The organism is Onishia niordana (genome assembly GCF_004798965.1).
Lineage (GTDB): Bacteria > Pseudomonadota > Gammaproteobacteria > Pseudomonadales > Halomonadaceae > Onishia > Onishia niordana.
The window spans coordinates 1-56,505 of record NZ_SDSD01000005.1; the positions used below are offsets into that span (position 1 = coordinate 1).

Annotated in this window: 53 protein-coding genes (1 of these 53 only partly in view); 25 read left to right on the plus strand and 28 right to left on the minus strand. The window is 62.1% G+C overall.

The window, feature by feature from the left end; genetic code table 11:
• Positions 1–161: 161 nt before the first annotated feature.
• The 4 genes from ETC27_RS10390 (at position 162) to ETC27_RS10410 (ending at position 4,264) form a co-directional block, all read left to right on the plus strand.
• A complete protein-coding gene (locus tag ETC27_RS10390; RefSeq protein ID WP_136254938.1) occupies positions 162–596 on the plus strand; it encodes a GFA family protein in 435 nt (144 codons plus the stop codon).
• Positions 597–1,276: 680 nt separating this feature from the next.
• Positions 1,277–2,056 (plus strand): ThuA domain-containing protein, encoded by a 780-nt coding sequence (locus ETC27_RS10400; RefSeq protein WP_136254939.1) that lies wholly within the window; start codon positions 1,277–1,279, stop codon positions 2,054–2,056.
• Positions 2,056–3,129, plus strand: a complete 1,074-nt coding sequence (locus tag ETC27_RS10405) for a Gfo/Idh/MocA family protein (RefSeq protein WP_240724894.1) — start codon at positions 2,056–2,058, stop codon at positions 3,127–3,129. The genes ETC27_RS10400 and ETC27_RS10405 overlap by 1 nt, the downstream gene beginning before the upstream one ends.
• Before the next feature lie 163 nt (positions 3,130–3,292).
• Positions 3,293–4,264, plus strand: a complete 972-nt coding sequence (locus ETC27_RS10410; protein ID WP_136254941.1) for a LacI family DNA-binding transcriptional regulator — start codon at positions 3,293–3,295, stop codon at positions 4,262–4,264.
• A gap of 166 nt (positions 4,265–4,430) precedes the next feature.
• Here the strand turns inward: ETC27_RS10410 and ETC27_RS10415 are convergent, their stop codons facing one another.
• The 4 genes from ETC27_RS10415 to ETC27_RS10430 all read right to left on the minus strand — a co-directional run bounded on the left by ETC27_RS10415 (position 4,431) and on the right by ETC27_RS10430 (position 7,926).
• The gene (locus tag ETC27_RS10415) at positions 4,431–5,849 is read right to left on the minus strand and encodes an amidase (protein WP_136254942.1); all 1,419 of its coding nucleotides are present in this window, start codon (positions 5,847–5,849) and stop codon (positions 4,431–4,433) included.
• A gap of 152 nt (positions 5,850–6,001) precedes the next feature.
• Complete coding sequence (locus ETC27_RS10420; protein ID WP_136254943.1) at positions 6,002–6,466, minus strand: flavodoxin family protein; 465 nt, start codon at positions 6,464–6,466, stop codon at positions 6,002–6,004.
• Between the two features lie 68 nt (positions 6,467–6,534).
• The gene (locus ETC27_RS10425; RefSeq protein ID WP_136254944.1) at positions 6,535–6,993 is read right to left on the minus strand and encodes a DUF488 domain-containing protein; all 459 of its coding nucleotides are present in this window, start codon (positions 6,991–6,993) and stop codon (positions 6,535–6,537) included.
• A 39-nt stretch (positions 6,994–7,032) separates the two neighbouring features.
• Entirely contained in the window at positions 7,033–7,926 is an 894-nt protein-coding gene (locus ETC27_RS10430) for a LysR family transcriptional regulator (protein ID WP_136254945.1), read from the minus strand.
• Positions 7,927–8,031: 105 nt separating this feature from the next.
• On the opposite strand from ETC27_RS10430, the gene ETC27_RS10435 reads away from it, so the two are divergent.
• The 4 genes from ETC27_RS10435 to ETC27_RS10450 all read left to right on the plus strand — a co-directional run bounded on the left by ETC27_RS10435 (position 8,032) and on the right by ETC27_RS10450 (position 12,512).
• Positions 8,032–8,913, plus strand: a complete 882-nt coding sequence (locus tag ETC27_RS10435; protein WP_136254946.1) for a HalD/BesD family halogenase — start codon at positions 8,032–8,034, stop codon at positions 8,911–8,913.
• Positions 8,914–8,986: 73 nt separating this feature from the next.
• Positions 8,987–10,270: a M24 family metallopeptidase gene (locus ETC27_RS10440; RefSeq protein ID WP_136254947.1), complete on the plus strand. Its 1,284-nt coding sequence runs from the start codon at positions 8,987–8,989 to the stop codon at positions 10,268–10,270.
• A gap of 78 nt (positions 10,271–10,348) precedes the next feature.
• The gene (locus tag ETC27_RS10445) at positions 10,349–11,836 is read left to right on the plus strand and encodes a CoA-acylating methylmalonate-semialdehyde dehydrogenase (RefSeq protein ID WP_136254948.1); all 1,488 of its coding nucleotides are present in this window, start codon (positions 10,349–10,351) and stop codon (positions 11,834–11,836) included.
• A 268-nt stretch (positions 11,837–12,104) separates the two neighbouring features.
• Entirely contained in the window at positions 12,105–12,512 is a 408-nt protein-coding gene (locus ETC27_RS10450; protein ID WP_136254949.1) for a GFA family protein, read from the plus strand.
• A 113-nt stretch (positions 12,513–12,625) separates the two neighbouring features.
• Here ETC27_RS10450 and ETC27_RS10455 read toward each other — a convergent pair whose 3' ends face one another.
• Together ETC27_RS10455 and ETC27_RS10460 are read right to left on the minus strand one after the other, a co-directional pair.
• Positions 12,626–14,161 carry a diguanylate cyclase gene (locus ETC27_RS10455; RefSeq protein ID WP_240724876.1) on the minus strand — a complete coding sequence of 512 codons (1,536 nt, stop codon included), beginning with the start codon at positions 14,159–14,161 and terminating at the stop codon, positions 12,626–12,628.
• A gap of 123 nt (positions 14,162–14,284) precedes the next feature.
• Positions 14,285–14,587, minus strand: coding sequence for a VOC family protein (locus tag ETC27_RS10460; RefSeq protein ID WP_136254950.1), 303 nt, complete (start codon positions 14,585–14,587; stop codon positions 14,285–14,287).
• Between the two features lie 373 nt (positions 14,588–14,960).
• On the opposite strand from ETC27_RS10460, the gene ETC27_RS10465 reads away from it, so the two are divergent.
• The 3 genes from ETC27_RS10465 (at position 14,961) to ETC27_RS10475 (ending at position 16,653) form a co-directional block, all read left to right on the plus strand.
• On the plus strand, positions 14,961–15,308 hold the full coding sequence (locus ETC27_RS10465; RefSeq protein ID WP_136254951.1) for a cupin domain-containing protein: 348 nt from the start codon (positions 14,961–14,963) through the stop codon (positions 15,306–15,308).
• 371 nt (positions 15,309–15,679) lie between these two features.
• Positions 15,680–15,961, plus strand: coding sequence for a hypothetical protein (locus ETC27_RS10470; RefSeq protein ID WP_136254952.1), 282 nt, complete (start codon positions 15,680–15,682; stop codon positions 15,959–15,961).
• Between the two features lie 215 nt (positions 15,962–16,176).
• Positions 16,177–16,653 (plus strand): YbhB/YbcL family Raf kinase inhibitor-like protein, encoded by a 477-nt coding sequence (locus ETC27_RS10475; RefSeq protein WP_136254953.1) that lies wholly within the window; start codon positions 16,177–16,179, stop codon positions 16,651–16,653.
• 121 nt (positions 16,654–16,774) lie between these two features.
• On the opposite strand, the gene ETC27_RS10480 is transcribed toward ETC27_RS10475, so the two are convergent.
• From ETC27_RS10480 to ETC27_RS10495, 5 genes are all read right to left on the minus strand, one after another.
• Positions 16,775–18,553 carry a formate--tetrahydrofolate ligase gene (locus ETC27_RS10480; protein WP_136254954.1) on the minus strand — a complete coding sequence of 593 codons (1,779 nt, stop codon included), beginning with the start codon at positions 18,551–18,553 and terminating at the stop codon, positions 16,775–16,777.
• Between the two features lie 70 nt (positions 18,554–18,623).
• Positions 18,624–19,655 carry a methylenetetrahydrofolate reductase gene (locus ETC27_RS10485; RefSeq protein ID WP_136254955.1) on the minus strand — a complete coding sequence of 344 codons (1,032 nt, stop codon included), beginning with the start codon at positions 19,653–19,655 and terminating at the stop codon, positions 18,624–18,626.
• A gap of 91 nt (positions 19,656–19,746) precedes the next feature.
• Complete coding sequence (locus ETC27_RS10490) at positions 19,747–21,105, minus strand: glycine cleavage T C-terminal barrel domain-containing protein (protein WP_136254956.1); 1,359 nt, start codon at positions 21,103–21,105, stop codon at positions 19,747–19,749.
• A 277-nt stretch (positions 21,106–21,382) separates the two neighbouring features.
• Positions 21,383–21,520 (minus strand): hypothetical protein, encoded by a 138-nt coding sequence (locus ETC27_RS17280; RefSeq protein ID WP_168709050.1) that lies wholly within the window; start codon positions 21,518–21,520, stop codon positions 21,383–21,385.
• Between the two features lie 241 nt (positions 21,521–21,761).
• Entirely contained in the window at positions 21,762–22,697 is a 936-nt protein-coding gene (locus ETC27_RS10495; RefSeq protein WP_136254957.1) for a LysR substrate-binding domain-containing protein, read from the minus strand.
• Between the two features lie 119 nt (positions 22,698–22,816).
• On the opposite strand from ETC27_RS10495, the gene ETC27_RS10500 reads away from it, so the two are divergent.
• From ETC27_RS10500 to ETC27_RS10510, 3 genes are all read left to right on the plus strand, one after another.
• Positions 22,817–23,686 (plus strand): pirin family protein, encoded by an 870-nt coding sequence (locus ETC27_RS10500; RefSeq protein WP_136254958.1) that lies wholly within the window; start codon positions 22,817–22,819, stop codon positions 23,684–23,686.
• Positions 23,687–23,762: 76 nt separating this feature from the next.
• Positions 23,763–24,386, plus strand: coding sequence for an isochorismate family cysteine hydrolase YcaC (ycaC, locus tag ETC27_RS10505; RefSeq protein WP_136254959.1), 624 nt, complete (start codon positions 23,763–23,765; stop codon positions 24,384–24,386).
• A 97-nt stretch (positions 24,387–24,483) separates the two neighbouring features.
• The gene (locus ETC27_RS10510) at positions 24,484–25,425 is read left to right on the plus strand and encodes a pirin family protein (protein ID WP_136254960.1); all 942 of its coding nucleotides are present in this window, start codon (positions 24,484–24,486) and stop codon (positions 25,423–25,425) included.
• A gap of 167 nt (positions 25,426–25,592) precedes the next feature.
• Here the strand turns inward: ETC27_RS10510 and ETC27_RS10515 are convergent, their stop codons facing one another.
• From ETC27_RS10515 to ETC27_RS10525, 3 genes are all read right to left on the minus strand, one after another.
• The gene (locus tag ETC27_RS10515) at positions 25,593–26,141 is read right to left on the minus strand and encodes a thioredoxin family protein (RefSeq protein ID WP_136254961.1); all 549 of its coding nucleotides are present in this window, start codon (positions 26,139–26,141) and stop codon (positions 25,593–25,595) included.
• Between the two features lie 118 nt (positions 26,142–26,259).
• Complete coding sequence (locus tag ETC27_RS10520) at positions 26,260–27,162, minus strand: NAD(P)H-binding protein (protein ID WP_136254962.1); 903 nt, start codon at positions 27,160–27,162, stop codon at positions 26,260–26,262.
• Positions 27,163–27,187: 25 nt separating this feature from the next.
• Complete coding sequence (locus ETC27_RS10525) at positions 27,188–27,817, minus strand: DsbA family oxidoreductase (protein ID WP_136254963.1); 630 nt, start codon at positions 27,815–27,817, stop codon at positions 27,188–27,190.
• Positions 27,818–28,120: 303 nt separating this feature from the next.
• Here ETC27_RS10525 and ETC27_RS10530 point away from each other — a divergent pair, with 303 nt between their 5' ends.
• From ETC27_RS10530 to ETC27_RS10540, 3 genes are all read left to right on the plus strand, one after another.
• Positions 28,121–28,729, plus strand: coding sequence for a YrbL family protein (locus tag ETC27_RS10530; protein ID WP_136254964.1), 609 nt, complete (start codon positions 28,121–28,123; stop codon positions 28,727–28,729).
• Between the two features lie 380 nt (positions 28,730–29,109).
• The gene (locus ETC27_RS10535) at positions 29,110–30,717 is read left to right on the plus strand and encodes a thymidine phosphorylase family protein (RefSeq protein WP_240724877.1); all 1,608 of its coding nucleotides are present in this window, start codon (positions 29,110–29,112) and stop codon (positions 30,715–30,717) included.
• A complete protein-coding gene (locus ETC27_RS10540) occupies positions 30,717–31,622 on the plus strand; it encodes a ribose-phosphate diphosphokinase (RefSeq protein ID WP_136254965.1) in 906 nt (301 codons plus the stop codon). Before ETC27_RS10535 ends, ETC27_RS10540 begins: the two co-directional genes overlap by 1 nt.
• Positions 31,623–31,682: 60 nt before the next feature.
• On the opposite strand, the gene ETC27_RS10545 is transcribed toward ETC27_RS10540, so the two are convergent.
• From ETC27_RS10545 to ETC27_RS10555, 3 genes are read right to left on the minus strand one after another with little or no spacing between them, the layout of a single operon-like run.
• Complete coding sequence (locus ETC27_RS10545; RefSeq protein WP_136254966.1) at positions 31,683–32,102, minus strand: secondary thiamine-phosphate synthase enzyme YjbQ; 420 nt, start codon at positions 32,100–32,102, stop codon at positions 31,683–31,685.
• A 2-nt stretch (positions 32,103–32,104) separates the two neighbouring features.
• Positions 32,105–33,073: a PA2778 family cysteine peptidase gene (locus ETC27_RS10550; protein ID WP_240724878.1), complete on the minus strand. Its 969-nt coding sequence runs from the start codon at positions 33,071–33,073 to the stop codon at positions 32,105–32,107.
• Between the two features lie 4 nt (positions 33,074–33,077).
• Complete coding sequence (locus ETC27_RS10555) at positions 33,078–33,476, minus strand: PA2779 family protein (protein ID WP_136255185.1); 399 nt, start codon at positions 33,474–33,476, stop codon at positions 33,078–33,080.
• A gap of 274 nt (positions 33,477–33,750) precedes the next feature.
• Between ETC27_RS10555 and ETC27_RS10560 the strand changes: the two genes are divergently transcribed.
• Positions 33,751–34,281 carry an HPP family protein gene (locus tag ETC27_RS10560; RefSeq protein WP_136254967.1) on the plus strand — a complete coding sequence of 177 codons (531 nt, stop codon included), beginning with the start codon at positions 33,751–33,753 and terminating at the stop codon, positions 34,279–34,281.
• A 14-nt stretch (positions 34,282–34,295) separates the two neighbouring features.
• On the opposite strand, the gene ETC27_RS10565 is transcribed toward ETC27_RS10560, so the two are convergent.
• From ETC27_RS10565 to ETC27_RS10590, 6 genes are all read right to left on the minus strand, one after another.
• Positions 34,296–35,138, minus strand: coding sequence for a nitrilase-related carbon-nitrogen hydrolase (locus tag ETC27_RS10565; RefSeq protein ID WP_136254968.1), 843 nt, complete (start codon positions 35,136–35,138; stop codon positions 34,296–34,298).
• 74 nt (positions 35,139–35,212) lie between these two features.
• On the minus strand, positions 35,213–36,532 hold the full coding sequence (locus ETC27_RS10570; protein ID WP_168709051.1) for an MmgE/PrpD family protein: 1,320 nt from the start codon (positions 36,530–36,532) through the stop codon (positions 35,213–35,215).
• A 98-nt stretch (positions 36,533–36,630) separates the two neighbouring features.
• A complete protein-coding gene (locus ETC27_RS10575; RefSeq protein ID WP_136254969.1) occupies positions 36,631–37,512 on the minus strand; it encodes a glycine betaine ABC transporter substrate-binding protein in 882 nt (293 codons plus the stop codon).
• 108 nt (positions 37,513–37,620) lie between these two features.
• Entirely contained in the window at positions 37,621–38,352 is a 732-nt protein-coding gene (locus ETC27_RS10580) for an ABC transporter permease (protein WP_136254970.1), read from the minus strand.
• Between the two features lie 3 nt (positions 38,353–38,355).
• The gene (locus tag ETC27_RS10585) at positions 38,356–39,534 is read right to left on the minus strand and encodes an ABC transporter ATP-binding protein (protein WP_136254971.1); all 1,179 of its coding nucleotides are present in this window, start codon (positions 39,532–39,534) and stop codon (positions 38,356–38,358) included.
• Between the two features lie 45 nt (positions 39,535–39,579).
• Positions 39,580–40,245, minus strand: a complete 666-nt coding sequence (locus ETC27_RS10590) for an ABC transporter permease (protein WP_136254972.1) — start codon at positions 40,243–40,245, stop codon at positions 39,580–39,582.
• Between the two features lie 336 nt (positions 40,246–40,581).
• Here ETC27_RS10590 and ETC27_RS10595 point away from each other — a divergent pair, with 336 nt between their 5' ends.
• On the plus strand, positions 40,582–42,549 hold the full coding sequence (locus ETC27_RS10595) for a hypothetical protein (protein WP_136254973.1): 1,968 nt from the start codon (positions 40,582–40,584) through the stop codon (positions 42,547–42,549).
• A gap of 74 nt (positions 42,550–42,623) precedes the next feature.
• Here ETC27_RS10595 and holA read toward each other — a convergent pair whose 3' ends face one another.
• The 3 genes from holA to leuS form a co-directional block, all read right to left on the minus strand.
• A complete protein-coding gene (gene holA, locus ETC27_RS10600; RefSeq protein ID WP_136254974.1) occupies positions 42,624–43,682 on the minus strand; it encodes a DNA polymerase III subunit delta in 1,059 nt (352 codons plus the stop codon).
• 166 nt (positions 43,683–43,848) lie between these two features.
• Positions 43,849–44,364 (minus strand): LPS-assembly lipoprotein LptE, encoded by a 516-nt coding sequence (locus ETC27_RS10605; protein WP_168709052.1) that lies wholly within the window; start codon positions 44,362–44,364, stop codon positions 43,849–43,851.
• 87 nt (positions 44,365–44,451) lie between these two features.
• A complete protein-coding gene (gene leuS / locus ETC27_RS10610) occupies positions 44,452–47,040 on the minus strand; it encodes a leucine--tRNA ligase (protein ID WP_136254976.1) in 2,589 nt (862 codons plus the stop codon).
• Positions 47,041–47,247: 207 nt separating this feature from the next.
• Here leuS and ETC27_RS10615 point away from each other — a divergent pair, with 207 nt between their 5' ends.
• Positions 47,248–47,772, plus strand: coding sequence for a zinc ribbon-containing protein (locus ETC27_RS10615; protein WP_136254977.1), 525 nt, complete (start codon positions 47,248–47,250; stop codon positions 47,770–47,772).
• A 144-nt stretch (positions 47,773–47,916) separates the two neighbouring features.
• On the opposite strand, the gene ETC27_RS10620 is transcribed toward ETC27_RS10615, so the two are convergent.
• On the minus strand, positions 47,917–49,194 hold the full coding sequence (locus ETC27_RS10620) for a hypothetical protein (protein ID WP_240724879.1): 1,278 nt from the start codon (positions 49,192–49,194) through the stop codon (positions 47,917–47,919).
• A 211-nt stretch (positions 49,195–49,405) separates the two neighbouring features.
• A complete protein-coding gene (locus ETC27_RS10625; protein ID WP_136254978.1) occupies positions 49,406–50,317 on the minus strand; it encodes a LysR family transcriptional regulator in 912 nt (303 codons plus the stop codon).
• A gap of 271 nt (positions 50,318–50,588) precedes the next feature.
• Between ETC27_RS10625 and leuC the strand changes: the two genes are divergently transcribed.
• The 5 genes from leuC to ETC27_RS10650 all read left to right on the plus strand — a co-directional run.
• Positions 50,589–52,052: a 3-isopropylmalate dehydratase large subunit gene (leuC, locus tag ETC27_RS10630; RefSeq protein WP_136254979.1), complete on the plus strand. Its 1,464-nt coding sequence runs from the start codon at positions 50,589–50,591 to the stop codon at positions 52,050–52,052.
• A 3-nt stretch (positions 52,053–52,055) separates the two neighbouring features.
• Entirely contained in the window at positions 52,056–52,718 is a 663-nt protein-coding gene (gene leuD / locus ETC27_RS10635) for a 3-isopropylmalate dehydratase small subunit (RefSeq protein WP_136254980.1), read from the plus strand.
• A 218-nt stretch (positions 52,719–52,936) separates the two neighbouring features.
• Complete coding sequence (gene leuB, locus ETC27_RS10640; protein WP_136254981.1) at positions 52,937–54,016, plus strand: 3-isopropylmalate dehydrogenase; 1,080 nt, start codon at positions 52,937–52,939, stop codon at positions 54,014–54,016.
• Between the two features lie 112 nt (positions 54,017–54,128).
• Positions 54,129–55,241 carry an aspartate-semialdehyde dehydrogenase gene (gene asd / locus ETC27_RS10645; RefSeq protein WP_136254982.1) on the plus strand — a complete coding sequence of 371 codons (1,113 nt, stop codon included), beginning with the start codon at positions 54,129–54,131 and terminating at the stop codon, positions 55,239–55,241.
• Positions 55,242–55,538: 297 nt separating this feature from the next.
• Positions 55,539–56,505: the 5' end (the start) of a type IV pilus assembly protein FimV gene (locus ETC27_RS10650; RefSeq protein WP_136254983.1), read on the plus strand. It continues 1,766 nt past the right edge of the window; only the first 967 of its 2,733 coding nucleotides appear in the window; its start codon is at positions 55,539–55,541; the stop codon falls past the right edge of the window.

The window sequence follows — 56,505 nt, forward strand, 5'->3', positions numbered from 1 at the left end:
TAGCAGCCTGATGGGCGGCTTAGTCCAACAGGCATTTATACGCCATGCTCCGCACGGCGAAGAAATGCTGAACAGTTGGACGTCCAGACAAGAGAGCTTCTACATTTATCTTATCGGCCAGCCGTACGTTAGGCTGAATGAGAAAAGGCGGAAGGTGCATCATGAGCAACGAACAGACGCACACTGGCAGCTGCTTCTGCGGTGCAGTTCAGTTAATCGTTTCTGGCGATCCCGTCGCCATGGGCTATTGCCACTGTGAATCGTGTCGGCACTGGTCAGCCGGACCAGTAAATGCCTTCACTCTGTGGAAGCCGGAAGCAGTGAAAATCACTCAGGGTGCCGCCAATATCGGTACTTACGCTAAGACTCCGCAAAGCCATCGAAAATGGTGCAAAATGTGCGGAGGGCATGTTCTAACTGAGCACCCGTCGATAGGGGTAACTGATGTGTACGCTGCGGTGATACCTAGCTTTCCATTTAAAGCTGACGTTCATGTGCATTACCAGGAAGCTGTATTACGTATTCACGATGGCATCACCAAGTTGAAAGATGTCCCTGAAGAAATGGGTGGCTCTGGCGAGAGTATTGCTGAGTAGCATCGGAAGACGCAAATATCGGAGCGCCCAACTAGGCCATGCAGCCGACGCCGCAAAGCGGCGCGGCTGATGGCTGGCGTTAATAAGCTATGGCTGAACGTCTGGTTCTGGCCGTAAGCAATTACAAGCCGGCTAATTGGAGACAGGGCCTTCTATCCTAATCCAAGGCGGGTGTTACTCCCTTCATAGCGGCCCCATGCCGTGGGGCCGCTGATGACACGCGAGGCCATTCCCGTTGCAGCGTCTCTTCCAGAAGCATGGCCAGGCGCTTGTGGTGCAGGGCGTCGGCGGTCGCGGCGTAGGAGGGGGCATCCTTGGCTGTGAAGCCGTGGGCGGCGCCCTTGTAGAGCTCGGTGGTGTAGTCGCATGATACTTCGTGACTCCCCGCCCGGTGGTCAGCCGCCGCGCCAGGCCACCAACTGTAGCGTCTCCACAGATCCCTCCCTCTGAGATTTCTTCTGGTCGGCCTCCTCGAATTCGTCCCGCTCTTACGGCCGCCTTGTCCGGCGGGCGCGGCTCGTCATCTGCTGGGCTTCCTCGTCACTCGCTGAGCCGTATTCGACAAAGGTCGGCTTGAGTAAACGTTTACTCTTTCTACGTAAACGTTTACTTTTCTCGCCATGTCGCGGCGAATGGCGGCGACTCCATGCCCGCCAGGGCACGATCACGAGGAGACAGCCATGACGATCAAGGTCACGGTCTGGGGCGAGAACGTCCATGAGCAGACCAACGAGGTGGTAGCGCGCATCTATCCGGAGGGCATGCACCAGTGCATCGCCCAAGGGCTCAACGAGGACCCGGAGATCGTGGCCCGTGCGGTCATCCTGCAGGAACCCGAGCACGGCCTGAGCGAGGAGGTGCTGGAGAACACCGACGTGCTGCTGTGGTGGGGGCATGCCGCCCACGGCGACGTGCGCGACGAGATCGTCGACCGCGTCCAGGCGCGGGTGCTGCAGGGCATGGGCCTGCTGGTACTGCATTCCGCCCACTATGCCAAGATCTTCAAGCGCTTGATGGGCACCACCTGCTCGCTGAAGTGGCGCGAGGCGGGGGAGCGCGAGCGGCTGTGGGTGGTCAACCCCGGCCATCCCATCGTCCAGGGTGTCGGCGACTACATCGAACTGCCGCATACCGAGATGTACGGCGAGCCCTTCGCCGTGCCCAACCCCGATGAGGTGGTCTTCATCAGCGCCTTCGAGGGCGGCGAGGTGTTCCGCTCCGGCCTCACCTACAAGCGGGGCAACGGCCGGATCTTCTATTTCCGTCCGGGACATGAGACCTACCCGATCTACTACGACGACCAGGTGCGCCGCGTGCTTAAGAACGGCGTGAAGTGGGCGCGTCCCGAGGGCTCGCGCTGGATCGACAGCTGCCCCAACGTGCCGCCCGAGCAGGCGCCCAATCCGGTGGAAGTCAAAGGCGAAGGGCTGCACAAGCCCGGTGAGGAGGGCTTCAAGTGATGCGATTGGCGATCATCGGAGCCGGCAGCATGGCCGGCGAACATGCCAAGCACTTCGGGCGGCTGCCCGGCGTCGAGGTGGTGGCCGTGTGTGACATGGACGGCGACAGGGCCCGCGCCTTCGCCGAACGGCATGCCATCCCCGAGGCCTATACCGAACTCAGCGCCATGCTGGCGCGGGACGACATCCAGGCGGTGAGTAACGCCACCCCGGATGGGGTGCACAAGGTCACCTCCCTGGCCGCCATCGCGGCAGGCAAGCACATCCTCTGCGAGAAGCCGCTGGCGACCAACGAGGCCGATGCCCGGGAGATGGCGGCGGCGGCGCAGGAGGCCGGGGTGATCAACATGGTCAACTTAAGCTACCGCGATGCCCCGGCCATCCAGCACGCGCGAGAGCTGGTTGCTTCCGGCGCCCTCGGCCGGGTGATGCACGTGGACGCCAGCTACCGGCAGAGCTGGCTGGTCAGCCACGCCTGGGGACGCTGGGACCAGGACAGCCAGTGGTTATGGCGGCTCTCGGAAGGCCACGGCAGCAAGGGCGTGCTGGGGGATGTGGGGGTGCACATCCTCGATTTCGCCAGCTTCCCGGTGGGCGACATCACTAAGGTGAACTGTCGCCTCAAGTGCTTCGACAAGGCGCCCGGCAATCGCATCGATGACTACGTGCTGGACGCCAACGACAGCGCCCTGATGCAGGTGGAGTTCGCCGGCGGGGCGCTCGGCACGGTGCAGGCCACCCGCTGGGCCACCGGCCATCACAACGCCCTGACTCTCAGCGTCCACGGTGACCGGGGGGCGCTGCACATCGACCTGGATTCCGCCAGGGACAAGCTGCAGGTGTGCCTGGGCGCGGACGTCCACCCGGCGCGCTGGACCACGCTTAAGGCCCCGGCTACTCCGAGCATCTACCAACGCTTCGTCGACAGCATCGCCAGTGGCCACAACGACCTGCCGGACTTCGCCCGTGGCGCGGCGCTTCAGAAGGTGCTGGATGCGTGCTTCCTTTCTCATGCCGAGGACCGCAGCCAGGCGCTGGTCGGCGGCGAGGTGGCCGAGCCCGTGACGGCCTGACGCGGTCGCCGGATCGGCCTCTCTGTCTCGCCGGGCCTGCCGCCTCGAGCGTCCCGTTCCAGGTCGCGCCGTTGCGCAATTTCCGGCACAATCTCTCGCCGGAATGGGCGGCGAGAGTGGCGGCTGGCCACACCGGCTACTACCCGGGCGACGAGGCAGGAACATGAGCAGAGATCCGTCGAAGACGGCGACCATACGGGAAATCGCGCGGCAGGCCGAGGTGTCCATCGCCTCGGTCAGCCGCGCGCTCAATGGCAAGCCGGGCCTCAGCGAGGTGCTGCGTGACCATATCCTGGCCATCAGCCGCGAGATCGAGTATCGCCCCAGTGCCGCCGCCCGTCAGCTGATCAGCGGCAAGGCGGCGGTGGTGGGCATCTCGCTGGGGCGTCGCGACTTCGAATTGCGTCCCTACTACATCCTGCTCTACCAGCACCTGACCGTGGCGCTGCACCGCCAGGGCATGGTGCCCGTCTTCTTCGCCCACGATCAGACGGCGGCCCTTCCCGAGCAGGCCGGCGCCGCCATCCTGCTCGGCGAGTTCGCCGACGACCCGCGCCCGGCACTGATGGCGGCGCAGGGCGTGCCCGTGGTGCGCATCGGCCTGGCCGGAGAGGGATTCTCGGTAGCGCCTGAGGATCGCCACGGCATCTACCTGGCCACCCGCCACCTGATCGAGCGGGGCCGGCGTCGCATCGCCTTCGTCGGCGACGACCTGGCGAGCCCCCACAGTCAGCACCGCCTGGGCGGCTATCGCCAGGCGCTCGAGGAGGCCGGCCTCGCGCCACACCTCATCGACATCCCCCCCAACCATGAGCCGGCGCTGACCGGCTATCGCTGGCTGAGTCGCTGCCTGCGAGAGGATTCCCACGCCTATGATGGCCTGGTCTGTGAGAACGATGAGCTCGCCAGGGGCTGCCTGACGGCCCTGGAGGATCATGGCATCGGCGTGCCGGACGAGGTCGCGGTCACCGGCTTCGACGACCTGCCGACCCTGGCCGAGTCCCTGACCACGGTGCGCCAGGACATCGCCGCCATCGCCGCCACAAGCGTCGAGCTGCTCGGCGAGGCCTTGGCCGGCAAGCCGCCTCGTCACGTCTCCCTGCCGGTGACGCTGGTGGTGCGCGAGACCGGCTAGAGCAGCGCTCCCTATGCTATCCCTTGATGACGATGCCTCGGTCGGATGAGAGGCAGTCTGATTGATAGGGTGGGGGCGGGCTGGCCGAGCGCCTCTGTCGAGTACTGCCCGCCCTTGGAGTTGGCGTGCCTGGTGGCCGCATATTGGGCCAGGCATTTATCGTTTCCTAGCCTTCGGCGGGATTTGGCTTCGATGGGTATTGCGTGGGATACGCATCCATATACGCCGTACACGCGCGTAGTATGCGCACGTCGTCAAACTTCCCGCCTGCCAGCTGGAAGCCAACTGGCAGGCCCTCATCGGTAAACCCGCAGGGCACCGAAGCAGCCGGTTGCTCACTGAGATTGAACGGGTAGCTGAACGGCGCCCATTCTTCCCAGTCGCGCATATCGCTGCCCGGGGGCGTCTCGTGGTTCACGGCGAAAGGTTGTATGGCCACCGTTGGTGTCATCAGCAGGTGATAGTCTCGGTTGAAATGCTCAAGCTGTTCGGTCAGTCGGGCACGCCCCTCTAGCGCCTGAAACAGGTCGAGAGAGCTCCAGTTCTGGGCACGCTGGGCATTGGAAACCAACCCGGGGTCCAGCAGCTTGCGCTCCTTGTCGTCGCACTGCGACCAGACAGCGAGCGAGGCGGTGAACCAGATCTTCTCGAAGATATTGATCGGCGACTCGAAGCCGGGATGGATCTCGACCACCTCGGCACCCAGCGCTTCCAACTTTTGCGCGGCTTCCGCCACACGAGCTGCGACCTGTCTGTCGACCTTGGCGTATCCCAGCGTAGGGGAGTAGGCAATACGTAAGCCTTGCAGGTCGCACTCCAGGTCTGTACCCCAATCCTCGGGCTGGCCGCGAATCGCATACGGATCACGGTAATCATAGCGACCGATGATATTGAGCATGCGTGCGGCATCGCGGGGGTGGCGTGTCAGTGGGCCGATACTCGATAGCAGGGGTGCCTTGGCCGGTGGTCTCTGGGGCGTCCAGCCAAAAGTCGGCTTGAAGCCGAAGACACCGGAAAACGCAGCCGGTATACGGATGGACCCGCCGGAATCTCCGCCTTGGTGCAACACGCCCATGTTGAGCGCGGCAGCGGTGGCCGCACCACCTGATGAGCCACCAGGCGTAAGCTGTGTGTTCCAGGCATTGCATGTGGTGCCGTGAACGCGATTATCAGTGACGGCCTTCCAGCCAAATTCAGGGGTATTGGTCTTGCCCAGTATCACGGCCCCCGCGTCGCGTAATTTCTGTGCGGGTGGCGCATCCTTTTCACAGGGTACCGCACTGGTGGTCAGTGACCCTTCACGCGCTGGCATACCTGCCACATCGGTCAAATCCTTGAGTGATACCGGTATCCCGTCGATAGGGCTGAGTGGCGCACCTTGTCCCCAGCGCCGGGCCGAGGCTTTTGCAGCGGCTTCGGCAGCCTCGTGATCAACGTGGACATACGCGTTCACGGCCTCATTGAAGCGATCGATGCGATCAAGCGCCGCCCGAGTAGCCTCCAATGGTGACGCCTGACCTGACTCGAACAGCTTGGCCAGTTGACCGGCATCCATCGTGCCCAAATCGGTATCGTCGCTGCACATGCTATACCTCGCTACTCGATGGTGATCTATTCAGTCTAGGCGTTGCTTTGTTGACTAGGTGGCTCCCTGATGATCAAGACTGATACGGGGGCGCTACTGGGAGCAGAGCGCATCTTGTCCGCTGATAGATGGCTGCAGGGGAGCGGCGCTGATCAAATGATACCGGCATCCAGCCCCGCGGCCAGGTACAGCCCCAGTTCCTCGGCCTGGTCGACGAAGCCGTCCTGCCAGTCGCCGCGCAGCACCAGTGGCTCCTGCACCCACCGCCAGCATAGTCCTGTGATGATCGCTTCCACTGCTCGGCGAGTCCCTGTGCCATCATGGCCAGCGTGCACATAGAGCGCGCAGGGCAGCCCCTGTTTCTCCTCTAGCACGGCGTAGTAGCTTCGATCGAAGAAGTCTTTCAGGGCGCCGCTCATATAGCCTAGATTCTCGGTGGTACCGAGCAGGATGGCATCGCAGGCGCGGATATCGTCGGGGCCGGCATCAAGGGGGGCTTTCACGACCACCTCGATGTCATCGAGATCAGGGTGATGCGCGCCACGCACAGCGGCGTCACGAAGGTGCTGGGTATTGGGGGAGGGCGCATGGGCCACGATCAAGAGGTGCTTGGTCATGGCAGATAGGGTGCCAGCCGGTACTGTGTCTGGCTAGAGGCCGGCCAGTGGTTAACTCAGGTTTGCGGTCATGAGTCAGTTCGCTGGTCGTCTGCCGGCGCGCTCGCTAGTGCCGCTGCATAGCAGGGCGGCGAGCTGAGGGTTCTGCCATCAGCCTCGCGGTCTTCCTCTGCCAGAGCCGTGAGCAGTGCCTTGCGAAGGATCGGCAGGTGCGACTGTTCCAGGTCGCGGGCGGCGGAGAGCAGCGTCAGGCGACCATGGCGCGCTAGGCGCATCAGCGGCAGTAGACAGCCCACACTATCGGCTATCTCCCAGCGATAGCGACGGGTGAAGACCGCATGGCTGATTCTGTTTTGGTGCCAGTCGCGACGCAGGCCATTGGAGGGCGAAGCATCACGGTACCAGTCATTGAGTGCCAGCGTATCCCGCCGTTTGCCGCGCGGCCACAGCCGGTCCACCAGCACGCGCGCCCCGTCGTCGGCTTCCGGCGCGGCATAGATGCGCTTCAACTGAATGTCATGCGCCATGGCAAACGACTCCTGTCGGTAACGTAGCCCTTGGAAAGGCTAGCCACCTCCTCCTTCGCTTGCCACATATTCGAGTGATTCAAGCGATTCGGTACCCGTGACGATGGCTTCCAGCTCGTCGCAGAAGGCGGTGAAAGCGTCGCTCGAGTGTCCCGGAGTGCGATGCAGCTCGATCTCGACATGTCCAAGCGGTGGTAGGCCCTCGTCGTCGCCGACGATACGGCAGCCCTCGGGTACGCTGCGTGGCGTCTTGACGGTGGCCGCCAGGCCCGCTTGTACCGGCAGGTTGATGCCGGTGGGCGACTGGCTCGAGTAACGCACGTCCCAGCGACGATCGCTGGGACCCAGCGCGGCAAATGCATGCGCGCGGAAGGTGCAGCCCTCGGGATTCAGGGCCAGCGGCAGGGTTTCCCAGTCCTCAATCGAGCGCTCCTCGGCCACCACCCACACCATGGGCTCGCGACCCAGCAGTCGGCCGGTTTGCGTCGGCCCATGGCGCACCACCAGGGCGGCATCCAGCAGGCCTTCCTGAAAGTCATGTACCAGCGAGCCGCTGATACTGCAGATGACCTCAAGGCGAACCTCGGGGAAGCGAGTGGCGAATCGGGGTAGCAGCTCAGGCAGGTAGGTACTGGCCTGTTCCTCAGAGGTTCCCAGGCGAATCAGCTCGCCTTGCCGATCTACTCCCATCACACGACGCGCCTCGTCCTGCAGCTTGAGAATATGACGGGCATAGGGCAGTAGGCGGCCTCCCGGTGAAGTCAACACCACGCTGCGGCTAGTGCGCTCAAACAGCGATTCGCCCATTTGATCCTCTAGCCGCTTGATCTGCAGGCTGACCGCCGATTGGGTGCGATGCAGCACCTTGCCGGCGGCGCTGAAGCCCTCGCACTCGGCAACGGTGACGAAGGCGCGGAGCAGGTCGGTATCCATGATCTATGAGCCCTTGCAATCATTTTTATCTTAACCATTCATTTCTATTATTGAACCTGCCTCTCTACCCTGTCTATACGTAATTAATCAGGTAGGAGAAACGACATGCTCAGCAACCGCATACAGGAAGACGATACTTCACTGCACGGATTGATCGACCTGGAGCGTTACCCCATCGATAGTCTCGAGGGTGACCGCGGTCGTGCGCTGATCGACGAATGCCGCCAGCAGCTCGGTGAGGATGGCTGCGTCGTCCTCAAGGGATTCGTACCCGACGAGGCCCTGGCGCGGCTCGAGCGCGAGACCGAACGGCTCTCGCCGGACGCCCACTACAACCAGACCGAGACCAACCCCTACAACAGCGATCCGGACCCGAGCCTGCCGGCCTCGCACCCCATGAACCGCTTCGATGATCGCACCAACGGTTTCGTCGCCGGTGACCGCATCGACCACGACACCATCATCCGCCAGGTCTACTCGCACCCGGGCTTCCAGCAGTTCATCGCCAGCGTGGTAGGGGAGGAAGAGATTCATCCCTACGCCGACCCCCTGGCCGACCTGGTAGTCAACGTGCTGCGCGAGGGCTGCCAGCATCCGTGGCACTACGACACCAACGAATTCATCGTCACCATGATGACGCGCCAGTCGCATGGCGGCGGGCGCTTTGAGTATGCCCCGGGCATCCGCAGCCCCGAGGGCGAAAACTTCGAGGAGGTCGAGAAGGTCATCGACGGCGACCGCTCGCGGCTCAAGTCCCTCGACCTCCAGCCCGGCGACCTGCAGGTCTTCTTCGGCCGCTACTCGCTTCACCGAGTGACCCCGGCACAGGGCGACAAGGAGCGCCACACCGTCATCTTCGCCTATGCCAAGGAGCCGGGCTTCATCGGCCGACCCGAGCGCGCCAAACGCATCTTCGGGCGCATGGCGCCAGTTCATGAGCGGCTGCTCGAAGAAGGCATGCAGCGCAGCGACAGCCTGGCTGACTGAAGGCGAAGACGCCTCAGCCTGAGCTATGCAGATTCCCCGCGAATACGGCTACGAATAAACAGAGAGCTTGATCATGAGCATCGTCGACTTCGACAACCTGACCGACAACGAACCCGCCACCATCCCGGTGGTGCCTTCGGCGCCCGTGGGCAACGGCGACAGCATTCCTACCGCCTTCGACCCGGTGCAGCTGCGCGGCGGACGCCTCAAGCGCCTGCGGGCGATGATGGCCGAGCAGGGCTATGGCGCCGTGGTGCTGTTCGACCCTTACAACCAGCGCTATGCCACCGGCTCGCGCAACATGTTCGGCTACTTCCTGCGCAACTCCACCCGCTATATCTATGTGCCGCTGGAAGGGCCGGTGATTCTCTTCGAGTACCCGGGCAGCGCCCACGTCTCGACCTGGCTCGAGACCATCGATGAATCGCGCACCTCCAAGGTGGTGTGGTCGGCGGTCAACCAGCGCGACAACATGTCCTCCGACCCCTTCGGCATCGAGATCGCCGAACTGATGGAAGAGCACGGACGCGGCAACAGGAAGATCGGGCTGGACCGCTGCGCGCTAAACCTGGCCCGTTCGCTCGAGGCTCAGGGACTCGAGGTCTTCGACTGCATGCAGGACACCCTGCATTGCCGCCGCATCAAGACCCCGGAAGAGATCGCCTGTCTGGCGCAGTCGATGGCAGGATCAGAGGCCGCCGTGGCCGAAGTGGAAGCCGCCATCAAGCCTGGCGTCACCGAGACTGAGCTGTTTGCGACCCTCTACGGCAACGTCATCAAGCAGGGCGGCGAGTTCATCGAGACGCGCCTGCTCAACTCCGGGCCGCGCACCAACCCCTGGTTCAACGAGGCAAGCGACCGGGTCGTGCGCGCCGGCGAGCTGATCGCGCTGGACACCGACACCATCGGCTGCCACGGCTACTATTCCGACTTCTCGCGTACCTTCCATGTTGGGCCGGGCCGCCCCAGCGGCTATCAGCAGAGCCTTTACCAGATGGCCTATGACCAGGTGCACCACAACATGTCGATCCTGAAGCCCGGCATGAGCTATCGCGAGATCGCCGAAAACGCCTGGAAGATTCCCGAGCGTTTCCTCGATCGCCGCTATCCGTCGATCATCCATGGCGTCGGCATGCACGGCGAAACGCCGCTGGTCGCCCACCACATGGACTTCGATCGCTTCTCGAAGGACGGCACCCTCGAGCCCGGCATGGTGGTTTCGGTAGAGAGTTATATCGGTGAGGTCGGCGGTGCCGACGGCGTCAAGCTCGAGGAAGAAGTACTGGTCACCGAGACCGGCATCGAGAAGCTATCGCGCTATCCGTTCGATGAAGCCCTGCTGGGCCGCCAAGTCTGATCGCGCCCGAACATGACACGCCGGGCAACGCCCGGCCCGAACACCGAGAACACGACCCAAGGTTGGAGTCATCCCCCGATGCATACCCTGAACCATTTCATCGCCGGTGAAACCGTCAGCGGCGAGCGCACCATTGAGGTGTTGAATCCGGCCACTGCTGCGCCGGTGCGCCGCCTGGCCATGGCCGACGGTGCTACCGTCAAACGCGCCATCGATGCCGCCCGCGAGGCTCAGCCCGCCTGGCGCGACCTGCCGCCGGCCAAGCGCGCCCAAGTGATGTTTCGCTTCAAGACCCTGCTCGAGCGTGACGCCGACGAGATCTGCGCGCTGATCAGCGAAGAGCACGGCAAGGTGCTGGAAGATGCCATGGGCGAGCTCAAGCGTGGTATCGAGAACGTCGAATACGCTTGCGGCGTGCCGGAGCTGCTCAAGGGCGAGTATTCCCACAATGCAGGTCCCGGCATCGATACCTGGTCGAACCACCAGCCGCTGGGCATTGTCGCCGGTATCACACCGTTCAACTTTCCGGCCATGGTGCCGCTGTGGATGTACCCGATGGCGCTTGCCTGCGGCAACGCCTTTATCCTCAAGCCTTCAGAACAGACGCCCTCGGCTGCGGTCAAGATGGCCGAGCTGCTCGATGAGGCCGGCCTGCCCAAGGGGCTCTTCAGCGTAGTGCACGGCGACCGCGAGGCCGTCGATGCGCTGATCGAGGCGCCTGAGGTCCGCGCGCTCTCCTTCGTCGGCTCCACGCCAGTGGCGCGCAAGATCTACGAAGGCGGCACCCAGCAGGGCAAGCGCGTGCAGGCCCTCGGCGGCGCCAAGAACCATGCTGTCGTGCTGCCCGATGCGGACATCGACAACGCCGCCAGCACACTTATCGGTGCCGCCTACGGCAGTGCCGGCGAGCGCTGCATGGCGATCTCGGTGGCTGTGTGCGTGGGTGACGACACCGCCGACGCCCTGGTAGAGCGCCTGGCCGGCCAGGCCCAAGAGCTCAAGATCGGTCCGGGCACCGAGCGCGGCCTCGACATGGGCGCGCTGATCAACGCCGGCCAGCGCGACAAGGTCGCCGGCTACATCGAGCAGGGTGCCGCCGCCGGTGCCGAGCTGGTTGTCGATGGCCGCCAGCATCCGCTGGTCGAGGGCTCGCCCGGCTATTTCCTCGGCGCGACCCTCTTCGATCGGGTGACCCCGAAGATGAGCATCTACCGCGACGAGATCTTCGGCCCGGTGTTGTGTGTGGTCCGCGTCGAGACCTTCGAGGAGGCCATCGCGCTGATCAACGCTCACCAATACGGTAACGGCACCTGCGTGTTCACTCGTGATGGCGAGGCGGCGCGCCGTTTCAGTGATGCCATAGAAGTCGGCATGGTCGGCATCAACGTCCCGCTGCCCGTACCGGTGGCCTTCCACAGCTTCGGCGGTTGGAAGGACTCGTTGTTCGGTGACCTGCATGCCTACGGGCCGGATGCCGTGCGCTTCTACACCCGCCGCAAGTCGGTCTCCCAGCGCTGGCCAAAGCGTAGCGACCAGGAGAGCGCCCAGTTCAGCTTCCCGTCCTAGCTTTTGCAGGAAAAAAGTGAACAGCTCGAAACGTTGATCACCACGCCCGCCCCGCTTGCCGGGGCGGGCGTTTTTGTGTCGCACTCACATCTCTTGCCCTGTGGGGCCGCAGACCTTGCTCTCGTCCCATACGACGGGGTATTGAAGATGTCTGGCGCGCTAGTATTCGCCTTGCGAAGCCCGATGCCATGCCCGCGACAAGCGCGTGACGGCTGGCGTTAACCGTCTTGGCCACGTCACGCGCACACATCGATATGGGAGATTATTCATGAAAGGTTCTTGCTTATGCGGTGCGATCGAGGTTTCAACGGCGGATCGAAGCAAAATCGACGTATGCCATTGCAGAATGTGTAGGCAGTGGGGTGGAGGCCCGATGCTCGCTGTTCACTGTGGCCAAGATGTCACATTCAGTGGCACGCAAAAGGCTTCTACTTACCAGTCCTCTGATTGGGCCGAACGAGGGTTCTGTCCTACTTGCGGCACGCATCTGTTCTACCACCTGCTTCCGGCTGATGAGTACATTCTTCCGGCTGGTCTTTTTGAAGAGCTCACCCACTTTGAAATGAATAGCCAAATATTTATCGACCAAAAGCCAAGCTATTATGAGTTCGGTAACGCGACACCGACCATGACGGGGGAACAGGTGTTCGCGCAATTCTCGGAATCCGGAGACTGAGCAGAGCGCTAAACGAACCCAGGGACAGATACGATGCTTCCATTGCGGCTCCTCCTATACTACAAAGCCGCGCGGACGGTTCGAGCACCGTCTACCCGAGCAGAAGGGAACACTCAGCCGAAGGCTCCATGCGTGCGGCGCTGGATCTTGTCATGATACATGCGGTCGTCCGCAAGGCTGAGTACCTCCTGAGCCGGCGCTTCGGTGGAACAGGCGCTTCCCATGCTCAAACGAAGCTCTACCACCACATTCTCGCCGTGTGTCGAGGTGATCACGCAGCGCTGGCCTCCCAGTTGGGCCCGGATCAAGCCGGCGATGCGGTTGGGTGCCGACAGGTCCCCGGAAGGAAACAGGATGACGAATTCATCGCCGCCGTAGCGGGCGAGAATGTCGCCTTCCCGACACTGCATGCTCAGGCGCTCGGCAACCGCGGTAATCAGCTGGTCGCCCGCGACATGCCCATGGCGATCGTTCACTTCCTTGAGCCCGTCGACATCCATCATCAGCACGGCAAAGTCCAGTCCCGGTGGTTGGGCCTTGCCCTCGATGCTCAACTGAAGCGCCGATTCGAAGAAGCCGCGGTTGTAAAGCCCGGTAAGCCCGTCGCGCTCGGCTGTTTTCTTCAGTTCTAGTTGGAGCAGCTTATTTTCGGTGGCCGCCGCCAATTGGTCGACAAATAGGGTCAGCACGCCCTCCAGTGCGCCGTCCAGACTGGGGGCGCGCATGATCAGCCAGCCTTCGTAATGGCTCAGGCGTCCCCCCATGGAGGTCGCATATAGCTGCCCACCACTGGTCTTCTCACTAGGCGTGATGGTGCTGGCTTGGCGTTCGTGTAGCCTGGCCAGCAGGCTGTCCAGCCGGCGCTTATCTTCAGGGCCAAGGTGCAGGCCGGCGACGGCGGCATAAAGGGTTACCTCGGGACGTTGGTGCTCATGGAGGAACACGGCGAATCCGTATTCAGGGAAGTCGGCATGTAGATGCTTCAAGGAGTCTTCGAGCAGGGTATTGATGCTCGAAGCGCGATTGGCGACCACGCCGAGGTTGAGCAGGGCCTGAAAGACTCGGTTCTTGTACTGGGTCTCAGCAATGCTATGCCCGATCTTCCGGTTCTGGCCGTACATCACGTAGGAAAGCGCGAGGAAGTAGCTAACTGCGCCGGCGCCCTGGTAGATATCCAGGCCGGTGCTGACATAAGGACGAAACTCGAACCCCGTCAAGGCCCCCCACCCCAAGGCGCCGATGGTGAAGAGCAAGATTGAGAGGAGCACTCGACGCAGGCCGCCAACGACCATGTTGTTCATGAAGCAGGCGAGGCCGACGGTCAGGGTGGCCCAGACATAGTAGTCCAGCACGCTGCACCAGATACCGAATAGCAGGCTGTCGAAAAGCAGGTTCCTGAACTCGGCGCGCTTCGAGTCGAATGCCAAAGCGGCATGGGCGTATGCCATTCCGGGCCAAAGAAGCAAGAGCAGGCCCGGCACAATCAGCGCCCAGCCGCTGCCTTCCACCGAGGCGATCCATACCGTGAGACCAAAGGTATGCCAGAAGGCGAAGGCGCGAGGGCCCAGCGTCGCCAGGGCGAGACGATGGGGGCGTTTGTAAGACTGAGACAGCCGAGATTGAAGGGTCTCGATATCCAGTATGCTCACCTTTCCTGCCGATCGCAGGCTTGTGCGTCGCTGTTGCGTATTGGGTATGGCATCGCTTTATTCGAACTTGCTGAAAGCCTAGCACTGCCAGGGGGTCAAGGCCATGCATGAGAGGTGTCTGGCTCAATCATGTGGCGTTAATTTCTGGTTCTTTCGCGAGCCTGGTTGAAGTGCGCATTTGCCAATGCAACCCCCGTGTTTTTGGTGATTGTTGTCTTGCCGGACCATGTGCGTAGATTTCTCGACAGGATCTGGATCTGCCACGGTGAAGTAGTCGGAATAACCGCCCCAAAAGATGATTGGAACAGGCTTGAACAATATCGTGCCGGTGGCCACGGCCTGATTGAGGAGTGCATCGACCTCGGCTTCAGAGCCTAGGTTGTGTGCCAGCGCGACGCCGCGAAAGCCACAGCCTATGACCGACACGCTGGTTTCCTCGAAGAGTGTCTCGCGGTCATACAGCCCAGCCAACTGCCAAGAATGAACAGTAGGTGGATTCCAAGCGTGTCTGTTGGCCATCTATGGGAGGTGGCGTACCTCCTCCTGTTGGACCGGCCACAGTGATGGTTTTACCTAGCTCTATCTCCCGACGTTGTATTCGCAATGCGGCACACTGTAACTCAGCGCTTTAGCAAGGGAGGGTAGGGGGATGGTGCTGTTGGTTGTTAATAACATGAATAGGTGGCGGTAAAGGTCAGAGTGAGTTAAAGGGAATTATCTGGCCAAAGCAACATTGGAAATGCTGGCAAAATATTGCAACGGACAATTGCTGAATGTGGCGTACTACTAGGAGGTCAATGTGCAGGATAAAGTGAATATTCATGAAGCGTTAGAAACGGTCAAAGAACACTGGTCGCAAAAAGTTATCGGGGAGGCAAATGGCCAGATGTTCAAGGTGGCTAAGGGTGCTGGTGAAACCAAGTGGCATAAGCACGACGATCAAGATGAGCTTTTTATACTCTATAAAGGAAATCTGACCATCCAGCTCAGGGGCCGCAATATTGAGCTCTATGAGGGAGATATGTTTGTTGTGCCAAAAGGCATTGAGCATTGCCCTAAGGCTGAGAGCGAGGCGGAGTTCTTGATTGCTGGGATAAATGTCACGTCAAATGCGGCTGGTGGGAAGCCGAATGTGTTACCAAACTAAGCCAACCACTGAACCAAATACGGCCCTCGGGTGCCTTTGCCTCCTTTGTGCTGCGTCAAGCCGGCGGTCAAATCCACAGGTCATGATCATGAAGTAGAGAGCCTGGGGACAGCAGCCATGTCGGTCCTTTTCAGCCCTGGCTTCCTCACGCTCATCGCTCTGAAAGCTCGGCCTAGGCTTTTCATCTAGCTCGCTGGCTCGATGCTGAAGCAGCGCCGGGTCGAGCCGTCTATTCTTGGAATAGCCACGACGATGGCGACCCCCTGATAGCCCCATTTGTGTCCTGGTGGGCCGCGTACGCACACCCGTGTACTCATTCTGCCGGTTGCTGTCGGGGCGTGGCGTGCTGTTGCTTATCGGAGGCATGGCAGATGGCTACGCTAATCGTGTTTCACGAGGTCGAGGATGGTGAGCGCTGGGCGAAGGCCTGGAAGAAAGGGCCGGGTAGCCGGCACGAGATGTTCGCACAGGTCGGTGTCAGTGCGCGTACTTTCAAGGATGCAGAGCATCCGTACTCGGTGGGGTTGATACTGGAAGTGCCGGATATGGCGCGATTCCAGACCTTCATGGCGTCTGACGAGGCCAGACAGGCGATGGAAGAAGATCGGCTCAAGGTCGATTCCATGCGCATGCTGGGTGAGTTTACGCCCTGACGCTGCGATATCTGGGGGGAGGGGGAATGAGAGGCTAGAAACAGGGCTGCAACAGGGGTGTCAGCCGGGGCTGGTTGTTCATGCAGTGCCTCGGCGGTGGCGCCCGGGGTTGAAGAATCCGCCCTCGGCCATCATCACTTGGTATAGCGTTTAGTATGCGCAGAGATGCCTGACTTCGTTTCCAACAACACCCACTTGTACAGGAGCTAGCTCTTATGCCCTTCGCACCCTCTAGCATGCAGCTCACCAGTCCCGCTTTCGCCGCCCACGAACCGATACCTACCCAGCACACTGGTGAAGGCGATAACATTTCCCCCGCCCTTGCCTGGAAAGACGCTCCGGAAGGTACCAAGGGTTTCGCGGTGATCTGCCATGACCCGGATGCGCCCCTGGTACAGAACGGCAGCTATGGCTTCGTGCACTGGCTGCTCTACAACCTGCCGGCCGACACGACTTCACTGGACGAGGCGACGACGGTGGGCACCAGCGGCGTCAACGATACCGGCAGCATTGGCTACGGCGGGCCCATGCCGCCGGAAGGACATGGCGTGCACCTATATTATTTCTGGGTGCTGGCGCTGGATGCGCAAACGGAGCTTCCGGAGGGGCTGACGCAGCCCGAGCTTCTGAGCAAGCTCGAGCCGCATATTCTTGGCATGAACCGCCTAGTTGGTACCTACCGCCGCGACTGAGTGGCCACATCCTAGGTAGCCCCCCGGGGACATGTCGTATTGGGCCTCATGAGGTGAGAGGCAATCAGTGGCCGATTGATAAAAGTGCCCCGGGTCCGAGACCGCAGGACCCTCCTACCCATCACCAGTCCAGTCCTTCGATTTGCCCCCGGGCATCCAGTCGCATGGCGTTGGAAGCGGGCCTGCGGGGCAGGCCGGGCATCCGCATGACATTGCCGCAGATCACGACGACGAAGCCGGCGCCGGCAGCCAGCTCGGCCTCCCGGATCGGCAAGACATGGCCCGTGGCGAGGCCGGTCAGGCTAGGGTCGGCACCAAAGCTGTATTGGGTCTTGGCGATACACACCGGTAGATGGCCATAGCCGAGCGCCTCAAAATCGGCCAGCTGCCTGCGTGCCTTGGCCTCCAGGCTGATATCCAGGGCCCCGTACAGTTGAGTCGCGACGGCCCTGACCTTGTCTTCCAGGCGCTCGTCGTCGGCGTAACTCAGAGACAATTCCGCTGGGGCTTGATCGAACATGGCGACGACCTTCTCCGCCAGTGCCTCACTGCCCGCCGAGCCATCATGCCAATGGCTGCTGACGGCCATGTCGACCCCCAGGTGCTCGCAGACATCCCGCAGCACACGATGCTCCTCGTCCGAATCCTGGTCGAAATGATTGACCGCGACCATCAAGGGCACCCCGAAGCTACGCATATTGTTGACGTGCCGACACAGATTCTCCGCACCTCGATAGACGGCGTCGGGATCCGGCTGAGTCAGCTCGTCCTGCCGGACACCGCCATGCATCTTCAGAGCCCGAATCGTCACCACCATGACCACCGCATCCGGCTTGAGGCCGGCCTGACGACATTTGATATTGAAGAACTTCTCGGCCCCCAGGTCGGCACCGAAGCCGGCCTCTGTCACCACGATATCGGCCAGGGACAAGGCGGTCTTCGTCGCCATCAGCGAGTTGCAGCCGTGGGCGATGTTGGCGAAGGGCCCCCCGTGAATGAAGGCCGGGTTATGCTCCAGCGTCTGTACTAGGTTGGGGGCCAGGGCCTGCTTCAGCAGCACCGCCATGGCCCCGTCGGCCTTCAGGTCCCGGGCCCGCACCGGGCTGCCGTCCCGGCGGCGGGCCACGATGATCTCCCCCAGCCGCCGCTGCAGGTCCGTAAGGTCTGCCGACAGGCAGAGAATCGCCATGATCTCCGAGGCGGCAGTGATATCGAAGCCTTCCTCCCGGGGCATGCCTTGCCCCGACCCACTCAAGCCGATGGTCAGGTGCCGCAGGGCGCGGTCGCCCATGTCCATGGCTCGTTTCCAGGTCACATGGCGCGGGTCGATCTCCAGCTCGTTGTCCCAATGCAGATGGTTATCCAGTAGCGCGGACAGCAGATTATGGGCGCTGGTGATGGCGTGGAAGTCACCGGTGAAGTGCAGGTTGATGTCTTCCATGGGAATCACCTGCGCTCGACCGCCGCCCGCGGCGCCTCCTTTCATGCCGAAACAGGGCCCCAGGGAGGGTTCGCGCAAACATATCGCGGTCTTGTGGCCGATCCGATTCAAGCCGTCGCCCAGCCCCACGCAGGTGGTCGTCTTGCCCTCGCCAGCGGGCGTGGGGGTAATGGCGGTGACCAGGACCAGCTTCCCCTGGGGGCGCCCGACCAGGGCGTCGGTGAAGTCGTGAGGCAGCTTGGCCTTGTCGTGCCCATAAGGCAGCAGATGTTCCGGCTTGATGCCCAGCCGAGCGGCCACCTCGGTAATCGGCCAGGGTGTGATCGCACGCGCAATGTCGATATCCGGTGCGCCGGGTGGCGGCAACTTGGCCTCCCGCAGTGGGTCTTGTTGGGGCGCCAACCGCAGTCCTTGACCCCTCAAGGGCTCATCGTCACGCAACGGGATATAGTCGGTCATTTCGCGCCCTCGCTATTAACCACCACCGCCTCAATGATCCACCAATGGTTCCATTGGCCCCTTTGGTTCACTAGACCGCTCCCTCGCCACCTTGATGCACCGTCAGCCGCTGCGCCTCGATGGAGAATCGTCCCTCTTGCAGGGCCCGGAACCAGGCCGCCGTTTGGAGGGTGCCGCCGAACGGGTAGACGTGCACCCCCAGCCAGGGCCCGGGATGGCGCGCCAGGGCCAGCAGTTGGGCGACCGGTGGCTGGGGGCGCGTCATCTTCCATAGCTTGCCTGGCTGGTTGTGCAACGCCGTAATGGAAGCGCCGACCCCACAGGAGACGGCATACTTCAGGAGCGTGGCCAGCGATGCCGGCCCTGGCAGGCCGACCCGCACCGGAACACGAATTCCCTGGCGCTGGAGACGGGCCGACCAGTCGATCAGCGGCTGGGCATCGAAGGTAAACTGGGTGACCATCCAGAGGTCGGTGCCGGTCGCCTCGGCGTACGCCACCTTGCTGGCAAGGGCCCGGTCCAAGGCCTCGCGATCGGCATGGGCGTGGCCCTCCGGGTGCCCGGCGATGCCCAGGCGGGTCAGGCCATGGGCCGCGGGCGGGCAATCGTCCAACAACATCAAAGTGTCCCGATAGGGCCCTGCGACCGTCGTGGTGCCGCCGGCGATCAATAGTGCCTCCTCCACACCGGCTGCGGCCAGGCGGCCATACCAGCGTTCCAGGGTGGCGCGGTCGGGCACGCTGCGGGCCACGATATGCGGGACCGGTATCATGCCCTCCGCCCGCAACCGTTCGGCCGTCGCGATCACCGGCTCGTAGGGCTGCTTCGGCAAGTGCGTCACGTAGACCTGGGTCCCCGGCCTCAGCAGCTCAGCGAAATCTGCGATCTGCGTCGCGCCCTTCGGTGTCACCTCGAGGGACCAGTCGGCACACAGGCGTTGCACCAACCGCGCGAGGTCGCACGCAGGCGCCTCTCCGCCGATGGCCTCACTGTCGCTGGTCGCCCCGGCGATGTCGCTCCCGGTGCGCTCTCGACAGGGAGCGTCATCGGCCACCGCCGGGGAGGCTTTGCCGGAACACGGCGGGATATCATGCTGGTTCATGCGATCACCCTCCCCGTTAGGCGGCCGGTACCCCTGGGCACGTCCCTGTGGCGCAGAGGTGCCCCGACGTCGCCATGGCTAGGACAGGCACCTAGCTGGAGGCATCGTCTCCCCGCGCCAGGGCCCTCTCACGGGCATTGAGATTGACCGACTGCCGGAACGGCATCGGGACGATCTCGGCATCGACGGGCACCCCGATCTGGTCCGCATACTGATCCGGTAGCCAGACCTTGAGCCGCGTGCCGACGGCCTGCATCTCGACCGGGACATAGCCCATGGCGATGTTGGTGCCCAGCTCGGGGGAGTACCAGGGCGAGGTCACATAGCCGACCGGAGCCCCCGCATCCTCGGCGGATATCAGCCAGAAGTCCGGTGCATAGTCGTCGATTGGTCGACCGCCGAGCACCATCCCGACCAGGATATTCTTGAAGGGATAGCGCCCCTGATCGAGCTCGGCCCGCACCTTTTCCAGGGCGCCGCGGCCGATGTAGTCGGACGCCTTCTGACGGGGGACCTGGTAGCCCAGGTTGCACTGGAAGGGCAGGACCTCCTGGTCGACGTCCTGCCCCCAGGAGAGGATGCCGGCGGCAATCCGCCGGTGATGGGCGGGCGCGATGACTTTCAGGTGGTATTTTTCCCCGGCCGCCAAGACGGCATTCCACATCTCATCGGGGTAGAGGGTGGCGTTCTTGAGGTAGATCTCATAGCCCTTCTCGCCGGTAAAGCCGGTCTGGGAAATGATGACGTCCCGGCCGGCGACCTGGGCTTCCATCAGCCCGTAGTAAGGGATCTCACGTACCGACTCGCCGACGAGGTCCGCCATCAGGTCCTCTGACTTGGGTCCCTGGATCTGCACCGGTGCCACGTCGATCTCACCGATGCTGACGTTGAAGCCCATACCGACATTGACGCCGCGCAGCCACAGCTCGAGATCGCTGTCGGAGAGGGAGAACCAGAACTCATCTTCCGCGGGACGCAACAGCACTGGGTCGTTCAGCACCCCGCCGTCCTCGTTGCAAAGGACCACATACTTGCCGCGCATCGGCTGGATCTGCGAGGCATTGCGGGTGATGACGTAGTCAACGAACTTCTCCGCATCCGGCCCCTTGACCTGGATCTGGCGTTCGACCGCGACATTCCAGAGGGTGACATGATTGATCAGGGCATCGTATTCCACCATGGCGCCGCCATCTTCCGGACGCACATAGCCGCGGGGGTGATACATGCGGTTATAGACCGTCGCCCGCCAGCAACCGGCCTCATAGGATAGATGCCAATAGGGCGACTTGCGGACGCGGGTGGAGATCAGCATCTCTACCGGCGTGGGCCCCGACTGGCGGAGATTGATCGGCACCCGGCGGTCATGCTGATCGACGGTAAGGCATTGCTCGGTGCGGAAGTCGGCAATGCCCGCCTGAGAGGTGAAGGTGTCGGTAGAAGTGGATGCCATGATGAAGCCTCCCGAACTGCCTGAGGAATACATGCTTGAATTCAGCGTGGACGCGAATCGCACCCGGGGCATCCTGATTACGACATCTGTGTATTCAGCAAAGACGCCTTGTTCTAAGAATGTGAGGAATCGCAATGTAAGGAAGGCGCCACGGTCCGCCGCGTCGCACCGTTACGTCTCCCTCGTCTAGGAGGGCTCAGCGGACACTAGCCTAGTGGCCGCTGTCGCGGGAGCGCTGCAATCAGGGTATCTGCGGCGCCTTGCTCAGGTCCCGCACCTAGCCGTCCAGGTGGCCGAGTGTCTGGCGGGCCTGCCCGTAGTCGTGCAGTCGACAGCTCAGGGCCACGGTCGCAGCGTCGGGTAGGGTGGCCGAATCGAGAGGCAGGGCCAGGGCCGCCTCGGCTATGGCGTGCACCGGTATTATTTCAGGGTGCTGGCACTGGATGCGGTGAACGGGCTGGCGGAGGGAGCACGCACCCCGAGCTGCGCAACGAGCTCGAGCCGCATCTTATTGGCATGAATCGACTGGTCGTTACCTACCGCTGCGACTGAGGCTCTCCTGCCGCTTGCGCCTTTTGCAGGCAGTGTTCGGTGAGAGATGGCCCATTAACCTATGGCCCAGTGCGCGATAAGACGAATTGCTGGCCGGTTTGCCGCTAGCGCTGTTGAGCGGCCAGCGTGTCTCCCGTCACCACGTCTTCCTCATCGATATGTTCGCTCAAGAAGTCCAGCAGCGCCCGCACCGAGGGCAGGAGCCCGCGCCGCGAGGGAAAGACCGCATGCAGAATACCGCCGCGGGGCGCCCATCCGGGGATCACGTCGATCAGTCGACCTGCCTGCAGGTCTCGTCCGCCCACCAGCAGGCCCAGCTTGACGATGCCCAGCCCCGACAGGGCGGCCTCATGCAAGGTCTCCGCGCTGTCTGTCACCAGGCGTGGCTGGTGATGGATCTGGGCGCTCATCTCCTCCGGACCGGCCAGGTCCCAGAAATGCTGCTTGTCGTATTGCTCGAAATCCAGGCTAGGCCATTCGGCGAGATCGGCAGGTGTTTTTGGCATGGGATGATCCCCGAACAGGGCGGGAGCGGCCATCAGTCGCTGAGGGCTGTGCGACAGCACCTTCATGGTCAATTCGCTGTCTTCTAGCGGCGGAAAGCGGATGCGGATCGCCATGTCGAGGCCTTCCCTTACCACGTCGACTCGTCGGCTGGTGGCTTCCACCTGAACATTGACCTCGGGATAGCGAGTCATGAAGCGTGCCAGCAAGGGGGTGATCAGGTAGTGCAGCACGCTGGGGGAGCAGCTCAGTCTCACCGTGCCGCGGGGCTCGGCGCGGTTGTGTTCGATCAGCTCCTCGGCCGCCTCCGCCTCCACCAGCATCGCCACGCAGTGCCGGTAGTAGGCTCGGCCGATCTCGGTCATCGAGACATGCCGGGTCGAGCGGTTGAGCAGCCGGGTCGCCAGGCATTCTTCTAGCTGAACGATGCGCCGGCTCAATTTCGACTTGGGGATGCCCAGGGCCCGGCCGGCCGGAGCGAAGCCACCATGGTCCACTACCTGGACGAAGTAGTAGAGGTCATTGAGATCCCGCATCGGCTGTCCTATTTATGGAACGGTCTGTGCAGATTCTAGCATCTACTGCTGGCGGCGTTCCTTTCCTAGGCTTGCTGTACCGGAGGCAAAACTGCCCTACCTGCCAACAGGAGCCTGACATGAAGAAGATCCAGGGGATTTACGGCGCACCGCATGGCCATTGGGTGGGTGACGGTTTTCCCGTGCGCTCTCTCTTCAGCTATGACCGCATGGGAGCCGAGCACATCAGCCCCTTCCTGATGCTCGACCATGCCGGTCCTCATACCTTCACGCCGGCCAAGCGGCCTCGGGGTGTCGGACAGCATCCTCACCGTGGCTTCGAGACGGTGACGCTGGTCTATGAAGGTGAACTCGAGCACCGCGACTCCAGCGGTGGCGGTGGCAAGATCGGCGAGGGTGACGTGCAGTGGATGACAGCCGGTGCCGGCATCGTCCATGAGGAGTTTCACTCACCGGCCTTCACCGAGCGTGGCGGCAGGCTGGACATGGTCCAGCTGTGGGTCAATCTGCCAGCACGCGATAAGGACGCGCCAGCGGCCTACCAGACGCTGCTCAAGGCCGACATTCCGAGCGTGGCGCTGGACGACGAGGCCGGTCGGGTGCGCGTGGTGGCGGGGCAGTACCTTGGCCACAAGGGGCCGGCCTGTACCTTCACGCCGATCAATATGTGGGACATCCACCTGAAGGCGGGACGAGACGCCGTGCTGTCCGTCCCGGAGGGCCACACCACCCTGCTGGTGGTGCTGGAGGGCACTGTGCAGGTCAATGGCGAGACCATCGTGCGCGACGAGTCGGTGGTGAGCTTCGAGCGTCGCGGCGAAGAAGTGCATCTTGAGGCCAACAATGACGCCAGGCTGCTACTGCTCAGCGGCGAGCCCATCGATGAGCCGGTCGTCGGCCACGGTCCCTTCGTGATGAACAGCGTGGAGGAGATCCACCAAGCGTTTGCCGACTTTCAGCGCGGGAAGTACGGCGCCCTGAACGACTAGCGGATGACTTCCGCTGGCGTGCACGCCCGACAGCTTGGCTGCCGGGTCTTTTCAACCTGACGAAAGGAGTACCACCATGTCCTTTACCTACAACCGCCTGGACAAAGATGACGTGGCCCTGCTGATGGTCGACCATCAAGCTGGCCTTCTGTCGCTGGTGCGCGACTACAGCCCGGATGATTTCAAGAACAACGTCCTGGCGTTGGCGGATATCGCCAAGTTCTTCGATATCCCCACCATCCTCACCACCAGCTTCGAGACCGGTCCCAATGGCCCGATCGTGCCGGAGCTCAAGGAGATATTCCCAGAGGCGCCGTACCTCGCCCGCCCGGGCCAGATCAACGCCTGGGACAACGAAGACTTCGTCGCCGCCGTCAAGGCCACTGGCAAGAAGCAGTTGCTGGTCGCGGGCGTAGTCACCGAGGTCTGCGTGAGCTTCCCGGTGCTCTCCGCCCTGGAGGAAGGCTACGAGGTGTTTGTGGTCACCGATGCCTCCGGCACCTTCAACCAGACCACTCGGGATGCTGCCTGGGATCGCATGTCCCAGGCCGGTGCCCAGCTGATGACCTGGTTCGGCGCCGGCTGTGAGCTGCATCGTGACTGGCGCAACGACATCGAAGGCTTCGGCGGCCTGCTGGCCGGCCACCTGCCCGCTTACGCTAATCTGATGCAGAGCTACACTCAGCAGAACCAAGGTTGATCGCAACGGGCTCGGCCCTGGGTGGCCTTCACCGCACTATCTTTCCAAAGCCCCCGCGGGGTCGAGCCCTCATCCATTAGATTCAGAGGATATCGCCATGAGCACGCTCGTTGAAGATCGCGATCTGGGGTCGTCCCGAGACTGTCCGGTCGTCGAGGGCAAGCATCTGGTCCAGCGCGTCGTGCCCCGAACCGCCGATGTTGGGGGAATTCCCGTCAACCGTGTGCTGCCTTCACGGCAGCGCCGACTGGTAGGGGCCTGGTGCTTCCTCGACCATGCTGGACCGGCCGTCTTCAAGGGCGACTCCCGTGGCCTGCGCGTCGGTCCCCACCCCCATATCGGCCTGCAGACCTTCACCTGGATGATCGAGGGCGAGGTGTTGCACCGTGACAGCCTGGGCAACGAGCAGGTGATCCGCCCCGGTCAGGTCAACCTGATGACCGCCGGACGCGGCATCAGTCACACCGAGGAGTCGGTCTCCGGCGAGACTCTGCTGCATGCCGCCCAGCTCTGGATCGCGCTGCCTGAAGCGAATCGCCATACCGACCCGCGCTTCGATCATTATCCCGAGTTGCCGTCCTGGGAAGAGCAGGGCGTCGACTTCACGTTGCTGATCGGTGAGTTCGCCGGTCGGCGGGCGCCGACCCTGACCTTCTCGCCGCTGGTGGGGGTGGATCTGATCAGCCGCAAGGCGAGCACCCTGCGGCTGACGTTGCGGGAGGACTTCGAGTACGGCCTGCTGCCCCTGGAAGGCGAGCTTCACATCGAGGGCGACACCTTCCCGCCCAACGAGCTGGCCTACCTGGGGCGCGGGCGCGAGGCCGTCACCCTGAGCCTGCCTGCCGCTGGCCGTGCCATTCTGATCGGCGGCGAGCCCCTGGACGAGGAGATCCTTATCTGGTGGAACTTCGTCGGCCACAGCAAGGCCGAGATCGCCGAGGCCCAGCGGGACTGGGAGGCCGGCAGCGAGCGCTTCGGCAGCATTCCCGATTACGACGGCGAGCCCCTGACACCGCCGCCGCTGCCTTGGCAAGCATAGCGGGACACGCAAGCTTTCCATGGCGCGCCGTACAGCCCTTGATGCTGGGAGGCTCTCTCATGGCCTTATCGCCGAAAGCTTGGTGTCCTGTGCCTGCCCTTGTCATAGGGTGATAGCCTGAGCGGATCAGTCGTGGCTATTGATGACGCGCGGGCGAGGCCGCTCGCCTACTTCCACTTGATGTTGCAGCCAATTGACGGCATCTGATCGGGGTCCGGTGTTTCGCCCGAAAGCACTGCATCGGCCGCCGCGCGCAAGTCCTTGCCGGTTGCAGGCAGGTCCTTGCTGGGGCGGCTAGCATCGAACTGGCCCCGGTAGGCGAGTCGGTGATGTCGATCAAATAGGAAGAAGTCCGGTGTACAGGAGGCGCCGAAGGCGCGAGCGACCCGTTGGGTCTCGTCGACCAGGTAGGGGAAGGTATAGCCGCGTCGGCGTGCCTCCTCGATCATGTGTTCGGGGCTGTCCTCGGGATGTGTCGAGAAGTCGTTGCTGTTGATGGCGACGATGGCCAGGCCGTGATCGCGGTATTCTTGGGCGAAGTCGGAAAATGCATAGGCGATATGCTTCACGAAGGGGCAATGATTGCAGATGAAAGTCACCAGCAAGGGCGTATCCAGATACTGCTCGCTGCTGACCGGTTGGCCGTGGGCATCCCTAAGGTGAAAGGCAGGCATGGGGCTGCCCAGTTCGACCATCTTCGATGGAGTCAGTGACATGGCGGTTCACCCTCTTTATCCATGGATGAATGATGCAGTGCTGCGCCATGGCTTTCAGTCTAGCAAACCCATAGCAGGCGAAGGTCTCGAGTTCGTGATCTTCGTCAACGGCGCGTGATCAGTCGACGACTAGGCAGCTCGGCAGACTCTCGCGAAGTGAGTGGGGGATGATGCCCAGGTCGCTGAAGGTACCGACCTGGTGATTGACGATGTTGTCCTGTGCCATCAGCACCAGTTGGTCGTGGGTCAGCGGCGGGCTGGGCAGGGGGGAGAGTAACGTGGTCAGCACGCGCCACACCGGTACGGGCACCGGTACCAGCGGGTGCTCGCGGCGCAAATGCGCCATCACTAGCGAGAGGATGTCCCGATAGCGCATCACGTCCTCGCCACCCAGCTCGAAGAGCCGCCAGGCCGGCGGTCGCGGCCCCACCACCTTCTCCACGGCGCGGGCCACATCCTTCACATGCACGGGCTGCAGGTGTGTCTCGCCGCGGCCGAACAGTGGTATCGCCGGCAGGCGGGTGAGCTTCTCGAGCGTCGACAGGAAGGCATCGCCGGGGCCAAACAGTACGCTTGGCCGCAATAGGGTGGCCTTGGGGAAAGCACTGAGTACCGCCGCTTCGCCACGAGCACGGGCGCTGACGTAACGAGAGGGCGACTGCTCATCTACACCGATGCCGGAGATGTGCACCAGCCGGGTGATGCCGGCCTGGCGAGCGAGCCGGGCCACGCGCTCGGCGCCCTCGACGTGAAGGGTATCGAACCCTAGCTGCCGCGATTCCACGTAAAGACTCACGGCATTTACCGCGCCGCTGGCGCCGGCTAGTGCCTGGGCGACGCTTGCCTCGTCGAGGATATCGGCGCTGACCAGGCTCAACGGATCGCCGTCGGCCACGTTATCGGGCCATCTGGGTGTTCGGGCCGCGATGCGAACGCTGTGGCCGGCCTCCAGAAGCTCCCGTACGATGGCTCTGCCGAGAAAGCCGGTGCCGCCGAATACTGTGATCGGGCCGTCGGTCATGTTACCCCTTACGTTCGGCGCTGGGTCAGTCCATCAAGTCGAGTAGCCGCTCAACAGCCAGCAGCAGTTGGCGACGCGGCTGGGCACCTTCGAGGATACCGGCATGCTCACCGTTCAACGAAAAACGCAAGCCGGGCACGCCCTGAATACCCAGAGCCTGTGCGGCCTGTTGGTCGGCCAGTACCTGCTCGCGATAGCGGCCTTCGGCAAGCGCCTGCTCGAGCGAGGTGCCATCAAGCGTTAGCCCTTCGGCTACGTTGACCAGTGCCACCGGGTCCGCCAGGTCTAGGCTTTCTTCGAAGAAACCGCGGAACAGCGCCAAGCGGAGAGTGTCGGCCGTTGCAGGGTCGCTATGCTGTGCCCAGGCCATTGCCTCATGGGCGAGACGCGAGCGAGGTTGGATACGCGGCAAACGAAGTGTCATGCCGCGCTCTTCGGCCATGGGGTATACGGCGCGGTTCCAGATGTCCTGCAGGTAGTCGCCGTCAGGCTCCAGTGTCGGTGCAGGTTCCGGGCGCAGCTCGAAGGCTCGCCAGCGAATCCCGACCGCCTCGCCGAAGCGCGCCTTCAGCGCCGCCAGCTCGGGCTCTTCCAGATAGCAGAAGGGACAGACAAAGTCGCTGAACACGTCAATGGTGATACGCGCTGTGCTCATGGAATGCCTCATCGGAAAATATTGAACACCATAGCTCGCTCGTTTCTCCCAGCCAAATGAATGACGGCCGTTGCATTTGATACTTCGCCGCAGGGTGCCTGAGTAATAGGGTTAAGCCTGAGCATCAGTGATCATATGCCGCGTTGACCGCCTTATGCGGCTGAAATAAGATCGTCGTCTTTTTTCGCCGCTAGCCGCCTCGCGACCAGCCATTCGGTGTGGTTGGCCTCCTAGGATAAAGACAAGCCGGAAATGACGTTTGGTCTAAAGGTACCGGTGTCGCATTGGTGACAAGGATCGGTTGTGACGTATTGTATTCCAGAGATTTCTGAGCAAGCGAGCCTGGAGCTCGATGACTCCCTGCGCATCGGTCGGGGCAACAAGCGTGACTGTTATATGCATCCCAAAGATGCCGGCCAGTGCATCAAGGTGGCCCGTCATCAGGATCGTTGGGAAGAGTGCCAGGAACAGAGCATTGTCGAGTGGTACTACATCAACCACCTCAAGGCACGCTGCGTGCCACTGACCCATTTGATCGATTGCTATGGCTGGGTGAATACGCAGTACGGCGCGGGGTTGGTCATGGAGCGCATCCAGGAAGACAGCGGTGTGTCGGCGTTGACGCTGCGTCAGGCTATACAGCAAGGCCGCCTGAATCGCCACCAAGCCCACGACATGCTGAATGAGCTGAAGGCCTGGGCGATCAAGTACGCCATCGTCATTGCCGATCTCAATGCTGCCAATCTCATGGTTCGCCCGGGTGATGGGGAGCGCGGCGCAAGCTTGGTATTGGTAGATGGGGTAGGTAGCCGCAGGCCGGACTGGAAATTTACGCTTTACCAGCACTGCTTGCCATTTTCGCGCATGAAGACTCGGCGCCAATGGAAGCGTCAAATCGACAGCCTGTTGTAGGCGCTGGCGTGAATATCGATCGATTCGTCGCTGATCAAGATGGGGAATCTTTCGAGTTCAATCAGTGCGCGAATTATCCCTTCCATCCGACGCAGGCAGCCCTGGGTCCCGAGGCTTGCTTGTCTCTCTTGCCGGTACTGTCCGATGACGAGTCCAGGCGTGTGCTGGTCTATAGTGGAGTCATGCTGTTTCCCATAATGATCACAACCGCCTTGAGTATCGTGAGCCCCGACTTAGTAACGGCGGTGAAATTGCTGCCGAGATCGCGCCTCCAACGATCGCGTCAGAGGTGAGCGGCCACCACAGTTAAACCTGAAACAGCCATAGACATCACGTTGGATCCATCTCGTTTGTTTACCCGGCCCTGATGGAGGGAATCGATGATGCGCCCCCCCAGTAAAGACGCCGTATCTGGCAGCACCGAAAACAATCGGGACATTGACCATACGCTTGCTCCATTGCTGGTGCGCCGGGTCGGCATCGACACCTACCGCGAGAACGTAGTCTATCTGCATCGGGATTGTGCGCATTATCGCGCCGAGGGCTTCCAGGCGCTGTCGAAGGTTGAGGTGTGTGCCAACGGTCATCGTATCCTGGCGAGCCTCAATGTCGTCGATGACCCTGGCATCGTCGCCTGTCATCAGCTGGGCCTCTCAGAGGATGCCTTTCGTGCGCTTGGTGAGGAGGAGGGACGTCCGGTCAGCATCTCCCAGGCCGAGCCACCGGCATCGATTCCGGCTTTACATCGCAAGATCGCCGGTGAGCGCCTGTCACGCCAGGATTATCAGCACATCATTCGTGATGTCGCCGAGCTGCGCTATTCGAAAATTGAGCTAACCGCCTTTCTGGTGGCCTGCAGCCAGGGCGAGCTCGATCGAGAGGAAGTCTTCTACCTGAGCGATGCCATGAGCCGGGTCGGGCGGCGACTTGACTGGCGTGAGCACCCGGTGGTCGACAAGCACTGTATTGGCGGCATTCCCGGTAACCGCACCTCGATGCTGGTGGTGTCGATCGTCGCGGCGCATGGTCTCCTGTGCCCCAAGACCTCCTCGCGGGCCTTCACTTCACCTTCGGGCACTGCCGATACCATGGAGGTGCTGGCCAGGGTAGACATGCCCTTTGACGAGCTCGGCGAAATCGTGCGTATTCATCGCGGCTGCCTGGCCTGGGGCGGTACCAGCGAGCTGTCACCGGCCGATGACGTACTGATCGCTGTCGAACGACCGCTGTACCTGGACTCCCCGGGGCAGATGGTGGCCTCGATCCTGTCCAAGAAGGTGGCGGCCGGATCGACGCACCTACTGCTCGATATTCCGGTGGGGCCGAATGCCAAGGTGCGCAGCATGGCCGAGGCCCGGCGCCTGCGTAAGCTGTTCGAGTTCGTGGCCGGGCGCATGGGGCTGGTGCTGGACGTGGTGGTCACCGATGGCAGTCAGCCGATCGGACGTGGCATCGGTCCGGTACTTGAGGCCCGCGATGTGATGCGCGTCCTCACGCATCATGCCGAGGCGCCCAATGACCTTAGACAGAAGGCGCTGCGCCTGGCGGGACGGATGCTGGAGTTCGATCCCGACGTGCGTGGCGGCGATGGCTTCGGCATCGCCCGGGATATCCTCGATTCCGGTCGGGCGCTGGAGAAGATGCAAGCAATCATGCGTGCCCAGGGCGAGCGGCCGTTCGATGCGGAGCATCCGCCTTTGGCAGCTCACAGTTTTGAGGTCACTGCGCCGGAGAGCGGCGTGGTGACGGCTATCGACAACCTCAAACTTGCCCGCATCGCGCGACTGGCCGGGGCCCCGAAGCCCGCTGGGGCAGGGGTCGACCTGCTTAAGCGTATCGGCGATCCGGTAGAGGCTGGCGAAGCGCTTTATCACGTCTATGCGGCCTACCAGGCCGAGCTTGCCTTCGCCCACCAGTCCTGCGAGCGGGACAACGGCTTCAGCATCGGCCGTGCGGATGAGATCACCCGGCTAAACGTGGAGTTCTGATGGATACCCAGCTGGTCTATTTCAAGGATGAAGCCACGCCGGCGCTCAGTCTGGCAGAGACGTCAGGGCTTGCCGCAAGCGTTATCCAGCGCCACGATTTTCCCGATCAAGAGTTGATGCTCACTCTGCCAACGCCGCTCCATAATGCCGTGCCGCAAACGCTGGTGGTGTACAGAAGCCTCGATCGGCCCAATGACAAGCTGGTTGAGCTGATGCTGGTTGCCCGCCACGCCCGCAGGCTAGGTATCAAGCGGCTGGTGCTGGTGGCGCCGTATCTTGCTTATATGCGCCAGGATACCGCCTTCCATCCCGGTGAGGTCGTCAGCCAACCGCTGATCGGCGCCTTTCTTGATGAGCTGTTCGATGCGGTGATCACCGTCGATCCCCACCTGCATCGTATCTCGCGCCTGGATGAGGTCATGCCGCGGGTTCAGGCGCTGACACTCTCCGGGGCGCCACGGCTCGCGGCGCTGATCGAGGAGAAGCGCAGCAACACTTTCCTGATGGGGCCGGATGCCGAGTCGGTCCAGTGGGTCGAGGTGGCGGCCGCCGCCACCGGGTTCGATCATGGGGTGTGCCACAAGGTGCGCCACGGCGATACCCGGGTCGATATCGCGCTGCCGGCTATCGACCTGCGTGGTCGCGAGGTGGTGCTGATGGACGATATCGCCAGCTCAGGACACACCCTGGCCCGTGCAGCCGAGGCGGTGTTCATGGCGGGGGCCGACTCGGTGGATGTGGCGGTGACCCATGCGCTTTTTGCCGGCAATGCACTGGAAGTGATTCATAAGGCCGGCGTCAACGAGGTGTGGAGCACCGACTGTATCGCCCACCCGAGCAACGCCGTGGCCATGGCGCCAACGCTTGGTCAGGCGTTGGCTGAGGTACTGCTGGATGGGGCATGACGAGAGCCCGGCGGGATAAGCTAAGAGAGCCTGGGGCTCGCATGGTGTGAGGAGAGGCGCTTATTCCCCGTTCAGAGTGGCAAGAATCCGCCGTGAGCCGCCCTGATCCCGATGCTCACCAAGCCACACGCCCTGCCACGTGCCCAGTGCCAGGCGTCCATTGCTGATCGCGAGCGTTAGCTGGGTACCGAACAGGCTGGCGCCGATATGGCCGGGCATGTCGTCTGGGCCTTCCAGCGTATGGCGCAGGAAGGGCAGGTCGCCGGGGGCGATATGGCGCAGGAAGGCGTCCATGTCGTGGCGCACGTCGGGGTCGGCATTCTCGTTCAGGGTCAGCGAGGCCGACGTGTGTAGCAGTTGCAGATGTAGCAGGCCGACTCTCAGTCCGGAGAGGTCGTCGAGGGCATTCTCGATCTCGTGGGTGATCAGGTGAAAGCCCCGCGAGCGGGGGGCGAGGCGGATCTCTTGCTGCTGCCACATGGTCAGGGAGTCTCCTCTGAGAAAAGCGTATCGAGCTTGTCCTGGGCTGTTTCCTGCCACTTGCCTGGCAGGTCGGCTGCCTGTTCAAGGGCCTTACGGGCTTCCTGCGCCTGATCAAGGCCATGCAGCGTCAGCCCCAGGTTGAGCCAGGCCGCAGCAAGCGTCGGATCATGCAGGGTGGCAAAGCGAAAGGCGTCGGCGGCACCGGCTCGGTCGCCGCTTGAGTAACGTGCATTACCGAGCCCGAACCAGCCCATGGCGAGCCCCGGCCAGCGCTGAACAAGTGCCTCCCAGCTTTTCAGCAGTGCCTCGGCGCCTTGCACCCGGTCGGCATCGCTGATGGCGGTCAGCGCCCCCTTGGCAGAAATGCCGGGAGGAATCTCGCCGGGGGGCAGGGCGACCATCGCCCAGCGATCGCTGCGCGCCCAGGTGGCATCGAAGGTCGAGAGCGCCATGTCCTGGCTGGGGGTGAAGCCGGTGTGCAGCCGCATGGTATCGTCATCGAGGTCATAGCCGATCGCCACGGCATAATGCCAGAGCGGGGCGATTGGCAGTGACAGGTTCTGCATCACCACCACCGGATGGCCGGCATCCAGCGTCTCGATCAGCGACTCGATGTCATTGTCGAGGACGAAGGGAATGCGCCCCTGGCGGCGTGTCGTGGCGAGCATTTCCGGTTGCACACTACCCTGGCGATTAGGCAGGAACAGCTGCGGGATCAGGGCATCGACATCCGCATTCACGCCACTGTCGTTGAGTACCATGGCCAGAGCCGCAGGGCCGCACTGGTAATCGCGTTGGCCGAAGAAGGGCACATCGTCGAGGTTAGTCTGCCGAGCAATGCCAAGTTGCTCGGGTTTTGAGATGTGGGGTGTGCCGGCACAGCCAGCCAGCACCATCAGTATGAGGGCACAAAGCAGAACGCCCGCGGCGCGGGCGTTCAACATGTGCAGTCGAGGTGCACGCATCATGCGATCAACGTGTAAATGGATAGACGTTGGTCAGGCCCAGGATATCGGTGACCAGCAGGATCACGAATACCGCGAACAGGGCACCGATCACGCTGGCACCAGCCGGCATCTCGTCGAGCTGGTCGGCCATCTGGGACACTTCCTGATCGGACAGCGCCGCGACACGAGCCTTCACTTCTTCCGGCTGGACGCCTTGCAGCAGCAGCTGCTGCTGTACGTCTTCACGGGCCAACAGGTCATTGATGCGCTCCCGGTCGGCAGCTACTTGCGATGCGCTGAGCGCGTCCTGAGTGGTGACCAGGTCACTGGCCGAAGTGGCCGGTACCGATGCCACGGCGGGCAGGCTTCCCAATACCAGAAAAGCGATCAATAGCGGGCTAATGACGCGAGCGATTTTATTCATCATGGAATGATCCTTCTTGCAGAAATGGCTTTTGGCTTCTTCTGATGACCCAAGACGTCCTAGTCATGGGAACGATCGTGCGACACGCGATGCGTCACCAGTATAAGAGTAGATAGCGATGATTTTCATGCCTTTTCTGTATTCGTCAGGAAATGTCGACTCGGACGGCAAGGCATATCCACAAAGGATATAGCCATAGTGCCAGGGTGTACTTCACTTTTCCGGTGTGCTTTGCGAGACTCCTGCACTCTTTTAGTGCAGGACGTCTGGTCGAGTGAAATCCTATCTTATAAAAATGCGCGGTGAACCCATTCAGCGCCCCCGGGCTTGCTGGCGCGATGCGCTGTGGTCCTGGGTCGGCGCCTTTGCAGGCATGCTGGCCATCTGTGTGGTGGCAGCACAATGGCTAAGTGACCAACTACTGATCGTGGGCTCTTTTGGTGCTACCTCTGTGCTGATCTATGCCGTTCCGGCGAGCCCCCTGGCTCAGCCCCGCAATGTACTGATCGGCAGCATGCTCTCTGCGCTGGTGGGTGTAGCCTGCTTCCAGTTGCTGGGCGCTACTTCGGTGGCCGTGGCGCTATCGGTGTCACTGGCCATTCTGGTCATGCAACTGACTCACACGGTGCATCCCCCAGGGGCTGCCGCGGCGCTGATCGCCGTCATCGGCGGCCCTGACGTTCATGCACTGGGCTGGTGGTATCCGCTGTTGCCGATTGGCATCGGCTGTGCCCTGATGCTGGGAGTGGCGATCCTTGTCAACAATCTGGCTCGCCACCGTCGCTACCCTGTCCACTGGCGCTGAGCGGTGACAGGGCCTCAGCGGTAGCCGGCCATCAAGTCCCGTACCAGTGGGGTATCGGCATCGCGATGGGTCGGCAGTTCGAAGCGAGCTCGAGCAATCGCGGTGCGCGACAGGCAGGCCTCGATCAGCATTTCGCGGTCTTCGGCCAGTGCCAGGATTTCGCCGCGTGGACCAAGAATGCGCGACCCGCCCCAGAAGTGACTCTCGCCCTCGGGACCAAAGCGGTTGGCCATGATCACCGGGGTGCCGTAGGTCATGGCGTAGAAGTGCAGGTTGATGGCCCAGTTCTGCTCGTTGGAGAAGTCCTCGCTGACGATGCCCGAGGCCGAGTTAATCGGCGCGCAGAGTACTGTAGGTCTCGCCAGCAGGGCAGCATGCACCAGCCCCGGGTTCCACAGGTCGGCACAGATCAGCGATGTGGCGGACCAGCCCGGCTGCACCGCTCCATGGGTCAGTTCACTGCCGTGCGTGAATAACTTACCTTCTTCCAGGCCGCCGTAGGTGGGTAGGTTGAGCTTGCGATGCACGGCCTGAAGCTCGCCGTGCTGCAGGATCGCCAGGGCGTTGTAGTACTCGCCCGGGCTTGCTTCCTCGACGAAGCCCACCACCACCTGCATCTCACCGACCTCCCGGGCGAGAGCCGCCAGGCGTGGATCATGCGCTGGGCAGGCCACCTCGATCACCCGGCTGCCAAGGCCATAGCCGGTCAAGGACAGTTCGGGAAAGACCAGCAGCTCCAGCCCGGCCTGGCGCGCCTGGGTGATTTTCTCTAGGTGGCGCTCGATATTGGCATCGACATCGCCCAGGGTGGCATTGATCTGGGCGGCGCCGACGCGCAGGTGGTCCTGATAGTGCATGGAGGCATCTCGTCGTTGGGAAATGAAAGTTGGGAACACCTCGCCAAGAATCATTGCAGCCGCCTGACGGCACTTCAAGGCGCATTTAGCAGAGCCAGCAGGTCGCTCGCCGGGCGAGATTCCAGGCTCATTACCACGTCCCGCAACCCGTCGGCCCGCTCGCCCAGCACCGGCTCTGCCAGTGCCTGATACTTGGCGATTATTTCGGCGTCCGTGAGGGGCGTGTCCGGGTTGCCGCGGGCCTCAAAGTCGGCGCTTTCAATCACCTCGCCGCTATTGAGGTGTAGCCTGGCACGTGCCCAGCGCTCGGCGGGGAAGCGGGCGTTGAAGGTGTCGTCTTCGTGAATCTCCACCTTGCTTGCCAGCGCCTTGAGATCCGGAGCATCGAGCTCCTCGCAGACGCCGGCGACATTCACGGTGCCGCGGCCAAGCGCGCAGGCCACCGACCAGGGCAGGCTGTACTGGGCCTGCTCGGTGGTCATAGGGTGGGTCACATGCAGGCGCATGGCCTCGTGGAAGGTGATGATCTCGATGCGCACTATGCCTGCCGGGTCACGCTGTTCGGCGGGCAAGGCGAGCACGGCTTCCACCGCTGGCTGGGCCCAACGGCATACAGGGTAGGCCTTGAAGTATTGCTCATGGATGTACCAGCGCTCGCCCAGATCCTGCCAGATAGCAGACGCCAGCTGCGAGGTCACGGTCAGCGCCGGGGCGCCGGTGAAACCGTCCGCGGCAAGCAGGGCCGCCGAGAGGCCGGTCATGGCGCCCCAGCCCGAACCGTCCTTGAGCATCGTCGGGTGATCGATACAGCGCATCATCTGGCTGCGCGGGCCATAGAACTCGGCGATGCCGAGCGCATGGTGCAGAGTTTCGATGTCTAAGCCGCGCAGGCGAGCCGCCACGGCGGCCACGCCCAGCGCGTTCCAGGCGCCTGAGGTGTGATAGTCCGGGCTCGTGGCATGCAAGGCGATGCCGCCGCGGGTGGCGATCTCGTAGCCGAAGGTGAGCAGGGCCAGAAAGTCGCGCCCCGAGAGGCGTTCGACCTCGGGCAAGGCAAGCAAACCGGGGAGCAGCGCCACGCCGCAATGCCCCTTGGTCAGCACCTGTCCGTCATGGGCATCCAGCGCGTCGATCAGCCAGGCGCCGTGAAGGGCGGCCCCCGTGGGCGAGGCCCGCCCGGGTGTGAACAGCAGCGGGCGGTCACCGCCATGCTGGGTGATGACGAAGCGCGCGGCCTTGTCGGCAAGCGGCGTGCGGGTGGCGCCGGCGGCGACCCCCAGTAGGTCGAGCAGGCAGCGTTTGGCCTGATGCAGGTGAGCGTCGTCTAGGCTTGTCAGGTCGACTTGGTGCATCCAGTCTAGCGGGCCGGGGGCATGCACGGTTAGCTCAGGCATGGAGGGCGTCTCGTGAGTCAGGGCGGTAGCGAAGAAAAAAGGCCGCCCGGAGGCGGCCTTCGAGGCGATTGAATAGATGGGACCGGCTCAGTCACCAATCACAGCAGGTCGTGCTCCTCGAGGAAGTTTTCGGCGACTCGCTCGATAGTCACCTTCTCAACGTCGACCTGGGCATTGAGGCCAGACATGGTCTCGTCATCGAGTAGACCAGAAAGCTTGTTCATCTGGGCCTCGAGCTCGGGGTTTGTCTTGAGCGTTTCTTCGCGCACGACCGGGGTCAGGGCATAGGCCGGGAAGTAGTTCTGATCGTCTTCGAGGACTTGGAAGTCAAAGGCTGGGATGCGCCCATCGGTGGCGAACACCAGCCCGACCTCGACCTGGCCGTCGCGCAGCGCCTGATAAACGAGACCGGAATCCATGCGCTTGACGTCGGCGCGACCGACGCGGAAGTCATAGGCCTGTAGCAGCGGGCGCCAGCCGTCTTCGCGAGCATAGAATTCGGCGTTCAGGGCGAAGGTCAGGCCCTCGTCGTCGTTAACCGCCTGGGCCAGATCGGAAAGTGTCGCGATGCCGCGTTCTTTTGCATCGTCCTCACGCATGGCGAGGGCATAGGTATTGTTGGCATCCGAGGGCGCGAGCCACACCAGGCCTTTCTCGGCGTCGAGCTCCTTGACTCGCTCATAGGTTGCTTCCGGCGACAGGCGCTCGGTAACGTCGTTGTAGTTGATCAGCGAGGTGCCGGTGTACTCCCAGTAGAGATCGATCTGGCCGTTTTCCTGAGCCTGACGCAGCACGGCGGAGCCCATGCCGGAGCGCTTCTCGACGTCATAGCCCAAGCCATCTAGATACTGACTGGTCATGCTGGCCAGAATCTGTTGCTCGGTGAAGTTCTTGCCACCGACCACGATCTCGTTGGCCTGGGCGGTGGCCATGGTGCCGGCCAGTGCCGCGCCGGTAAGCAGGGTCATCAAGGTTTTCATGGAATCGCTCCTTGTTGTGATATCTGGGTTGTGACTACTAGGTCCTGCGTCTTGCCTTGGGGCGTCAGAACGCGACTGCTTGCGAGGTGACCGATGGCCACACTCGGCTCAGGTGCGACTTGGATTCACGCCCCGCGGTACCACCAGAAAGGCGGTGATGGCGATCAGCATGTCGACAACGATCGCCAGCATGGCCGTAGGAATGGCGCCCGAGAGCATCATTACCGGGTCATACAGATCGATGCCGGTAAAAATCAGCTCACCCAGTCCCCCGGCTCCAATCAGGAAAGCCAGCGGCACGGTGCCCACATTGATGGCCAGTGCCGTGCGAATGCCGGCGAAGATCACGTACAGCGCATTGGGTAACTCGACGCGCAGTAGGCGCTGGGTGGGCGACATGCCGATGCCTGCCGCCGCTTCCTTGAGCGCGGGCGAGACGCCCTTTAGCCCAGTGTAGGTGTTACGTGTGATCGGCAGCAGCGTCGCCACGAAAAGACCGAAGACTGCAGGCACGGTGCCGATGCCCAGGAAACTCATCGACAGCGCCAACACCGCGAGTGTCGGAATCGTGGTACCCACATTGAGCACCTGCATGACGGATTCGGCGACCTTGGCCATGCTGGGGCGAGACAGCAGGGTGCCCAGTGGGATGGCAACGACGATCGCTAGGCTGCCAGATATCACGGTGAGCCATATGTGCTGGACGGCCAGGAACTGGATATCCGGCAGGTAGAAAATGAAGTCGTCGATCACGCCGCTGGACTGGCTCCATACACCGGCCACGAAGACCGCCGCCAGCATCAGCAGGCGCATTGCCCCTGAGAGGTTCAGCGTCGGCATGGCTTACTCCTTGTCGTTCGATGACAGCGATGCCGCGGCATCCAGAGTGGTGTCGTCTCGAGAGTGGGTCCGGTAGCGTGAACCCAGATGGTGGGTAATCGCTCGTTGAGTGATCTGGCCGACGATCCGTCCATCGTCGTCGACGCAAGGCACCCAGGTCATATCGTTGGCAAACATCAGCGAGGCGACCTTACGCAGGTCGTCATCGAGACTGACCACCACCGGCACGCTCTGGAAGTGATCGCGGCAATGGCCCTTGGTGGTGCGAGCCACGGCGGCGTTGACGATGCCTACCGGCTGTCGCTTGTCGTTCACCATCACGATGCTGTTCTGGTAGCCGTATTCCTCGATGCGGGTGAGGGCGGCGTCGAGAGTGTCGTCCGGCCGCACCAGGCCGATCTCTTCGCTGGCCAGGTCACGGACCTTGACCAGGTTGAGGCGCTTGAGCGCCCGGTCTTCGCCGAGGAAGGATTCGACGAAGTCGTCCTTGGGCGCGGCCAGCAGTTCATCGGGCTCGGAGTACTGCACCAGCTTGCCGGCACGGAAGATGGCGATGCGGTCGCCCATCTTGATCGCCTCGTCGATGTCGTGACTGACGAACATGATGGTCTTCTTCAGGTCCTGCTGCATCTTCAGGAACTCGTCCTGGATCACCGCCCGGTTGATCGGATCGATGGCGCCGAAGGGCTCGTCCATCAGCATCACGGGCGGGTCGGCGGCCAGCGCTCTGGCCACGCCAATGCGTTGCTGCTGGCCCCCGGACAGCTCGCTCGGGTAGCGCTTGAGGAAGGCGTCCGGCTCCAGCGCGATCATGCGCATCATTTCCCGCGCGCGTTCGCGATACTTGGCCTTGTCCCAGCCCAAGAGCTTGGGCACCACGGTGATGTTTTCCTCGATGGTCATGTTGGGGAACAGGCCGATCTGCTGGATCACATAGCCGATGCTGCGGCGCAGGTCTTGGGTATCGAGGCTGGTGGTGTCCTCGCCGTTGATGAACACCTTGCCCGAGGTCGGGCGGATGATGCGGTTGATCATCTTCAGGGTGGTGGTCTTGCCGCAGCCCGAGGGGCCGAGCAGGATGCAGATCTCGCCGCTCGGCACTTCCATGCTGATGTGGTCGGCGGCGGTCACGGCGCCCTTTGGGGTGTCGAAGACCTTGGTCAGGTTATCGAGTCGAATCATGAAGCGGTCCTTGTCGGGTCAGCAGAATGTGTCACGAGTGACGTCTCAGGCAGTGGCGTCGGCGCGCTCCATGCCTTTGGGCGTCAGGCGCTTCTGCAGCGCCAGCAACGAATAGTCGACGATGATCGCCAGCACGCTGACGGCCACGGCTCCAAGGATCAGCTGGCGCGGATCGGACTGGGAAATGCCGCGGCTGATGAAGGTGCCAAGCCCGCCGGCGCCGATATAGGCAGCGATGGCCATGACCCCGATGTTGAGCACCACGGCGGTGCGCACACCGGCCATGATCACCGGCACGGCGAGCGGGATCTCGACCAAGCGCAGACGCTGGTTCTGGCTCATGCCGACACCGCGAGCGGCCTCGCGAAGGGCCGGGTCGACGTTGTTGATGGCGGTATAGGTGTTGCGAATGATCGGAAGCTGCGAGTAGAGCAGTACGGCGATGACTGCTGGCATATAGCCGATGCCCTGACCGATGATCGACAGGATAGGGATCATGATGCCGAACAGCGCGATCGAGGGGATCGTGACGATGATCGAGGCGATATAGAGGACGGCCTTGGCGGCGCGCTCGTTCTTGGTGATGGCGATGCCGATGGGCACACCCGTCAGGGTTGCGATGCCGACCGCCACGCCCACCAACGAGATATGCTCGATCGTGCGGGTCATCAGCAGCTCAAGGTTGTCCAGAGCATATTGAAACAGTTCCAAGCGTCGTCTCCTCGATTGTTATGCCTAACGGCGGCCGGCAGGCGCTTGCCGGCCAGTCATCTCGGTTCAGCGCAGAAAGTCGAGCGCCGGCAATCACGCAGCAATGTCGGCGCGAGAACGAGCTTAGCGTAGCAGAGCGGCATTGCCATTTGTTATTGCTATGGATGACGATGCAAAATGACAATTATTGATGATACTGATTCTGCAGCGTCAGCGGTCGCGCAGGTAAGTCGACACCTGCTTTTTAGCGGTACCTATCGCTCTTACGCGTTTCACTGCATGCTGCATGGTTGTAGGTATTGGCAACATCGTCGCAATGGAAGGTATCCCGGTATCATGAATACAGAATATCCCGATCGCGATGCTCGCTCGGCGGTTGCGCATTTCGACGCAACGCTTGAGGGCTTCAGGCTAGCCCGTGCGACTGACCCAAAAGCATCAAGCGATGACGTGCTGGAATCAGCGAGGGTCGTCATGACAAGGCAGGGTGGGCTCGATGCGCTTTATGCGCGTGTCGCTCAGCTGGAACAGGCGGGGGTCTTTGCTGGCCGGGACTGGGCACAACCCTCCATTCTGCAGCCGGTGTTGGCGGTGCGCTCCTTGCGGCAAAGCAACGCCGATATCACGGTCATTGAGGCACTAAGCGAGCTTCGTCTGCTGGCGGTGGCGTCAGGCGACTACTTTCATCCGGGGATTTCCACCGAACAGGCCAGAAACTTCCTGACTCAGGTAATGGCACTGAACCTGGACCTTCTGTCCGGGCAGATGAGTGAGGCCGACCGCGAGCGCCCGCAGTCGCTGGGTTCTATCGTGCAGTCGCTCTATCAATACCTGCTCGACCGCTTGGGCTACGAGAGCATCCTTGCCAGCCTGGTAGCAGAGGTCAGACGTCTGCTGGCGCAGCGCCCGATCCAGACCGACAGCATCAAGGAAATGATCAGCCAGATTGCCAAGTGCCTGTTCGATCCCGACATCGAAACCGCCGGCACAGAGGGCGCGGCGAGACTGGTCAGTGCACTGTTCGGGCCTACCCAGGGCTGTCGTGAAGATCCTGGTGTGACGGTGTATGCCACACGCCTCGAGGCCATGGGCCGGGAGGCCTTGGTCAGGGAGGCCAGCGATCTTGCGCGGGCGATGCACGACACGGGGCTGGTCTCGGCGTATCACCCGGTTTTGCTGCGCCACTTGCGCGGCCAGCATGACGACCTGATCCCGAAAGCCTTGGGGCTCAGCATGACGGGGATCGATGTCCTGCAATGCTACAGCCAGCTTGTGTACCGCTTGATCGATGAAGCGATCTATCCCGCCACCAGTCAGGCGATTTACGGCTTGGCCATGATGCTCGAACGGGGCGCCCTCTTTACCTCACCCGTAGCCGCCGGGCTATGGCGGCAGATCGAACTGAAATTGTCGGATGCAACATCCAAAACCTTGAGCGAGGTCTTTGGCGATGAGCAATCGCCCCGGGTCTTTCTGCTTGCCGGTGTGCTAAGCATCCTGGGCTTGCCATTGGGGGTCGGGCAGGGCAACAACCCCACTTGTCAGTCGGTAATCGGGCTTTCCATGTGGGCCGATAATGATGCGGACTATCTGTTGCAGCTCGTTGCCTGGGCGGCGCGCGATGATGAAGTACTGACGCGGTTTGAGGGTCAGCCCATCTCGTCCAAGGGATTGGAGTCAGGCCTTGCCAAAGCGCCGCCGCAGGATGTGGATGCTGTTTCCCTGATACTGGTACCGCATCTTGACCGCCTCTACATGGAGATGGGGCGCCTGTGCGGTGAGCGTGACGATGACCTGCACCGCTGGATCAATCCTGAGTTTTACGGTTGGTGGGTAGGGCATGGCTTTCGTGTGGTAGTCGATATCCACACCGGTAAATTGGATGACTACGCGGGGTTCATCCGCCAGTTCTATGCCAGTTATCACCCTTATTACAATGGCCATATGCCGGTCATCCATCCGCAACCCGCCGGCATCGCCGTCACCGACAGCGGCGGGCGCTATGTCGGGCGACACGCCATCACCATCCTGCGTGTGGCGTTGGATGCCAAGGGGGATATGCGCGTCTACTTCTTTAACCCCAACAACGACAGCGGTCAGGACTGGGGACAGGGCATAGTGTGCGCGATAGAGGGTAATGATGAGTTGAACGGGGAAGCGTCACTGCCCATTGCCGAGTTCGCCTCGCGGCTTTACGTGTTTCATCACGACCCGCTGGAGCTGGGGGATATGGAAGCAGTGCCCACTGAGGAAGTCGCTCGTGTGATGGAGCTGGGTTGCACTAGTTGGGCCGTCAACGTCTAGGCCCTGGCTGTCTGGGAAAAGTGGCCAGGGCGTTTTTCACTAGTGTTTAACGTAGCAATTAACCAAGAGCGCGTTCAGCCAACCTTGTAGGACTGCGGCGATTCCGCCAGCAAACCTCGCCCGCCGGCAAGTGTCAGTGCTAGGTCATGCAGGCCATCCCACAGTGGCACGCTGCTGGCGCCCTTGATGGCCAGATCGAGGCGCTGGGAGAACAGCAGCAGCTTGTGAAGGCGCTTGACCGGCAGCCGGTTCAAGGCCTGCTGGTAGGCAGGGCGCCGCTTGTCGAAGATCGGCGGCTTTTGGGCCTTGCAGGCGTGCTCGAAGCTCTGGCCCTGGTCGAGGTGCTGGTAGAGCGAGAGCAGGGTGCGCAGTTCGCGCGTCAAGGCCCACAGCACGATGGGAGCTTCGAGGCCCTCGCGTTGCAGGCTCTTGAGGATTCTTGAAGCGCGCTCGCGCTCGCCGCGCAGGCAGGCGTCACTCAGGGTGAAGACATCATAGCGGGCGCTATCTTCCACGCCCTGGGTGATCGCCGCCACATCGAGCCTCGCACCGCGGGGCATGATCAGCGCGAGTTTCTGTAACTCCTGATCGGCGGCCAGCAGGTTGCCCTCGGTGCGTTCGCCGAGCAGGCGCGCCGCCTCCATGTCCATGCTGAGCCCATGGTGGCTGGCGCGGTCGCGCATCCAGAAGCCCAGACGCTGATGGTCTACCGGCCACACCGGCACGAAGAGCCCGGCCTTATCCAGCGCCTTGAACCACTTGCTCTGCTGTTGCCGACGGTCGAGCTTGTCGGCCATGATCAGCAGCACGTTGTCGCTGCCCTGTATCTGTTCGGCGTAGGCTTCCAGCGCCTTGCCGCCCTCCTGGCCGGGGGCCTGGCCGCCCAGGCGAAGCTCGATGAGCTTCGATGAGGCAAACAGCGACAGACTGGCAGCCGACTCGGTAAGCCGCCCCCACTGGAAACCGTTCTCGACGTGCAGGACCTCGCGCTCTTCGATGCCGGCCTTGCGCGCGGCGGCGCGCACGGCATCGCAGGCTTCCATGTGGATCAAGGGTTCATCGCCTGAGACGATCACCACCGGCGGCAGGCCCTTGGTCAGCGCCGGGGGTAGCTTGTCGGGAAATACCTTCATACGGCCCTACCTAAAACCTGTCTGTGCTCGCCCATACGGCGTTAAAAGCTCGCTCAAAATACCCATTTACTCCTTTGTAAACCCCGTTTACTCACGAGCCTTTGCCTTAGCTACGCGCCCCGGTCTTGCCTTCGCTCGCCGAGGTTTCGAGGCAGGGCCTTGACTATCATTGCTCGGCCAGCGGCCGCAGTCGCTCGAGGAGCCGGCGGGCCGCGGTTTCGCGAAGGGTTTCACGGGCGGCGCGACGGGCATCGTCCTGGGCCAGAAGCTCGTTGTCGTTGACGCTGATGCGCTCGCGGACCGTCAGCGTCTGCTGGTCGATCAGGTAGGCTTCGTTGGACTGACGCTGCACCGAATAAGGAACCGTCAGGGTGAGCTCGACGTCGCGACTGCCGGCGCCGGGCAGGCCCTGATTGGTTTCGCTTATGTTTGCCCGGCCCAGGTTGAGGCGCAGGGGGGCCGTGCTGTCTACCCGAGTGCCGGCACGGGTCAGCGCGTCGCGCACGATGGGCGCGAGATCGTCGTTGGCGCCGGCAAGTGCCAGCGCCTCCAGGGTGGGGAGGTCCTCACCGTAGCCCCGCAGCTGGAAGCCACAGCCGACGAGGCCCAGCCCCAGCGTGCTCACGGCGGTCGCGCCCAAGGCGACCTTGAGACCCTGTTTCAGAAAGCGGCGGCGTTGCATGATCGTCTCCCTCGCTTGCGTGACCGGCTGATCCGGCATCGGCCATTCATCAACCGCTTATCCAGCGGCTTTTTATCCAACAACACCTTACCCGACTACAATGTTGACCAGCTTGCCCGGTACCACGATGACCTTGCGTACCGTCTTGCCCTCGAGATGACGTTGGACGTTCTCGGAGGCCATCGCCTGCGCCTCAATGGCGGCCTTGTCGGCATCGGCGGGCACCTCGAGACGGGCGCGCAGCTTGCCGTTGACCTGCACCACCAGTTCGATGGCGTCTCGGGCCAGGGCGGCTTCGTCGAAGGCAGGCCATTCGGCATTGATTACGGGCTCTTCGTGGCCAAGCGCTTCCCAGAGGCCGTGGCAGGCATGCGGCGTGATCGGTGCGAGCAGCAGCACGCTGGCTTCCACGGCTTCACGGGCCACCGCCAGGTCCTGCGGGCTCTCGTTGTCGACGTCGTTGTGGAAACGGCCGATCGCATTGGTCAGTTCCATCACCGCGGCGATGGCGGTGTTGAAGGTCGTGCGACGGCCGATGTCGTCGCTGGCTTTCTTGATGGTCTCGTGGGTCTTGCGCCGCAGTTCCCGCTGGGACTCGGTCAGGGCCTCGGGATCGAGTTTGCCCGGGGTGCCGGCATTGGCGTGGTCGGCGACCAGGCGCCACAGGCGCTTCAGGAAGCGATGGGCTCCCTCGACGCCGCTGTCGGACCATTCCAGGGACTGCTCGGGCGGTGCGGCGAACATCATGAACAGGCGCACGGTGTCGGCGCCGAAGCGGTCGATCATCGCTTGGGGGTCGACGCCGTTGTTCTTCGACTTTGACATCTTCTCGATGCCACCCATCTCGACGGGCTGGCCGTCTTCGATCAGCACGGCGCTGACCGGCCGGCCCTTGTCGTCACGCTTGACCTCGACGTCGGCCGGGTTGAACCAGTCCTTGCCGCCGTTGGCGGCGGGCCGGTAGTAGGTCTCGGCGATCACCATGCCCTGCGTCAGTAGGCGCTTGAAGGGCTCATCGGACTCGACCAGGCCGAAATCGCGCATCAGCTTGTGGAAGAAGCGCGCATAGAGCAGGTGCAGGATGGCGTGCTCGATGCCGCCGATATAGAGATCCACCGGCAGCCAGTAATTGGCGCGCTCGTCGAGCATCGCCTCCTGGTTGTCGGCGCAGCAGAAGCGCGCGTAGTACCAGCTGGACTCCATGAAGGTGTCGAAGGTATCGGTCTCGCGTGCCCAGCCATCGCCCAGGTCGCTGAACTCGGGCATCTTCTTGAGCGGCGAGCCGGAGGCATCGACGGTGACTTCGGTGGGCAGGGCAACCGGCAGCTCGTCGTCGGTAAGCGGTACGGTCTGACCTTCGGGGCCGTACTTGACCGGAATCGGCGCGCCCCAGTAGCGCTGGCGTGCCACTCCCCAGTCGCGCAGGCGATAGTTGGTCTTGACCTCGCCGTGGCCTTGCTCACTGAGCTTGGCGGCAATGGCATCGAAGGCCGCCTGGAAATCGAGGCCATCGAACTCACCGGAGTTGATCAGTACGCCGTGTGCGTCATGGGCCGCCAAGGTGATGTCCGGAACTTGGCCATCTTCGGTGGCAATCACTGCTTCGATGGGCAGGCCGTACTTGGTGGCGAACTCCCAGTCGCGCTGGTCGTGAGCGGGCACCGCCATCACCGCACCGGTGCCATACTCCATCAGCACGAAGTTGGCCACATAGACGGGTACCTGGCGACCGGTGAGGGGATGGACGGCCAGATAGCCGGTGTCCATGCCCTTCTTCTCCATGGTGGCCATTTCGGCCTCGGAGGTGCCGCCGTGAGCGCACTCTTCGTTGAAGGTGGCAAGTGCTGGGTTTTTCTCGGCGGCCGCCTTGGCCAGCGGATGGCTGGCGGCCACGGCGACATAGGTCACACCCATCAGGGTGTCGGGGCGAGTGGTGTAGACCCGTAGCGGTTCGGCACTGGTATCGCCGCTAACCTCGAAGGCCAGCTCGACGCCTTTGGACTTGCCGATCCAGTTGCGCTGCATGGTCTTGACCTGCTCGGGCCACTCGACATTGTCGAGGTCGGCAAGCAGTTCGTCGGCGTAGTCGGTGATCTTCAAGAACCACAGCGGGATTTCCTTGCGCTCCACCGGCGCGCCGGAGCGCCAGCCGCAGCCATCGATGACCTGCTCGTTGGCGAGCACGGTCTGATCGACCGGGTCCCAGTTGACCGTGGACATCTTCTTGTAGACCAGGCCTTTCTCGATAAGCTTGGTGAAGAACCACTGTTCCCAGCGATAGTAGTCGCTATCGCAGGTGGCGAACTCACGGTCCCAGTCATAGGCGAAACCCAGCGCCTTGAGCTGGTCGCGCATGTAGTCGATGTTCTGGTGGGTCCACTCGGCTGGCGGCACCTGGTTCTTGATGGCGGCGTTCTCGGCAGGCATGCCAAAGGCGTCCCAGCCCATGGGCTGCAGTACGTTCTTGCCCTGCATGCGCTGGAAGCGCGAGACCACGTCGCCGATGGTGTAATTACGCACGTGCCCCATGTGTAGCTTGCCGCTGGGGTAGGGGAACATCGACAGGCAATAGAACTTTTCGCGATTGGCGTCTTCCACGGCCTTGAAGCACTGGTGCTTGGTCCAGAATTGCTGGGCGTCGCGTTCGATGTCGTGAGGCTTGTACTGTGCGTCCATCGGTCTGAGTGGTTACCTTGTAGCGTCGTTGGCGAAGAGCAAGGGACTTTCCCGCTCCATCATGGTCCAAAAGGCTTGATGGCACGGAAAGATAGCGTCTAAATGGGGGCCAGCATACCGCAGCGGGGCCTTAGCAGGTAGGGGCGCCGCGTTCGGCGAGAGCAACGCCCGGCCAAGGGACGTCAAGGAAAGCTACAGGAGAGTCATATGAGCGATCAGGACAAGCATTCAGATCATCGTCTGAGCGAAGGCTATGAGCGTCTGCTGGCGCGGCTCCAGCACGGTGCCAACGAGCTGTCGTGGGAGAACCTGCAGCAGGATCTCGACGAGGCGGTGGAATTTGAGGCGGAAGTCGAGGACTTTACCCGCGATGAGCTGGCATTGCTGCGCGCCTGGGTAGAGCGCGATCTGAAAGACATGCGCCGCTATCTGGCGGCAAGCGGTGAGGGCGTGGCCAGCTGGCTGGGCATTGATCTCGACGTGCTGTCGCGTCGCATCCGCGAGGCCCTGTTCTCGATCGCCGATCGCACCGTGATTGATCGCGTACGTTTCGAGGACGATCTGGAAGCGGCCCGTGCCGACTACTGCGAGGGTGAGATGATCGCGCCTGGCCTCTTGAGCTGCGTGCATTGTGGCGCCGAGGTCTCGCTTGGCGAGGTGGCGCGCCTTGAGCCCTGTCACCAGTGCGGGCATCGCTATTTCGCTCGCGGGCCTCAAGCGGCCGGTCAATAATAGGGTAGTGTTGCACGACGACCATGAATGGCTCCAGGGTCGTCGTGTTTGCGAGATGCCGTGTGTTTCTTGGCTAAGGGGGGCTTAGCCCTGAAAAATTTGGCCCGGGATGATTTAGCTCGCAATGATCGGGTTCGCGATGGGTTAGTTCAGGCGGGCCAACAGAGCGAGCGTCAGGCAGACCCCCAGTGACATGATCAGGGCATAGACAAGGTTGTGGCGCATCATCACGCCGCCGCTGGTGCCGTAGCGTCCCTGGAGTGACAGGTTGATTCCCGATAACGGTCCGATGGCTGCGCCAACCGCCCAGGACGTCAGTGCGACGACACCCAAGAGGGTCTGGTTGGTGCTGCCAAGGTCCAGCAGTGATGCCAGGGTCGAAATGCCGATGATCGGATGCAAACCAATGACGGCGCTCAAGACAATGGCCAGATAGCTTAAGATGGCCTCCTTCGCGCCGAAATGATCGAACAGCACCCACTGGCTGCCGGTTGCCGCGTCGATGAAGGTCGAGAGCCCCTGGGTGAAGAGCCCGGCCGCCAGGAATAGCGAGAGCTCGCCGCGCATCGCCGGTAGCCGCTCCCGGGTATGCGTCAGCATGCGTTTCGAGGTGAAAGCGAGGCCGTGGGGCAGGTTGGCGGCAAGGGCGGTGGCTGGTAGCAGGAAGGTGATGATGCTGACGATGGATAGTGTCGGCGTCAGGCCGTAGTGAAAACTCAGCACCAGCATCGCCAGCCCTACCGGCATCAGCAGGTTGCGCGGGGCCATTGAAACGCCGGGTGTGTTGGCGAGGTCGAAGCGTCTTGCCAACTCGACACGTGTGAGCAGGCCGGATAGTGCCGCTAGCGGCACGCCGGCGGCCAATGCGATGGTAAAGTCGAGTTGAGGCGCCAGGCCCATGGCGACCCCCATGGCGGCGAAAAAAGGCGACCAGAGCGCGGCGCTTGAGAGCCCACGGTTGAGGGTCAACAGCTGTGGCAGGCGTAAACCATCGTCGCGTTTCAGCTGATCGCCGATTAGAAACACCGAGGACAGGTTGAGAATCGCACCCAGCAGATGAACGCTTAGCCAGGTGGTGATTACGCCCTGTCCGCCATGGGTCTGGGTGCCGCGAGCCGGCGGGGCCTGGTTGATCAGGCCGACAAAACTGACCCCGACCAGCATGGCGACCACGTAGGTATTGCCATCCAGTACGCTGTTCCAGGCGAGCTCAATGCCATATGCGCCTTGGCTGATCGCCAGAAGCCCTGCACCGATCATCGCCAGTGCCCCAACCTGGAAGCGGTTGCGCCGCGGGATGTCCCTCCACAGTAGCCCTATCGCCAGCCAGAAAGCGACACCGACCAGCGGTGCCACTGCCGCGACACCGGCCAGACGGGCAATCTGTAGCATGAGGCCGAGGGCGATGATGAGCCCTGCCAAGCGTTGCCGCCCGGTGATCTTGGGAGGCCGGGGGGCAGAGTCTGAGGTGGCGCGCGCGGGGGCAGACGTCGATGGTCGATCCTCGTCTGCTGAAGAGGATGACCACGGCATGGAGGGCGGCATGGGCGCGTATCCGAGCAAAGCTGCTCATCCTAGGCAAGCCGGGCTAGCGGGGCAAGCGCCGTGCATGCACCACCTTGTGCGAGCCGCTTCACGCCTTTGAGGTTGGCAGCGTCCAGCGCTTCGCCTCCTCCGTGCGCGCTGCATCGAGTTTTACCATCATCGCATGAGTGGCATTGGATAGCGTGCGGTTGCGATGCACGAGATAGCCAAGCGGACGCTCGATGGGAGGGTGCTCGATCGGCAGGATATGCAGATCCCCATCGATCATGCTCTCGGGCAGTACGCTCCAACCGAGCCCGATCGAGGCCATCATTTTCAGCGTTTCCAGATAGTTGGTGGAGAGCCCCACCTTCACGTTTAACTCCTCGCGGGAAAACGTGTCGAGTACGATGCCGCGGGTAAAGGTCATGGGGCCCGGCAGAACCGCCGAATGGGCGGCCAGCGCCGACATGGAGAGTCGTTCGTGGCGTGCCAGCGGGTGATCGATACCGCAGACGAAGCGCAGCCGGTCGATCCACACCGGCACCACCCTCAGTTGTGGGTCGGGCACCGGCGCCAGGGTGACCACGGCGATTTCGAGGGCTCCATCGAGTACGCCTTGATAGGCCTGTTCCGAGTCCAGAAATCGCAGATCCAGTTCCGCGGCCGGGTGGTCATGAGTAAAGGCCTTGAGCAGAGGGGGTAGCCTGTGCAGGCCAATATGATGGCTGGTGGCAAGCGTTAAGCTGCCGGCTACATCGCCAGCGAGATTCGATAGCGCCCGACGACTGTCGTCAACCATCAGCAGGATCTGACGCGCCCGGGGCAGCAGAAGGGAGCCGGCTTCGGTGAGGGTGACGCGGCGACCGATACGATCGAAAAGCCGCGAGCCCACCTGGTCTTCAAGGGTGGCGATGCGCTTACTGACGGCGGGTTGTGTCAGGTGGAGCTTTTCGCCGGCAAGCGAAAAGGATCCGCCATCGGCGACGGCAAGAAAGGCCTGCAGGCTTTGTGTGTCCATGGTCGCTTCCTTGACGTCGGTCATAAGGGTAGGGCGCTGTCGAGATCGCGTGGGCTTGTATGCATAGCGTCACGCTGTATGTCCTGTCGTTAATCGTGAAATACTGCGCGGCATGTATTCCAATATGGAATCTATAACATAAATAACATGAATTGCTTTTATGTGTCTCACCCCCTAGTCTCGGGTGTATGGCAACACTGCCTGACCTCAAGAAGGCAGCAGGCGTGGCAAGATCAATCAGAGGGCAACCTAAGCCCCGTGGAGGAGAGACATGGCAGGCCAGACGCTTTACGACAAGCTGTGGTCCCAGCACTTGGTCAAAGAGCGCGATGATGGCACCGCGCTCATCTATATCGACCGCCAGCTGTTACATGAGGTGACCTCGCCGCAGGCCTTCGAGGGGCTGCGTCTGGCTAATCGTCGCCCGTGGCGCCTGGATGCCAACCTCGCCACTCCCGATCACAACGTACCGACCACGGTGATTGAGCGTGCCGAGGGCAATGCCGGTATCAAGGATCCGGTGTCGTTGATTCAGGTGCAGACCCTGGATGACAACTGCGAGTCTTTTGGTATCGAGGAATTTCGCATCAACGACGCCCGTCAAGGCATCGTGCATGTGGTGGGCCCTGAGCAGGGCGCGACATTGCCGGGCATGACGGTGGTCTGTGGTGATTCTCATACCGCGACCCATGGTGCCTTCGCGGCGATCGCACACGGCATCGGCACCTCTGAGGTCGAGCACGTGCTGGCCACTCAGTGCCTGCTGGCCCAGAAGATGAAGAACATGCAGGTGCGGGTCGAGGGCACGCTCGGTACCGGCGTTACCGCCAAGGATATCGTGCTGGCGATCATCGGCCGTATCGGTACGGCTGGCGGTACCGGCTATGCGATCGAGTTTGCGGGCAGTGCGATTCGCGAGCTGTCCATGGAAGGTCGCATGACGGTCTGCAACATGGCCATTGAGGCGGGAGCCAGGGTCGGTTTGATTGGGGTGGACGACACCACCATCGACTATCTCCGTGAGCGCCCCTTCGCGCCTCAGGGCGATCAGTGGGAGGCCGCCGTCGCCGAATGGCGCGAGTTGGTCTCCGACGCGGATGCCGACTTTGATAAAGTGGTAGAGATTGCCGCCGAGGACATCGAGCCGCAGGTCAGCTGGGGAACCAGTCCCGAAATGGTCACCGGTATCTCTGGTGAGGTGCCTGACCCCGCCGAAGCACCCGATGATACCACCAAGGGTAGCTATAGCCGGGCACTCGAATACATGGGTCTCGCGGCCAAGCAGAAGATCACCGATATTCGCCTCGACAAGGTGTTCATCGGTTCCTGCACCAACTCGCGTATCGAGGACCTGCGGGCGGCCGCCAAGGTGGCCAAGGGACGCAAGGTCGCCGACTCCATCATGCTGGCGATGGTGGTGCCGGGCTCCGGGCTCGTGAAGCGTCAGGCCGAGGCCGAAGGGCTTGATAAGATCTTCACCGAAGCCGGTTTCGAATGGCGTGAGCCGGGTTGCTCGATGTGTCTGGCCATGAATGCCGACAAGCTGGGTGCCGGCGAACACTGCGCCTCGACCTCGAATCGCAATTTCGAGGGTCGCCAGGGCTTCGGCGGGCGTACCCATCTGGTGGGCCCGGCGATGGCTGCCGCTGCCGCCATCGCGGGGCATTTCGTCGATGTCCGTCAATTCGCTGCTGGCAATGATAGCCATCACGATACCCCGTCTCAGGAGGCCTGAACCATGAACAAGTTTGTCCGTCAGCAGGGCCTGGTGGCACCGCTCGATCGAGCCAATGTCGATACCGACCTGATCATTCCCAAGCAGTTTCTGAAGTCCATCAAGCGCACCGGCTTTGGCGTGAACCTGTTTGACGCCCTGCGCTATATGGATGAAGGGTATCCGGGCCAGGACGTGTCAACGCGTCCGCTCAATCCCGATTTCGTGCTTAATCAGCCGCGGTATGAGGGGGCCAGCGTGTTGCTGACCCGTCGCAATTTTGGCTGCGGAAGCTCACGGGAGCACGCCCCCTGGGCGCTTGAGGATTTCGGCTTTCGCGTGGTCATTGCGCCGAGCTTCGCCGACATCTTCTACAACAATGCCTTCAAGAACGGCATTTTGCTGGTGACGCTTGAAGAGGACGTGATCGAGCGGTTGTTTCAGGAAGTGGAAGCCAATGAAGGCTACCGGCTGGACGTCGATCTCGAAAACCAGCGCGTCACCACGCCGTCAGGCGAGATCCTCGAGTTCGACGTCGACGCCTTCCGCAAGCATTGCCTGCTCAACGGCCTCGACGACATTGGCATTACGCTGCAGGACGAAGAGGCGATTCGTGAGTTCGAAGCCAAGCATCGGGCCGCTCGACCCTGGTTGTTTCGTGAGACGGCCAAGGCGGCCACGTCCTGACGCAGCGTTTTAACGCGTAGGCCGACATTTGGCCCATCAAGGGCCAGCTTTCCAGCCGCAACGCTGGACACCAAAGAAGAGGGATGCCCGTAAGGGCAGATGCGCAGGGAAGCGCCATCTTTCTAGTCGTCAGCCAAGGGTAAACTGGCTGGCGGTTGATTCATCATCGAACCATCGGGTCCGCGAAGCGGGCCCTTTTGCCAAGAGAGCCACAGCACATGAGCCGCAAGATTCTCGTTCTGCCGGGTGACGGCATCGGCCCGGAAATCACCGCTGAGGCGGTCAAGGTCCTCAAGGCTTGTCAGGCCGCGGGTCTGGACGTCGATATCGAAGAAGGTCTGGTGGGTGGTGCGGGTTATGATGCCCACGGCGAGCCGCTGCCGGCGGTTACCCTCGATCAGGCGCGGGGTGCCGACGCCATCCTGCTCGGCGCCGTGGGCGGGCCGAAGTGGGACAAGATCGAGGACATCAGCAAGCGCCCGGAAAAGGGCCTGCTTGGCTTGCGCAAGGAGCTGTCGCTGTTCGGCAACCTGCGCCCGGCGCTACTCTATCCGCAGCTTGCGGAGGCCTCGAGCCTCAAGCCTGAGGTGGTGTCAGGTCTCGATATCATGATCGTGCGCGAGCTCACCGGTGGCATCTACTTCGGTCAGCCGCGCGGCATCGAAGAGCGCGACGGCCAGCGGGTCGGCTTTAATACCTATGTCTACTCGGAGAGCGAAATCGAGCGTATCGGTCGCGTGGCCTTCGAGATGGCGGCCAAGCGTGGCGGCAAGCTGTGCAGCGTCGACAAGGCCAATGTACTCGAGGCGACGATGCTGTGGCGTGAGGTCATGGAACGCCTGGCGCCTGAGTATCCGCAGGTCGAGCTTTCGCACATGTACGTCGATAACGCCGCCATGCAGCTGGTACGTGCGCCCAAGCAGTTCGATGTGATCGTCACCGGTAACATGTTCGGCGATATCCTGTCGGATGCTGCCGCCATGCTGACGGGGTCGATTGGCATGTTGCCCTCGGCCTCGCTGAATGCCGACGGTCAGGGCATGTATGAGCCCTGTCATGGCAGTGCGCCGGATATCGCCGGTCAGGGCGTCGCCAATCCCCTGGCGACCATTCTCTCGGTCGCGATGATGCTGCGCTATTCACTCAACGAGGCGGTGCTTGCCGAGCGTATCGAAGCCGCGGTGGGCCAGGTGCTTGATGACGGATTGCGCACCGCCGATATCGCCTATCCCGGTACGCGTCAGGTCTCAACCGGTGAGATGGGTGATGCTGTGCTGGCGGCTTTCGAAGCCAGGTAATGCCCGTCTTCTTGCTGCAAGGTACTTGAAAAGAGCGTGAAGCCGCCCCTGTCTGCGCGAGACGGGCGGCTTGTGTATACTAGTTGCCCCATTATTTTGAGGAGGACGTCACATGTTGACAGTCGGTTTCGTAGGTTGGCGTGGCATGGTGGGCTCCGTGCTCATGCAGCGTATGCAGGAAGACAATGAGTTCGCAGGCATTGAGCCGGTGTTCTTCACCACTTCCCAGGTCGGTCAGCCAGGGCCTAATGTCGGCGTTGATGTGCCCCCGCTCAAGGATGCGTTTGATCTTGACGCGCTCAAGGCACTGGATGTGGTCGTCACCTGCCAGGGCGGCGACTATACCGAAAAGGTCTACAAGGACCTGCGCCAGAGCGGCTGGAAGGGCTACTGGGTCGATGCGGCCAGTACCCTGCGCATGGCAGATGACGCCACCATCGTGCTGGACCCGGTCAATCGCGACGTCATCGACGCCCAGCTGGCCCGTGGCATCAAGACCTTCACCGGCGGTAACTGCACGGTCAGCCTGATGCTGATGGGGCTTGGCGGCCTTTTTGAGGCCAACATGATCGAGTGGATGACCTCGATGACCTATCAAGCGGCCTCAGGTTCCGGCGCCAAGCACATGCGCGAGTTGCTCAACCAGATGGGCAGCCTGCGGGACAGCGTGGCCAGCGAGCTTGCGGATCCGGCAAGCGCGATTCTCGATATCGATCGCAAGGTCACCGAGACCATGCGTGGCGGGAGCTTCCCCACCGATAACTTCGGGGCGCCACTGGCCGGTAGCCTGCTGCCCTGGATCGACAAGCCGATGGAAAACGGTCAAAGCAAGGAAGAGTGGAAGGGCGGCGTCGAGTCCAACAAGATTCTCGGTCTCGACAACAACCCGATTCCCATCGATGGCCTTTGTGTGCGCATCGGTGCCATGCGCTCTCACAGCCAGGCCTTTACCATCAAGCTCAAGCAGGACGTGCCGATCGACGAGATCGAAGATCGCCTGGCCAAGCACAACGAGTGGGTGCGCGTCATCGCCAATGACAAGGATGCCACCATCGATGGTCTGACGCCGGCTGCCGCCACCGGTACCTTGAATGTGCCCGTGGGTCGCCTGCGCAAGATGGCCATGGGCGGCGAGTATCTGTCTGCCTTCTCGGTCGGTGATCAGCTGCTTTGGGGTGCCGCCGAGCCACTCAAGCGTATGTTGAAGATTCTGCGCGAGCAGTAATCGGCGTCGCTGCCTCGTATCCAGCGCCTCCCTATCGGGAGGCGTTTTTATTGCGGGCTGATCAAGTTGGTTACGCTTTGTATTAAGACGTTCTGTATCTTTTGGCGGATGTATGAAGGGTGTGCCTAAGCGTTGAATTGAGACGTCGCTTTGCTTTACATGAATCTCCCGGCTAGCCGGAAGTGTAGGTAGAATAAGTCTTAAATTCGATCATTAGGCTGTCGTGGCTCACACTTTTTTCTGAAACATCTGATGTGCGAGTACGTTGCCTCCGACACCTGAGAGGCCCATCGCCCCATGAAGCGCAAGTTTTCTCTGGTCATCTTGATGTCGCTGTCTGCACTGAGCCTACCGGCCTGGTCGCTGGGCGTGGGCGAAGCGCAAGTCGAGTCTGCGCTGGGTGCGCCACTTGAAGCGACGATCCCGCTGACGGATACGCAAGGGCTGGAACCGCGAGGGCTTACGGTCAGCCTGGCTGATGCTGAGAGCTACCGGCGCGCCGGCCTGGAGCGCAGTCTGTTGCTCGATGCCGTGAGTCTCTCGGTTGTGCCGGAATCGGGAAGACTGTCGATCCGGTTGAGCTCCGAACCCGCTGTGAATGCTCCCTACCTCGATCTGTTGCTGGAGATTGATGGGCCTGATGGTCGTCAGCAGCGCCAGGTAACACTGCTTTTCGACCCGCCCGGTTTCGGTTCTCAGCCGGCAGATAGCCCTCAGCAAGCTAGCGCGCGTCAAGCCGAGCCTTCTCAGGCCTCCATGGCATCTCGCGAGCGGGCCACCGGCTACGTCGACTCCGGCGAAACCCTGTGGAGCGTCGCCAAGCGGCTTCGCCCGGATGCCGATATATCGATATCGCAAATGATGCTGGCGCTGCTGGATGCTAACCCTAATGCGTTTCCGGGTGGCAACATTAACCGACTGCGAGCCGGCTATGTGCTGGAGGTACCCACTCAAGAGAAAATAACGTCGCGGTCAGCTGATGAGGCCTGGCAACGGGTCCAAGCGCATAATCGCGCCTTTGACCGTGGCGAGCCGGTGTCTGGTGTGGGGGCATCGACAGGGCGTACGTCAGGCTCTGATGCGGTTCAAGCGCCCGAGCAAATGGCTGATATTGTATCTGGCGGCCCTGATGCCACTCAGCCAGAGGCCTCTGGCTCATCTGTTTCGTTAGACGGGGCGCAGCGTTCTGCGCTTACCAGCGAGGGCGGCCAGCCGTCTTCCTCTGCCTCCTCTACTTCCGATGCTCGCCCGGCTGATCAGCCCG

What these genes read in the sequence shown, in the direction of transcription:
- ETC27_RS10445 (WP_136254948.1), top strand. Translation starts at nt 10,349, where the DNA reads ATGCATACCCTGAACCATTTCATCGCCGGTGAAACCGTCAGCGGCGAG.
- ETC27_RS10520 (WP_136254962.1), bottom strand. Translation starts at nt 27,162, where the DNA reads ATGACCGACGGCCCGATCACAGTATTCGGCGGCACCGGCTTTCTCGGC.
- ETC27_RS10390 (WP_136254938.1), top strand. Translation starts at nt 162, where the DNA reads ATGAGCAACGAACAGACGCACACTGGCAGCTGCTTCTGCGGTGCAGTT.
- ETC27_RS10515 (WP_136254961.1), bottom strand. Translation starts at nt 26,141, where the DNA reads ATGTCACTGACTCCATCGAAGATGGTCGAACTGGGCAGCCCCATGCCT.
- ETC27_RS10605 (WP_168709052.1), bottom strand. Translation starts at nt 44,364, where the DNA reads ATGCAACGCCGCCGCTTTCTGAAACAGGGTCTCAAGGTCGCCTTGGGC.
- ETC27_RS10540 (WP_136254965.1), top strand. Translation starts at nt 30,717, where the DNA reads ATGGATACCCAGCTGGTCTATTTCAAGGATGAAGCCACGCCGGCGCTC.
- ETC27_RS10410 (WP_136254941.1), top strand. Translation starts at nt 3,293, where the DNA reads ATGAGCAGAGATCCGTCGAAGACGGCGACCATACGGGAAATCGCGCGG.
- ETC27_RS10615 (WP_136254977.1), top strand. Translation starts at nt 47,248, where the DNA reads ATGAGCGATCAGGACAAGCATTCAGATCATCGTCTGAGCGAAGGCTAT.
- ETC27_RS10585 (WP_136254971.1), bottom strand. Translation starts at nt 39,534, where the DNA reads ATGATTCGACTCGATAACCTGACCAAGGTCTTCGACACCCCAAAGGGC.
- ETC27_RS10545 (WP_136254966.1), bottom strand. Translation starts at nt 32,102, where the DNA reads ATGTGGCAGCAGCAAGAGATCCGCCTCGCCCCCCGCTCGCGGGGCTTT.
- ETC27_RS10450 (WP_136254949.1), top strand. Translation starts at nt 12,105, where the DNA reads ATGAAAGGTTCTTGCTTATGCGGTGCGATCGAGGTTTCAACGGCGGAT.
- ETC27_RS10595 (WP_136254973.1), top strand. Translation starts at nt 40,582, where the DNA reads ATGAATACAGAATATCCCGATCGCGATGCTCGCTCGGCGGTTGCGCAT.
- ETC27_RS10400 (WP_136254939.1), top strand. Translation starts at nt 1,277, where the DNA reads ATGACGATCAAGGTCACGGTCTGGGGCGAGAACGTCCATGAGCAGACC.
- ETC27_RS10425 (WP_136254944.1), bottom strand. Translation starts at nt 6,993, where the DNA reads ATGGCGCATGACATTCAGTTGAAGCGCATCTATGCCGCGCCGGAAGCC.
- ETC27_RS10435 (WP_136254946.1), top strand. Translation starts at nt 8,032, where the DNA reads ATGCTCAGCAACCGCATACAGGAAGACGATACTTCACTGCACGGATTG.
- ETC27_RS10510 (WP_136254960.1), top strand. Translation starts at nt 24,484, where the DNA reads ATGAGCACGCTCGTTGAAGATCGCGATCTGGGGTCGTCCCGAGACTGT.
- ETC27_RS10405 (WP_240724894.1), top strand. Translation starts at nt 2,056, where the DNA reads ATGCGATTGGCGATCATCGGAGCCGGCAGCATGGCCGGCGAACATGCC.
- ETC27_RS10420 (WP_136254943.1), bottom strand. Translation starts at nt 6,466, where the DNA reads ATGACCAAGCACCTCTTGATCGTGGCCCATGCGCCCTCCCCCAATACC.
- holA (WP_136254974.1), bottom strand. Translation starts at nt 43,682, where the DNA reads ATGAAGGTATTTCCCGACAAGCTACCCCCGGCGCTGACCAAGGGCCTG.
- ETC27_RS10575 (WP_136254969.1), bottom strand. Translation starts at nt 37,512, where the DNA reads ATGAAAACCTTGATGACCCTGCTTACCGGCGCGGCACTGGCCGGCACC.
- ETC27_RS10625 (WP_136254978.1), bottom strand. Translation starts at nt 50,317, where the DNA reads ATGGACACACAAAGCCTGCAGGCCTTTCTTGCCGTCGCCGATGGCGGA.
- ETC27_RS10490 (WP_136254956.1), bottom strand. Translation starts at nt 21,105, where the DNA reads ATGGCATCCACTTCTACCGACACCTTCACCTCTCAGGCGGGCATTGCC.
- leuB (WP_136254981.1), top strand. Translation starts at nt 52,937, where the DNA reads ATGAGCCGCAAGATTCTCGTTCTGCCGGGTGACGGCATCGGCCCGGAA.
- ETC27_RS10580 (WP_136254970.1), bottom strand. Translation starts at nt 38,352, where the DNA reads ATGCCGACGCTGAACCTCTCAGGGGCAATGCGCCTGCTGATGCTGGCG.
- ETC27_RS10570 (WP_168709051.1), bottom strand. Translation starts at nt 36,532, where the DNA reads ATGCCTGAGCTAACCGTGCATGCCCCCGGCCCGCTAGACTGGATGCAC.
- ETC27_RS10480 (WP_136254954.1), bottom strand. Translation starts at nt 18,553, where the DNA reads ATGACCGACTATATCCCGTTGCGTGACGATGAGCCCTTGAGGGGTCAA.
- ETC27_RS10500 (WP_136254958.1), top strand. Translation starts at nt 22,817, where the DNA reads ATGAAGAAGATCCAGGGGATTTACGGCGCACCGCATGGCCATTGGGTG.
- ETC27_RS10470 (WP_136254952.1), top strand. Translation starts at nt 15,680, where the DNA reads ATGGCTACGCTAATCGTGTTTCACGAGGTCGAGGATGGTGAGCGCTGG.
- ETC27_RS10565 (WP_136254968.1), bottom strand. Translation starts at nt 35,138, where the DNA reads ATGCACTATCAGGACCACCTGCGCGTCGGCGCCGCCCAGATCAATGCC.
- ETC27_RS10550 (WP_240724878.1), bottom strand. Translation starts at nt 33,073, where the DNA reads ATGATGCGTGCACCTCGACTGCACATGTTGAACGCCCGCGCCGCGGGC.
- ETC27_RS10415 (WP_136254942.1), bottom strand. Translation starts at nt 5,849, where the DNA reads ATGTGCAGCGACGATACCGATTTGGGCACGATGGATGCCGGTCAACTG.
- ETC27_RS10440 (WP_136254947.1), top strand. Translation starts at nt 8,987, where the DNA reads ATGAGCATCGTCGACTTCGACAACCTGACCGACAACGAACCCGCCACC.
- ETC27_RS10485 (WP_136254955.1), bottom strand. Translation starts at nt 19,655, where the DNA reads ATGAACCAGCATGATATCCCGCCGTGTTCCGGCAAAGCCTCCCCGGCG.
- ETC27_RS10525 (WP_136254963.1), bottom strand. Translation starts at nt 27,817, where the DNA reads ATGAGCACAGCGCGTATCACCATTGACGTGTTCAGCGACTTTGTCTGT.
- ETC27_RS10495 (WP_136254957.1), bottom strand. Translation starts at nt 22,697, where the DNA reads ATGCGGGATCTCAATGACCTCTACTACTTCGTCCAGGTAGTGGACCAT.
- ETC27_RS10535 (WP_240724877.1), top strand. Translation starts at nt 29,110, where the DNA reads ATGATGCGCCCCCCCAGTAAAGACGCCGTATCTGGCAGCACCGAAAAC.
- ETC27_RS10555 (WP_136255185.1), bottom strand. Translation starts at nt 33,476, where the DNA reads ATGAATAAAATCGCTCGCGTCATTAGCCCGCTATTGATCGCTTTTCTG.
- leuD (WP_136254980.1), top strand. Translation starts at nt 52,056, where the DNA reads ATGAACAAGTTTGTCCGTCAGCAGGGCCTGGTGGCACCGCTCGATCGA.
- asd (WP_136254982.1), top strand. Translation starts at nt 54,129, where the DNA reads ATGTTGACAGTCGGTTTCGTAGGTTGGCGTGGCATGGTGGGCTCCGTG.
- ETC27_RS10475 (WP_136254953.1), top strand. Translation starts at nt 16,177, where the DNA reads ATGCCCTTCGCACCCTCTAGCATGCAGCTCACCAGTCCCGCTTTCGCC.
- ycaC (WP_136254959.1), top strand. Translation starts at nt 23,763, where the DNA reads ATGTCCTTTACCTACAACCGCCTGGACAAAGATGACGTGGCCCTGCTG.
- leuS (WP_136254976.1), bottom strand. Translation starts at nt 47,040, where the DNA reads ATGGACGCACAGTACAAGCCTCACGACATCGAACGCGACGCCCAGCAA.
- ETC27_RS10430 (WP_136254945.1), bottom strand. Translation starts at nt 7,926, where the DNA reads ATGGATACCGACCTGCTCCGCGCCTTCGTCACCGTTGCCGAGTGCGAG.
- leuC (WP_136254979.1), top strand. Translation starts at nt 50,589, where the DNA reads ATGGCAGGCCAGACGCTTTACGACAAGCTGTGGTCCCAGCACTTGGTC.